Origin of the sequence: Virgibacillus sp. JSM 102003, assembly GCF_041949995.1 — a bacterium.
Classification (GTDB): domain Bacteria; phylum Bacillota; class Bacilli; order Bacillales; family Amphibacillaceae; genus Lentibacillus.
Genome location: NZ_JBHFQH010000022.1, coordinates 1 through 52977 on the forward strand (window position 1 = coordinate 1; position 52977 = coordinate 52977).

Annotated in this window: 46 protein-coding genes, 1 other RNA gene, 1 pseudogene and 1 riboswitch; of the genes and pseudogenes, 6 read left to right on the forward strand and 42 right to left on the reverse strand. The window is 36.5% G+C overall.

Features of this window, described 5'->3' with window-relative positions; translation table 11 throughout:
- The first annotated feature begins 25 nt into the window (after window positions 1-25).
- Window positions 26-334, forward strand: coding sequence for a hypothetical protein (locus tag ACE1TG_RS18210; protein ID WP_375053835.1), 309 nt, complete (start codon window positions 26-28; stop codon window positions 332-334).
- Window positions 335-351: 17 nt separating this feature from the next.
- Here the strand turns inward: ACE1TG_RS18210 and ACE1TG_RS18215 are convergent, their stop codons facing one another.
- The 4 genes from ACE1TG_RS18215 to ACE1TG_RS18230 all read right to left on the reverse strand — a co-directional run bounded on the left by ACE1TG_RS18215 (window position 352) and on the right by ACE1TG_RS18230 (window position 3361).
- Window positions 352-1155, reverse strand: coding sequence for a VLRF1 family aeRF1-type release factor (locus ACE1TG_RS18215; RefSeq protein ID WP_375053836.1), 804 nt, complete (start codon window positions 1153-1155; stop codon window positions 352-354).
- A 66-nt stretch (window positions 1156-1221) separates the two neighbouring features.
- Window positions 1222-1536, reverse strand: a complete 315-nt coding sequence (locus ACE1TG_RS18220; protein WP_375053837.1) for a DMT family transporter — start codon at window positions 1534-1536, stop codon at window positions 1222-1224.
- A complete protein-coding gene (locus ACE1TG_RS18225) occupies window positions 1536-1871 on the reverse strand; it encodes a DMT family transporter (protein WP_375053838.1) in 336 nt (111 codons plus the stop codon). Before ACE1TG_RS18225 ends, ACE1TG_RS18220 begins: the two co-directional genes overlap by 1 nt.
- 51 nt (window positions 1872-1922) lie before the next feature.
- Window positions 1923-2024: riboswitch (guanidine-I (ykkC/yxkD leader) on the reverse strand.
- Window positions 2025-2077: 53 nt separating this feature from the next.
- A complete protein-coding gene (locus tag ACE1TG_RS18230; protein ID WP_375053839.1) occupies window positions 2078-3361 on the reverse strand; it encodes a hemolysin family protein in 1284 nt (427 codons plus the stop codon).
- 95 nt (window positions 3362-3456) lie between these two features.
- Here ACE1TG_RS18230 and ACE1TG_RS18235 point away from each other — a divergent pair, with 95 nt between their 5' ends.
- Window positions 3457-4026 carry a YitT family protein gene (locus ACE1TG_RS18235; RefSeq protein WP_375053840.1) on the forward strand — a complete coding sequence of 190 codons (570 nt, stop codon included), beginning with the start codon at window positions 3457-3459 and terminating at the stop codon, window positions 4024-4026.
- A gap of 43 nt (window positions 4027-4069) precedes the next feature.
- Here ACE1TG_RS18235 and ACE1TG_RS18240 read toward each other — a convergent pair whose 3' ends face one another.
- The 5 genes from ACE1TG_RS18240 to aceB form a co-directional block, all read right to left on the reverse strand.
- A complete protein-coding gene (locus ACE1TG_RS18240; protein WP_375053841.1) occupies window positions 4070-5578 on the reverse strand; it encodes a BCCT family transporter in 1509 nt (502 codons plus the stop codon).
- 215 nt (window positions 5579-5793) lie between these two features.
- On the reverse strand, window positions 5794-6384 hold the full coding sequence (locus ACE1TG_RS18245; protein WP_375053842.1) for a nitroreductase family protein: 591 nt from the start codon (window positions 6382-6384) through the stop codon (window positions 5794-5796).
- Between the two features lie 151 nt (window positions 6385-6535).
- Window positions 6536-7726, reverse strand: coding sequence for a C40 family peptidase (locus ACE1TG_RS18250; protein ID WP_375053843.1), 1191 nt, complete (start codon window positions 7724-7726; stop codon window positions 6536-6538).
- 455 nt (window positions 7727-8181) lie between these two features.
- The gene (gene aceA, locus ACE1TG_RS18255; protein ID WP_375053844.1) at window positions 8182-9462 is read right to left on the reverse strand and encodes an isocitrate lyase; all 1281 of its coding nucleotides are present in this window, start codon (window positions 9460-9462) and stop codon (window positions 8182-8184) included.
- Window positions 9452-11023 carry a malate synthase A gene (aceB, locus tag ACE1TG_RS18260; RefSeq protein WP_375053845.1) on the reverse strand — a complete coding sequence of 524 codons (1572 nt, stop codon included), beginning with the start codon at window positions 11021-11023 and terminating at the stop codon, window positions 9452-9454. Before aceB ends, aceA begins: the two co-directional genes overlap by 11 nt.
- Window positions 11024-11422: 399 nt before the next feature.
- On the opposite strand from aceB, the gene ACE1TG_RS18265 reads away from it, so the two are divergent.
- Entirely contained in the window at window positions 11423-12448 is a 1026-nt protein-coding gene (locus tag ACE1TG_RS18265) for an FUSC family protein (protein WP_375053846.1), read from the forward strand.
- 606 nt (window positions 12449-13054) lie between these two features.
- Here ACE1TG_RS18265 and ACE1TG_RS18270 read toward each other — a convergent pair.
- From ACE1TG_RS18270 to ACE1TG_RS18300, 7 genes are all read right to left on the reverse strand, one after another.
- On the reverse strand, window positions 13055-13684 hold the full coding sequence (locus ACE1TG_RS18270; RefSeq protein ID WP_375053847.1) for a response regulator: 630 nt from the start codon (window positions 13682-13684) through the stop codon (window positions 13055-13057).
- The gene (locus ACE1TG_RS18275; protein WP_375053848.1) at window positions 13677-14720 is read right to left on the reverse strand and encodes a sensor histidine kinase; all 1044 of its coding nucleotides are present in this window, start codon (window positions 14718-14720) and stop codon (window positions 13677-13679) included. The genes ACE1TG_RS18270 and ACE1TG_RS18275 overlap by 8 nt, the downstream gene beginning before the upstream one ends.
- On the reverse strand, window positions 14717-15448 hold the full coding sequence (gene liaF / locus ACE1TG_RS18280) for a cell wall-active antibiotics response protein LiaF (protein WP_375053849.1): 732 nt from the start codon (window positions 15446-15448) through the stop codon (window positions 14717-14719). Before liaF ends, ACE1TG_RS18275 begins: the two co-directional genes overlap by 4 nt.
- 296 nt (window positions 15449-15744) lie before the next feature.
- A complete protein-coding gene (locus ACE1TG_RS18285) occupies window positions 15745-16374 on the reverse strand; it encodes a PspA/IM30 family protein (protein ID WP_375053850.1) in 630 nt (209 codons plus the stop codon).
- Between the two features lie 20 nt (window positions 16375-16394).
- Window positions 16395-16745: a lmo0954 family membrane protein gene (locus ACE1TG_RS18290; RefSeq protein WP_375053851.1), complete on the reverse strand. Its 351-nt coding sequence runs from the start codon at window positions 16743-16745 to the stop codon at window positions 16395-16397.
- A 236-nt stretch (window positions 16746-16981) separates the two neighbouring features.
- A complete protein-coding gene (gene ltaE / locus ACE1TG_RS18295; RefSeq protein ID WP_375053852.1) occupies window positions 16982-18013 on the reverse strand; it encodes a low-specificity L-threonine aldolase in 1032 nt (343 codons plus the stop codon).
- 15 nt (window positions 18014-18028) lie between these two features.
- Window positions 18029-19009 (reverse strand): LLM class flavin-dependent oxidoreductase, encoded by a 981-nt coding sequence (locus tag ACE1TG_RS18300; RefSeq protein WP_375053853.1) that lies wholly within the window; start codon window positions 19007-19009, stop codon window positions 18029-18031.
- 153 nt (window positions 19010-19162) lie between these two features.
- Between ACE1TG_RS18300 and trhA the strand changes: the two genes are divergently transcribed.
- The gene (gene trhA, locus ACE1TG_RS18305) at window positions 19163-19810 is read left to right on the forward strand and encodes a PAQR family membrane homeostasis protein TrhA (RefSeq protein WP_375053854.1); all 648 of its coding nucleotides are present in this window, start codon (window positions 19163-19165) and stop codon (window positions 19808-19810) included.
- A gap of 44 nt (window positions 19811-19854) precedes the next feature.
- Here the strand turns inward: trhA and ACE1TG_RS18310 are convergent, their stop codons facing one another.
- The 24 genes and pseudogenes from ACE1TG_RS18310 to secG all read right to left on the reverse strand — a co-directional run bounded on the left by ACE1TG_RS18310 (window position 19855) and on the right by secG (window position 47342).
- Window positions 19855-21039: an MFS transporter gene (locus ACE1TG_RS18310; RefSeq protein WP_375053855.1), complete on the reverse strand. Its 1185-nt coding sequence runs from the start codon at window positions 21037-21039 to the stop codon at window positions 19855-19857.
- Between the two features lie 19 nt (window positions 21040-21058).
- Window positions 21059-21496, reverse strand: a complete 438-nt coding sequence (locus ACE1TG_RS18315) for a MarR family winged helix-turn-helix transcriptional regulator (protein ID WP_375053878.1) — start codon at window positions 21494-21496, stop codon at window positions 21059-21061.
- A gap of 132 nt (window positions 21497-21628) precedes the next feature.
- Complete coding sequence (locus tag ACE1TG_RS18320) at window positions 21629-22684, reverse strand: M42 family metallopeptidase (RefSeq protein ID WP_375053856.1); 1056 nt, start codon at window positions 22682-22684, stop codon at window positions 21629-21631.
- A gap of 252 nt (window positions 22685-22936) precedes the next feature.
- Window positions 22937-24280: a NosD domain-containing protein gene (locus tag ACE1TG_RS18325; protein ID WP_375053857.1), complete on the reverse strand. Its 1344-nt coding sequence runs from the start codon at window positions 24278-24280 to the stop codon at window positions 22937-22939.
- A 77-nt stretch (window positions 24281-24357) separates the two neighbouring features.
- Window positions 24358-25275 (reverse strand): ROK family protein, encoded by a 918-nt coding sequence (locus ACE1TG_RS18330; protein WP_375053858.1) that lies wholly within the window; start codon window positions 25273-25275, stop codon window positions 24358-24360.
- 254 nt (window positions 25276-25529) lie between these two features.
- A complete protein-coding gene (locus tag ACE1TG_RS18335; protein ID WP_375053859.1) occupies window positions 25530-25706 on the reverse strand; it encodes a type 1 periplasmic-binding domain-containing protein in 177 nt (58 codons plus the stop codon).
- A gap of 88 nt (window positions 25707-25794) precedes the next feature.
- Window positions 25795-25890, reverse strand: a pseudogene (locus tag ACE1TG_RS18340) (fructokinase); the annotation flags it as partial.
- An 18-nt stretch (window positions 25891-25908) separates the two neighbouring features.
- Entirely contained in the window at window positions 25909-27381 is a 1473-nt protein-coding gene (locus tag ACE1TG_RS18345) for a glycoside hydrolase family 32 protein (RefSeq protein ID WP_375053860.1), read from the reverse strand.
- A 38-nt stretch (window positions 27382-27419) separates the two neighbouring features.
- The gene (locus ACE1TG_RS18350) at window positions 27420-28292 is read right to left on the reverse strand and encodes a carbohydrate ABC transporter permease (RefSeq protein ID WP_375053861.1); all 873 of its coding nucleotides are present in this window, start codon (window positions 28290-28292) and stop codon (window positions 27420-27422) included.
- A 14-nt stretch (window positions 28293-28306) separates the two neighbouring features.
- Entirely contained in the window at window positions 28307-29188 is an 882-nt protein-coding gene (locus ACE1TG_RS18355; protein WP_375053862.1) for a carbohydrate ABC transporter permease, read from the reverse strand.
- Window positions 29189-29264: 76 nt separating this feature from the next.
- Entirely contained in the window at window positions 29265-30590 is a 1326-nt protein-coding gene (locus ACE1TG_RS18360; protein WP_375053863.1) for an extracellular solute-binding protein, read from the reverse strand.
- Between the two features lie 187 nt (window positions 30591-30777).
- Window positions 30778-30855: a DUF2961 domain-containing protein gene (locus ACE1TG_RS18365; RefSeq protein WP_375053879.1), complete on the reverse strand. Its 78-nt coding sequence runs from the start codon at window positions 30853-30855 to the stop codon at window positions 30778-30780.
- Window positions 30856-31385: 530 nt separating this feature from the next.
- Window positions 31386-32408: a LacI family DNA-binding transcriptional regulator gene (locus tag ACE1TG_RS18370; RefSeq protein WP_375053864.1), complete on the reverse strand. Its 1023-nt coding sequence runs from the start codon at window positions 32406-32408 to the stop codon at window positions 31386-31388.
- A gap of 729 nt (window positions 32409-33137) precedes the next feature.
- Window positions 33138-36551 carry an AAA family ATPase gene (locus tag ACE1TG_RS18375; RefSeq protein ID WP_375053865.1) on the reverse strand — a complete coding sequence of 1138 codons (3414 nt, stop codon included), beginning with the start codon at window positions 36549-36551 and terminating at the stop codon, window positions 33138-33140.
- A 1215-nt stretch (window positions 36552-37766) separates the two neighbouring features.
- Complete coding sequence (locus ACE1TG_RS18380) at window positions 37767-38123, reverse strand: PIN domain-containing protein (RefSeq protein ID WP_375053880.1); 357 nt, start codon at window positions 38121-38123, stop codon at window positions 37767-37769.
- Window positions 38124-38823: 700 nt separating this feature from the next.
- Entirely contained in the window at window positions 38824-39645 is an 822-nt protein-coding gene (locus ACE1TG_RS18385) for a hypothetical protein (protein WP_375053866.1), read from the reverse strand.
- A gap of 53 nt (window positions 39646-39698) precedes the next feature.
- Window positions 39699-40649 (reverse strand): hypothetical protein, encoded by a 951-nt coding sequence (locus ACE1TG_RS18390; RefSeq protein ID WP_375053867.1) that lies wholly within the window; start codon window positions 40647-40649, stop codon window positions 39699-39701.
- The gene (locus tag ACE1TG_RS18395) at window positions 40642-40851 is read right to left on the reverse strand and encodes a hypothetical protein (protein WP_375053868.1); all 210 of its coding nucleotides are present in this window, start codon (window positions 40849-40851) and stop codon (window positions 40642-40644) included. The genes ACE1TG_RS18390 and ACE1TG_RS18395 overlap by 8 nt, the downstream gene beginning before the upstream one ends.
- Before the next feature lie 1029 nt (window positions 40852-41880).
- Window positions 41881-42223, reverse strand: a transfer-messenger RNA (tmRNA) gene (gene ssrA, locus ACE1TG_RS18400).
- 122 nt (window positions 42224-42345) lie between these two features.
- Window positions 42346-42810 carry an SsrA-binding protein SmpB gene (gene smpB / locus ACE1TG_RS18405; RefSeq protein ID WP_375053869.1) on the reverse strand — a complete coding sequence of 155 codons (465 nt, stop codon included), beginning with the start codon at window positions 42808-42810 and terminating at the stop codon, window positions 42346-42348.
- Between the two features lie 114 nt (window positions 42811-42924).
- A complete protein-coding gene (gene zupT, locus ACE1TG_RS18410) occupies window positions 42925-43734 on the reverse strand; it encodes a zinc transporter ZupT (protein WP_375053870.1) in 810 nt (269 codons plus the stop codon).
- Window positions 43735-43964: 230 nt separating this feature from the next.
- Window positions 43965-46154: a ribonuclease R gene (rnr, locus tag ACE1TG_RS18415; RefSeq protein ID WP_375053871.1), complete on the reverse strand. Its 2190-nt coding sequence runs from the start codon at window positions 46152-46154 to the stop codon at window positions 43965-43967.
- A 49-nt stretch (window positions 46155-46203) separates the two neighbouring features.
- Window positions 46204-46950 carry an alpha/beta hydrolase gene (locus ACE1TG_RS18420; protein WP_375053872.1) on the reverse strand — a complete coding sequence of 249 codons (747 nt, stop codon included), beginning with the start codon at window positions 46948-46950 and terminating at the stop codon, window positions 46204-46206.
- Between the two features lie 158 nt (window positions 46951-47108).
- Complete coding sequence (gene secG, locus ACE1TG_RS18425; RefSeq protein ID WP_375053873.1) at window positions 47109-47342, reverse strand: preprotein translocase subunit SecG; 234 nt, start codon at window positions 47340-47342, stop codon at window positions 47109-47111.
- A gap of 154 nt (window positions 47343-47496) precedes the next feature.
- Between secG and ACE1TG_RS18430 the strand changes: the two genes are divergently transcribed.
- Both ACE1TG_RS18430 and ptsP read left to right on the forward strand, forming a co-directional pair.
- Window positions 47497-48408: an alpha/beta hydrolase gene (locus ACE1TG_RS18430; RefSeq protein ID WP_375053874.1), complete on the forward strand. Its 912-nt coding sequence runs from the start codon at window positions 47497-47499 to the stop codon at window positions 48406-48408.
- Between the two features lie 111 nt (window positions 48409-48519).
- On the forward strand, window positions 48520-50226 hold the full coding sequence (gene ptsP / locus ACE1TG_RS18435; RefSeq protein WP_375053875.1) for a phosphoenolpyruvate--protein phosphotransferase: 1707 nt from the start codon (window positions 48520-48522) through the stop codon (window positions 50224-50226).
- A gap of 271 nt (window positions 50227-50497) precedes the next feature.
- Here ptsP and ACE1TG_RS18440 read toward each other — a convergent pair whose 3' ends face one another.
- Window positions 50498-51085 carry a nitroreductase family protein gene (locus ACE1TG_RS18440; protein WP_375053876.1) on the reverse strand — a complete coding sequence of 196 codons (588 nt, stop codon included), beginning with the start codon at window positions 51083-51085 and terminating at the stop codon, window positions 50498-50500.
- 9 nt (window positions 51086-51094) lie between these two features.
- Complete coding sequence (locus ACE1TG_RS18445; protein ID WP_375053877.1) at window positions 51095-52051, reverse strand: nucleoside hydrolase; 957 nt, start codon at window positions 52049-52051, stop codon at window positions 51095-51097.
- Window positions 52052-52977: the final 926 nt, after the last annotated feature.

The following is a 52977-nucleotide window of genomic DNA, read 5'->3' on the forward strand; positions in this document are numbered from 1 at the left end:
TTGCCGGGGCAAGGAGGCTGAGGTCGTGCCCATGGAAAGCGAAGTATTCTGCCGGAACGAATTTAAGCACTCAACTATCATTAGAATAATAAAATATCTTCACTATGTCGAGGTTTATATCAATTACATATTAGATTTAGCCATTGAAAATGAACGATCCAAACAACTTATCCTGTTATTATTCGTCTTTAAGGTAGAAATTCTAGTTATGTCCCAGCCTCTTTTTATAATCATCGATTTATCTCTGAAAAAGAATATGGATACGACTTATTTCGTATTATCTGTCGATGTTCACGCTGTTCTGTTGATGTTTCTACCCGCACTCACTCTGTAATTTTAACCTACTTCGACTTAGCCAAATACTTCTTCCAGAACCTTTTCTTCATCATGGTCAAGCATATTTTTATGAATAACTTGATCAACTGACTTGTTCATCTGGTCTTCTAGCTCGTGTGATGCGTCAGATTCACCTACAACATAAATCTTCTCCCACCCATGGTCTTTTGCTTTCTTGTCTAATTTTGGTGCAATACTTTTATACCAACGTTGTTTATTTGCTTCATATCGATCCCTGAAATTTTCCTGCTGCAGACTTTTACCACCAGATCCCATGGATGCATCTGCTTTATGTGGACCTGAAAATTGCCGCCAATCATCTGTATTAATATCAAGTTCGTAGTAGATTGTATCCTCTATTTCATTAAGGTGCGTTTCCATTACTTTTATTTGATTTTGCTGTACAAGGATAATTCCGGATTTCGGAAAGTTATCCTTTAGTTCTTTAAGTTGTTCAATTTTTGCTGTTTCTTCCCAGAAAAATTCCGTTTTCAATCGCATTTGAACACGTGCTGCATACCAGACATCTTCATCAGCAGTTGCAAATAAGACAATGCCCTTTCTAAAGTGCTGTTCATTAGCATGCACGTACTTTTCAACCTTTTGCTTTATCAGTTGAAAATTCTTAAGTTCTTCCTTGTTATCATCTTCTTCCAAATAGCTTTCAAAATTCCGCAGACCATTTTTCAGATGTATTTTCCACTCTCCCGCCTGTTGCTCCGGGTCAGAAGGGTCTGTATTAAGATACATGGAAAACACCTTGTTCGCACCGTCTTTTCTAACATTCTCCAGTTGTTTAATTTGCTCGTTAAGATTCATTAGATATCGGCACTCCTTTCAATTCCTTAATTTACGTGTATCCGATATCAGAAAAAGTTAAACATACTAAGAAGTCAGTTTCAATCCAACTGCTGCTGAGAGAACCATGCTTATAAATAATAGCCTGCGCCAATCTCTTGATTCGCCATATAAAATCATTCCAATTATAGCACTTCCAACCGTACCGATTCCGGTCCAAATTGCATATGCAGTACTCATTGGAATAGAATCCATTGCAATTGTCAAAAAGATAAAGCTTACCACAAATCCGCCAAACAACCACCCAAACGAAGAAACGCTCTTCTTTTTATTGACCATATTAATTCCCATTACTCCTGCCACTTCGCCAAATCCAGCAATCAGTAAATAAATCCAGCCCATTATACACGCTCCCCTTCTTGCTCAGTGGTAATTGTTTTAAGTCCGATAACACCAGAAAGCAATAGTATAATCAATAAAATTTTCACTAAATTAAACGGCTCACCAAACAACACGATTTCTAAGATAACTGTCCCAGCAGTACCCATTCCGGTAAAAACTGCATATGCCGTACCTACCGAAAGCTTTCTCGAAGCAATAATTAATAAATGCATACTCAAATAAATACTAAAGGCAGTCAGCACCCATGTTCCCACACTCGACGCATGCTTTAAGCCGATTACCCATCCTATCTCAAAGAGTCCAGCCAATAATACAATATTCCAGCTTCGATTCATTTCACTTAACACCTCCAAAAAAATCCCAGGAAAATATCCATCGATAAGATATCCTCCCGGGATTTTGTCCCTCCGTGTACACGTTCATCGTGCGTTTTCTCTCGGACCAGACCAATCTTAATTGCGGATTGCGGAACCCTAGAAAACTTTTATACAATTACTCACATTATAACAAGCTAGATGCAAAACGTAAAAGGTAAGGTAAGCTAATTTTTCGTTATTTTTACCTTTTTTATCTGGTAACCATCAATCTCTTCAACAATAAACTTATACCCTTCCTCTTCAACAACTGTCCCCTTTTCCGCATCTACGTTATGTGTTATGATCCAGCCGCCGATTGTGTCGACCTCATCGTCCTTCAGATCTGTCCCAAAATAGGCATTAATTTCATCCAGCAGGACTTTTCCTGCAACAATTGACGTATTTTCATTTACTTTTTCAATCATTGGTTTTTCGTTGACATCAAATTCATCACGTATTTCACCAACGATTTCTTCAAGGATATCTTCCACTGTTAAAAGTCCAGCAGTTCCTCCATACTCGTCAATTACAATTGCCATATGAATACGTTCTTTTTGCATTTTAACCAATACTTGTTTAATTGGTGTGACTTCAGATACATGAATTACCGGACGAATGAACTTTTCAATTGAATCATGTTTGTGATTAATGTGTCCAGTGAATATCTCCTTCAAGTTCACTAACCCAACAATGTGGTCCTTATCTCTATCTGCTACAGGATACCTAGTGTATTGCCCTTCCTGTATTACCTCAATATTTTCATCGAAGCTATCTTCTTTAAAAAAACAAATCATTTCGGTACGCGGTATCATAATTTCTTTGGACAGACGTTCATCAAACTCAAAGATATTGTTTACATACCGCATTTCCGATTGATTAATTTCACCACTCTTGTAGCTTTCAGACATAATTAACCGCAATTCTTCCTCAGAGTGTGCGACCTCCTGTTCATTGATCGATTTAAAACCTATCAATCGTGTGAGAAACCTGGCAGATCCATTTAATGACCAAATAAACGGATACATAATTTTATAAAAGAAAATAAGTGGTCTTGCCAAAGATAATGTCACCGCTTCTGCCTTCTGTATAGCAATAGTCTTTGGTGCTAATTCCCCTACAACTACATGTAAAAAAGTAATAATGAAAAAGGCAATTGCAATTGATATACCATGAGAAACTGCCGAATTTATTTCTATTTTATCTAAAACCGGCTGCAAAAGACTAGCTACAGCAGGTTCGCCAAGCCATCCAATACCCAACGCTGTAACAGTTATCCCTAATTGACATGCAGATAAATAAGCATCCAGATTATCAATCAGTTTCCTTGCATGCATAGCTTTCCTATTTCCTTCTTCAATAAGGTGATCAACACGTGTTTTACGCACTTTTACAATAGCAAACTCAGTTGCTACAAAAAACGCAGTCAACAAAATTAAAATAGCCACTAATAGTAAATTTATAATTGCCATTGAAAATCCCCTCACGTTTTACGGATAAATTACTTAATTGATACATACCTTTTCATAAGGATAAATATGGACAAGATATGTGGTGAAATTCGTATATGCTAAAAAAAATAATATCTATCTTATTCGGTGGTTTTTTCATTGCAATCGGTATTAATTATTTTGCTATTCCACACCATTTAGTAGATGGCGGAATAATTGGATTGGGTCTTATTGCCAAATACACACTTGGGCTAAAACCGGGCTTAACAATTATTGTATTGAGTCTGCCATTATATATTTATGCCTGGTTTCATTTTCGCTCCTACTTTTATAATGGATTACACGGTTTATTGGTGACTTCACTACTTATTGATTATTTTCACCCCTTATCGACATGGCATACTGCCCCAATATTAGTTAGCGCAATTACCGGAGGTTTTCTGATTGGAACCGGTATCGGAATAATGCTATTAACTAAAACCAGTACTGGCGGCGTTGATCTTTTAGCATTAATGATTGCAAAGTCAACCTCACTCAATGTTGGGATCATTATCTTTATTATTGACTGTATTGTTATACTGTTTGGCTGGACTGTCATTCAGGAGACAACTATTATTTTCTCAAGCTTAATGGTTACCATGATTGGATTAACAACTTTTACGATTACAAAGTATTATGCTAGTTAACAATAAGCAGCTAAAAGAAAATTTCTCTTAGCTGCTCCGATTTCTATTTATCATTATCCTTAGGTACTGGTTCCTTCTTTATCATTTTAATAAACGCTCCAACAATTATGAGCAAAATAATCGTGAATGGCAGTGCGGATACTAGAGATGCTGTTTGTAGGGCATCCAAACCACCTCCACCTGCAAGTAATAGCACAACAGCTATAGCAGTAATAAGCACTCCCCAAATTATTTTCACAGTCAGTGCTGGGTTCAAGCTGCCTTTTGACGTCATACTACCTAGAATATATGTTGCTGAATCTGCAGATGTAACTAGGAATGTAAAAATTAGGAATATCGACAGCAACGACAAAATAGTTGCTAAAGGTAAATTACCAAATGCTTCAAATAATGCAACAGTCATATCCGCGTTTACAGCTTCAGCAATTTTCGTTCCATTAAATAAATCACTATGAATCGCTGTGCCGCCAAGGGCTGCTATCCACAGGCATGCAATTAGTGGTGGGACCACCAGTACACCGAACACAAATTCGCGAATTGTTCTGCCTTTTGACACCCGTGCAACGAACGCACCTACAAATGGTGACCATGCTGTTGACCATGCCCAATAGAATACTGTCCATTCCCGAATCCAAGTTTCTCCTGAATATGGTGTTAAGCGCAGACTATACCGAACAAAATTTGTTATGTAATCACCCAGACCTAATACAAACGTATTCAGGATAAAAACGGTAGGTCCGACAGCAAAAACAAAAGCTAGTAATACTAGACATAAAGCCAAATTTAAATTACTCAGCCATTTAATCCCCTTATTTAACCCCGTACTTGATGAAATTAAGTAGGTAACAAGCATGACTCCTGCAATTGCCATTTGTACCCAAATCGAATTTGGGACATCAAATACACTCTTCAATCCGCCATTCATTTGCATAATACCAAGTCCCAGCGAGGTTGCCACACCCATTACAGTCGCAATAACTGCTAACGAGTCGATGGTTCCACTTAACCCTTTGTTCTTACCAACAACCGGTTGGATTGCAGTGGAAATCAAACCTTTCTTTTCTTTTTTAAACTGCAGGAATGCTATTACCAAACCTACTATTGCAAACACCGACCACTGACTAACACCCCAATGGAAGAACGCATAACCCATTGCAATTCTAGCTGCTTCCTCTGTTTGGGCACCAATCTCCGGAAATGGTGTTTCAAAGAAATGGCTCATTGGTTCGGCAACACCCCAAAATACCAGGCCTGCACCAAACCCTGCTGAAAACAGCATGCCAATCCAAGTGAAAAATGGATATTCAGGACGTGAATCCTGGTCTCCAAGACGAACTTTTCCATATTTGCCGAACGACAATCCAACTAAAAATATAACAAAGATAAATACTGCCAGAGAATAAAACCAACCAAAATTAATGGTTGTAAATAAAAATAGGTCGCTTGCCACTTCTCCAAACTTTTTTGGCATGATAGCACCGATAATTACTAATAATGATACAAAGATTGCAGATACGAAAAATACGGGATTTTTATAAGTATGTTTTTCCATAATTGTTCCTTTCTTGTGATAGTATTTTGGTAATATAGGATTATAATAAATAAGGGAGAAAAATTAAGGGATATCATATGTAATTTAACCCGAAATGGACAACTCTAAACGCCTTATTTTAATTACATCAACTCCTTTTAGGATAGTAACATTTTATAAAAGGCTAATGGAAGACGAAAAATGGCCCCCACCTATTGGAGACCATTTTTTGCTTGTTATAATTTTTCTGCAAAAGTTCCCTCCGAAATGAATGTATCAATTTCATTACGGTCAGAAGGTTTTTCTCGCTCCTGTAATTGTTGTTGTAAATCTTCTCTTTCCCCTTGATAACCAATCGCAACAATAGCATGAACCGAATAATTTTCAGGTATATTTAGGACTTCTTTCGCTTTAGCTTTGTCAAATCCACCCATAGCATGTGTTGCCAAGCCGTTTCGAGCTGACTCCAAGGCTAAGTAGCCCCATGCAGCACCTGTGTCAAAAGCATGTGAAGGATTATCTCCTCCCATAAATTCTGCATCATTTTTAGAAACAACAGCTATCAATACCGGTGCATCTTTACACCATGCTACATTACCATCAAAGATGAACGAATGAAACCTTCCATGATCTACCTCTGTACGTGCAACTACAAACCGCCATGGCTGAACATTTGCCGCTGATGGTGCCCATCTTGCTGCCTCAAAAACTGTGTTCAATACATCTTCAGGAACTTCCTTATTTAAAAATGACCTTGGTGACCATCTCTTAATAAAGATAGGATCAATATCATGAGATGCTTTCCGATACTCTTTTAATTCATACATTGGTATGTGTGCCTCCTCTATTTATCTATCTGCTGTTAATTAATAGTTCCGCAAACAATTATACAAGTCATACTTACTTTTTGTAACTAATATGCTCGCATAAAAAGATCTACCCAATTTGGATAGATCTTTTTGATATTAAAATATTAAATTATCTTACGCGCCGTACATGTCCGGCAAAGTGACTTTTCCAATAGCTGTTATTCATGCTTGCGATTGCCAGCCCAGTACTATTTTGTGAACCTATGAATTTACCATTTCCTAAATATATACCGACATGACCATTCGTTTTATAAGTATTAAAGAATACTAGATCACCTGGCTGAATATTACTATAGGATACTTTGGTGCCAGTATATTGCAATTGAGCAGTACTGGAAGGTACTGAAATTCCAGCCTGTGCGAATGCCCATGATATAAATCCAGAGCAATCAAAACCACTTGGCGAGCCCCCACCCCAAACATATGGAGTTCCAAGATATGGCATTCCTGCATTCATCACTTCACTAAGACTCCCACTAGGAACTTTCTCTTCTCTTTTACTTAGAGTTGTCAGATCCCCGCCATTAGAGCTTGAAGATGACTCTGAACTGCTATGTACATTTCCTGAACGCTGATCAACTTCCCGATTGATTGTTACAAGACTTCTCTTCTTATCCTGCAAATTCGATTTCAGCGCTCTAAGGTTCTGTTCTTTTTCTTTTAACTTCTTTTTAACTGCTTCATTCTGTTCCTTTTGTGCAAGGATGGTATCTTTCATACCTTCTAATTCTTTTTTCATTTCCTTTAATTCATCAAGCTTTTTCTCAGCAGATTCTCTTTTTTCTTCTAGAACTGCCTTATCTTCTTTTTGTTGTTGCATAAGTTTATTGTCTGATTCAGCTATTTTTGTAACAGCAGAAACTCGACCAATCAAGTCACTAAAACTTTTAGATCCAAAAATTACCTCTAGATAGTTAACGTCTCCACCGTTTTTTTGATAAGAAACAATACGATCTTTCAAAATTTCATTACGTACCTTAATATCTTCTTCCAAATCGTTAACTTCATGTTCAATTGTTTCTATCTCATTTTTTGTATCTTTAATTTTATCAGCAGTTTCATTCATTTTATTCTTATTTTGTTCCAGAGCGCTGTTAACACTGTCTATTTTTTCGTTTAAATCCTCCAACTCTATCATTACATCGGCTATCTTCTCCTCAGCTTTTGATAGATTGGCATTTATTGTAGAACGTTCAGATTGTGAGTTATTCGGCGTCTCAGCATAAACAGAATCAGTTAAAAACGTACTCCCTAAAATAACCACACCTGTTGTGGCTATTATACTTATTGTTTTTTTCATCTTTCTATTCCCCCGCTTCCGTTTTTCTTTATGTAAAATATTTCTCGATTTTGTGGGTAAATTGCAATAATTTGATAAATAATTATAGATTATGTATCTATCTTTTTAGGTAATTCGTATTATATCATCTAAAAATGACATGAATGTAATAGAAATATTACAATTGTATTTCATTTTTTATAGTGTTTTGTAATAAAGAGGCGATACGCACAACAACAGGCAAACTAACCAATCCTTAAACTGAAAATACTTTTCTAATAACAAGGTAATTATTGTTCTTCATACTGCAAAATACCCATGATTCTCATCTAGTTCCTGATTTAGGATATAAATTCCATTATAAAACTTGGCTAATAACCAAGTTAGCCAAGTTTTATACAGTGAAAAAAAGTATTTCTTCTTTCTAAACAATCACAAAAAGGACACTCCCCCCGAAGAAAGTGTCCTTGAAATTTCTATTTAGTAAACTGTTCTTCTTCCGTTGACCCCTTTAACGCTGAAGTTGATGATTCTCCACCAGATATTACCTGAGCCACTTCATCAAAATATCCAGTACCAACTTCCCTCTGATGACGTGTGGCACTGTACCCAAAATCTTCACTGGAAAATTCAGCTTGCTGCAATTCAGAGTATGCTGCCATTCCGTTATCTTTGTACTTTCTTGCAAGTTCAAACATGCTATGGTTTAGTGCGTGAAACCCTGCCAACGTTACAAATTGAAATTTATAGCCCATCTGTGCAAGTTCATCCTGGAAACTCGCCATTTCCTGCTCAGAAAGTTTGCGCTTCCAGTTAAAGGATGGTGAACAGTTATATGCTAAAAGTTTACCAGGATAATTTTCATGAATAGCATCGGCAAATTTTTGTGCCTCCTGCAGGTTTGGTTCTGATGTTTCACACCAGATTAAATCAGCATATGGTGCATAAGCTAACCCGCGGGCGATCGCCTGATCGATTCCTGCTTTTGTTTTGAAAAATCCCTCCGATGTCCGTTCACCAGTCAAAAAGGGCTCATCATATGGGTCAACATCACTTGTAATTAAATTAGCCGCATTAGCATCTGTCCGGGCAATAATTACAGTTGGTGTTCCCATTACATCTGCTGCTAACCGTGCTGAAATTAAATTTCGAACTGCTGTCTGTGTTGGTAACAATACCTTTCCACCTAAATGACCACACTTTTTTTCCGATGAAAGCTGGTCTTCAAAATGCACTGCTGAGGCACCCGCTTCAATCATGGACTTCATTAGTTCATAAACATTTAACTGCCCGCCGAAACCTGCTTCTGCATCTGCTACAATTGGCGCAAACCAATCGATCGAATTATCTCCTTCTGCATGATGGATTTGGTCTGCACGTTGTAATGCCTGATTAATTCGCTGTACTACATTTGGAACACTGTTGACTGGGTATAAGCTTTGATCCGGATACATCTGACCGGACATATTAGCATCTGCTGCTACCTGCCAGCCGCTCAAGTAAATAGCTTTCAATCCTGCTTTAACTTGCTGCACTGCCTGATTTCCTGTCAGTGCTCCTAATGCATTCACATAGCCACTATTACTATTCACCAAATTCCATAATTTTTCTGACCCTCTTTTCGCTAACGTATGTTCAATATCTATTGACCCACGCAAACGAACGACATCCTCTGCATTGTATGGTCGTTCAACATTAACCCATCGTAAATTCTGATCCCACTCACGTTTAATTTGTTCTACCCGGTTACTTTCCATTATTAATGTCCCCTTTCACTAATTGTTGATATGCTGGTATTGTTAAGAATTCAACAAAATCATCCCGCGCGATAAGATCCCTGAATAAACTGGAAGCTTCTTTATAATTTTCACTTTCAAATTCTTCTTGTACTATTTCGTCTATCATTTTCAATGTAACGTTCCGCTGATCTTCAAGGACTCCCTTCGGATGACGAATCCATTGCCATAATTGGGCACGTGAAATTTCTGCTGTGGCAGCATCCTCCATTAAATGATTAATTGGAACAGCGCCACGTCCCTGAAGCCAAGCTGTTATATATTGAATACCTACCGTTATGTTTGTTCGCACTCCTTGTTCCGTTATTTTTCCTTGAGGTACTTCCAGCAAATTTTCGCGTGAAACAACTACATCTTCTCGTTTCCTTGAAATTTGATTCGACTCTGGCATTCCTTTGTCAAATATATCTTTTACAAACTGAACCATTCCCGGATGTGCAACCCACGTTCCATCATGTCCGTCCGTTACTTCACGTTCTTTATCTGCACGAACTTTTTGAAATGATGCATCATTTGCCTTTGGGTCATTTTTTACTGGAATCTGTGCAGCCATTCCGCCTATTGCCGGTGCGTTCCGCTTATGACAAGTTTTAATCGCAAGTAAGGAATAGGCACGCATAAATGCAACATCCATTGTTACAGTAGAACGATCTGGAAAAAGGACCTCAGGATGCCTTTGGAACTTCTTAATAAAGCTGAAGATATAATCCCATCTGCCACAATTAAGCCCTGCTGAATGCTCACGTAATTCATATAAAATTTCATCCATTTCAAAAGCTGCTGTTATTGTTTCAATTAATACAGTAGCTTTTATTGAACCTTGTGGTATAACAAGTTCATTCTGTGCAAAGACAAATACATCGTTCCAAAGACGTGCCTCCAGGTGATTTTCAAGTTTCGGCAAATAAAAATAAGGGCCAGACCCACGACTTAACAATTCTCTTGCATTGTGAAAAAAATAGAGTCCAAAATCTACTAAACTAGCAGAAACCGGTTTACCGTTGATTGTAAGATTCTGTTCTTCAAGGTGCCATCCACGTGGACGTACCATTAATACAGCTGTACTATCATTTAACTTGTATTCTTTACCATTATCTCCCTTGAAATCGATCTTTTTACGAATGGCATCTTTTAAATTAATTTGGCCATTAACGACGTTTTCCCATGTCGGAGATGTTGCATCTTCAAAGTCTGCCATGAAGGCTTTGGCACCTGAATTCAGTGCATTAATAACCATTTTCCGATCAACCGGGCCAGTGATCTCAACCCGCCGGTCCAGCAGGTCAGTTGGTAATGGTTCAATTGTCCATTTGCTTTCTCGTATATCTTTTGTTTCCGGCAGAAAATCCAATTCCTGTTGACCATTTTGTAACTCGTTTCGAAGTTCTAACAACCTTTTTCGTCTTTCTTCAAAGTGAATATGAAGTTTAGCGATAAAGTTTAAAGCATCATCTGTTAAGACTTCATCAAATTTCTTACCCAATTGATTATTTATCCGTACTTTTTCATTTTTTGTCAGCATTTATTCACATCCTTTTTGTTATAATACAACAACTAATTATATATATTGTTATATAACAATATACCCAAAAAAAATTTACTCTTCCTTTTTTGACAGGCAATAATCACATTCTAATGTGTAGCTGCGATCGTCAATTTGCTTTCCGCACTCCGGGCAGATTGGGGTATTCAATGTATTTCCTCCTTTCTTTTATATAACAGATAAGTTTTTATTTAATTGTTATAAAACAGTTTATGTGTTTTATTTAGAAAATGCAACCCTTTTTTTTAAAAAAATTGACTAATCTTCGAGAACCAGTAGTGAAAGCCTTTGTTTTACAATTAAAGCAAAAAAAGATTTGCAAATTGGCTAAACTATGGAAGAATATGATATGAATCATAATTTGGAGTGAATCAGAATATGAAGCATTTTAATTTCCCTGGCAGCAGGGTTGTCAAAACTGGCGTGGCAATTTTTATAACTGCATGGATTTGTGTTCTATTAGAATGGCCGCCCGTTTTTGCCGTTATAACAGCTATTGTTACGATTGAACCAACTGTTTCAGACTCAATTAAAAAAGGACTTATTCGTTTTCCTGCCTCTGCAATCGGGTCGGCATATGCAGTACTATTTATATCTATTTTTGGTAATTCACCACTTACCTATTCACTTGCAGCTGTGTTTACAATTGCTACATGTTTCAAGTTTAAATTGCATGCAGGCTTGCTTGTTGCAACACTTACCGCTGTTGCAATGGTTGAGGTGATTCATAGCAATTATTTAATATCATTTTTTATCCGATTAGGTACTACAACTACTGGGTTAATCGTCTCGACCGCCGTCAATATGTTTGTTTTGCCGCCAGACTATACGAAAGACATTATCCAAAAGATACAGCAGATCAGAAAAAAAACAGGGGTTGTCATAGAAGAAGTATTTCGGGATATTTTGGAGGAGAAAGATAAGGAAATTGAGACTATTGATCAGAAGCAAGTTGACCAGCTGGATAAAACAATTCATCAAACAGAAACATTAATCCGTTTCCAAAGAGAAGAAACTAAATATCACCCTTTGGTTGGAACGGAAAAAGCTCAGTTCCAATCTGCGCAGGATCATCTATTTCGGTTACGGCTCATTCATTATCATATCGATAATCTAATTAATACACCGCTGAAAACTATTTCATGGTCAAAAGAAGAACGAACTGACATATTAAAAGCTGTATCAGAGCTATCTTATTCATTGCAAAATAAAACCAATTATACGTCTGCAAAACATCATAAGCAGCTCAAACAATTAACGGAAATTTTCTGGGATGACAATGAGGAGATAACTAAAAACAGTGATAGCCACCCTACTACTTTTCCTCCCGAGTTAATTATCTTATATGAACTCGTTTCCATTTATAACTTGGTCGAAAGATATTACAAAAAGCCAGGGACTTAACCTGAACTTTTCACTTTAAAGACGAATCATAACAGGTAAGAATGTTAGAATGGTCATTTTTTTATGGTTGGATTTAATACGTAGTTGATAAAAACTGCGAACTAATTATTATCAAGTTTGTGTGCTATTAAACCGCTCCGGAAATACATTTCGCTTTCCGTGGGCGGCTGATGAGCCTCCTTGCTCCTACGTCGCTGCGTAGTCTCATCTAGGCCTCAGCTCGACGAACACGATGTTCTAGTGTCGGCGTTGGCCACAGGACGTGGCCGTCTTTAGCCGATCCACAGGAGTCTACATGTATTTCCTCCGCTAGGTTGCTCACATATTCAAAAAATAAATGCATGTTGTGATGATATAAACAAGATTCTAGACCATCTAAACCAGCAGCTGGAATATGCGAGACTCCTGTGGAACAGCGAGCCTAAGAGACCCCACAGTGAGCGTTTTTTGCGAGCGAGGAGGCTCGTGGTGAGTCCACGGAAAGCGAGTATATTCCAGCTGCGCCGTTAGGGAGCCTCGCTAAATGCTACAATAGGACTCCCATAGTTAGTTCGCAGTTTATATCAACTTCGAAGATTAAAAAGCAGCAATACTCACCAAAAAAGACTAAACTAAATCATTTTTAAAGGCATAAATAACTGCTTGTGTTCGATCTTGTACTTCCAATTTCCCCAAAACATTACTAACATGAACTTTCACTGTTTTTAAGGCAATAAATAACTGATCAGCAATCTCCTGATTTGTTTTACCTTGTGCAACAAGCATAAGTATTTCCATCTCTCGATCAGTTAATTGTTCATGCGGGCTATCGACAGGTTTTTCGCGCATTCGGTGCATTATTTTCCCCGTTACTTCAGGCTCCAAAATAGATTGGCCATCATAGGTTGCACGGATTGCTTTGGCAATTTCGTTTGCCTTTGAGGTCTTCAGCATATAACTTGTTGCACCTGCTTCAAGCGCCGGGTACACCTTTTCATCATCTAGAAAGCTTGTCACGATAATAATCTTTGCCTCAGGCCATTGCTCAATAATTTTCGTTGTTGCTTCAATTCCGTCCATTTCTTTCATCACCAAATCCATTAAGATGATATCTGGCCTTAAATCCAGGGCTAATTCAACTGCCTCTCCACCATCACCAGCCTCAGCAATAACATCAATATCTTGTTGAGCTGACAGGTAGGCTGCAACACCTATTCTAACCATCTCATGATCGTCAGCAAACAGTACGTTAATCATTACTTTCACCTTCTTTTCTAAAGCTTGGGACTTTTACTTCCAATCTTGTTCCTTCATTTGGCAAACTGATTATTTTAAGCGTACCGCCTACTTCAAAAGCACGTTCACGCATATTCTGAAGTCCATATGAACTGGTTTTAACCTGCTCCATATCAAATCCTATTCCATCATCAACTACACGCATAATTACAGTTTCATCTCGCTCAATTAACATGACGTGGAATGAAGACGCTTTTGCATGACGAAGCGTGTTTGAAACAGATTCCTGCAGAATTCGAAATAATTGGTCTTCCACACCTTTATCAATGGTGAGTGCTTCTACTTTCCAGTCAATCTCCATTGGTACTTTTTGTGTAAGTTCAACCAACAGTTCTTCTACACCTTCCTGTATGGATTTCCCTTTTAGTGCAACAGGTCGCAAATGAAGGAGTAATGCACGCATTTCAAGCTGTGACTGATGAATCATCTTCTCGACCATTTGCAGCTGTTGTTTGATCGATGCATCATCAGGCGGATTCGATTCATTAATGGCTGACATCATCATCGACGCTGCGAACAGCTGCTGACTGACCGAATCATGCAGTTCTCTTGCCAATCGATTCCTTTCCTGTACGACGACTTCTTGTAAACTCTTTTCTCGTTCATTCGCTCTTTCTGTAACCAATCGTTGTGCATTTTCAGTTTGAATTCGTATTTTTTCCTGAATTTGTTCCATCAATTGTTGAATTTTATCAAGCTCTTTATAAGCTTCATCATCGGTAGATAGCTTTTGACCTTTGGCAATTTCATCTAAATGCTTCGAAACACGCTGCAGCCGTTGTCGCCAGTACCATCCAGTAGTTACACCAATAATTGCACCTGCAACAACTGGTATTCCAAGCACAAATACTAAAAACGGTATATCATAAATCGTTCGATCAATTATTAACGACCAGTTATCGAGTGGAAAAGCTGCCATTGTAACCCCAATCATAATTATTGTGATTAGCAAGGTAAATAAAATTGCGGTGAATACGTGACGTGAAATAGGATTCATATCCGCTTCACCTCAATATCTCCGGAAAGTACTGACGTTACAATTTTCACGCGTGGAAAAGTTGTATCATAGTCTTCTGTCTGATAGAGGAGAGATTGGTTCATCAACTTCCAATGATGCTTTCCAAGAATATGAGCACGCCCAAAAACGGCACTATGATGTACGCTTACTTCTACTTCGTAAGGAACGTGTATTTCAACATTACCAATGATATGACGTAGCGAAATCACTACAGTATCATTAGGAAGAACAGTATTGCTTAAATCAATTACCCTATCACCAAAAGCTGCATGAATATTAATATCCCGCCATTGATATGCAGTATCTTCCGTACGTTGATCCCCGAAAACTTTATGGTTAAACAATGGCTTCAATTGTGTAACAGTTTTACTTTCCATCTCTTCGGTTACCGTTAATCTTGGATTTATTTGTTCTGATTCCTGCTTTGACTTGGAGTAGTTTATGATAAATAAAACGATAGCTGCCAGAATTAAGAAACGGACTGCCAGCATATTTAAGACAGCAAAGACTAGGCCAACCACCCCGAACCAGAAAAAAATCTTTCCCCAAAGTCGATAGAATTTTTTCCAACCGATATAGATGAAAAAGCCCGAAAATAAAGCTGAAAAAATCATCCCACCATGAAAAAAGGCGACTTCTATTACAAAAAGAATCACTCCAATTATCAATATCCAGTTAAATGTATCTGTCGACAAACGTTGAAACATGAAGTGACCCCCTCTCAATTTATGTAGTAGCAAAAGCATAGGTGCTTGTATAGTGGCGTATGGACTGGACTGACCTGTGCGAGATAAAGGAAAGCAGATTTTAGGACGTTCGACTAAAACGCCACGTCCTGTGGCATCGTCGAACTACCCTACATCCTGTAGGGCATCTAGCTTGACTTATCGTAAGCACAGGGAGGGAAGTACACTAGCCACTAAGCACTGACGCTAGCCGAATAGACGCAGAAGGACTGCGCCTTTCAGTATATCATTTTTTCACATGTTGATACATAATGCTGTTAATTTGCCTTTTCTTGCATTTCTTTTTCCAGTTTGTCAATTTTACTGTCAAATGTGCTTCTGTAATAGGAAGTGTTTACTTTGTTTTCAAGACTTTCAATGTACTGCTCCATTTCAGCAAAGCGTGAAAAAGGTTTTTCTGATGATTCATCCACTACTTTATTTATTTGATGATTCACATGTGCGACATTTTCGCGACCCATTAATTCCATTCTGCGCAAATGCATATCTTTCAGTTTATGCTTCATCTCTTCATATTTTTGTTCTAATGTTTCCAACTGTTCAAGTGCTTCCTCACGTGATGCTTTCATACGATCTGCACGCACCTGATACTCTTCGTGCTCTTTTACAGCAAATTCATGCATTTGCTCTTCTCCTGCTTTTTCTGCGATACCTGCTTGTTTCAGGCGTTTATCGGCAAGATCCTGTGCCTTATGATATTCTCTGGTAAATTCATCTTTCAATTTATATTGACGCTCAACAAGCTTACGTACTTTTTCCTTTTCCTGCTCACTTTGGCGTAAATATTGATTTAAAGCTGCAATTGGATTTTTCTGTTCCTTTTGATCCATTATATTATGAAGATCTGACGAAACTGAATCTTTTATCCGTGTAAATATATTTGTCATCGAAAATCGCTCCTTTAAATTTACTTGTTTATTTCTGCCCATTGACGTTCAAAGTTTGTGAATGGGTCATTTTCTTCTACAACTTGTTCAACTGATTGATCATCATCTTTCCAGCTTGTGTAAATTAGGTACAACACATATGCTGCTGCAATGCCGATTACTGCATAGATGTTTGACATTCCAATACCTAATACAAACAAACCAGCGATTACCCAGCCAATTTTTCCCGCTGCAGAGTCACTTTTAATGAACTCTTTAAAGATGATATACAGCAGCCATACACTGACTCCTAGTAAAATCATCGGACCAAGATTAGCCAGCAAAATAAAAAATGCAACCAATCCTCCGACGAACAACATAAATTTTTTCATGTATCCCGCCTCCTTTCATAAATCAATCATACCGATTAAACAGCGTCCTTGTAATGATCCACAGCCATATTTTGAACTAGGTCTCAAGGCGTATATTCGAATAAAAAAACAGGGTGTACTGCCCTTGAAGAGGAACAGCACACCCTGAATCTTTATCGTTTTGTTGTCGATGTTTATCGTTTTCACTTCAACCTTTATCGATTTAAAGTCGATGTTTATCGTTTCCGTGTCGAACTTTATCTATTCGCACCTGCCAACGTACCAATTCGATCGATAACACTCCGAATTTCCTCTTGCGTTACATCAAAATGCGTAACAAAGCGGACCGTATATGGACCAAATGGTACTGCTAGGATACCAGATTCCTTGAGCATAGCTAAAAACTGTTCTGCACGTAATTCAGCTTCTTCAGTATTTACAAGCACAATATTTGTATCGACGTTATTTTCGATTGTTAAGCCGCTTACTTCTTTCAACCCGTCTGCCAATAGTTGCGCATTTTCATGATCTTCTGCTAGCCGGTTAACCATTGTGCATAATGCGACTAAACCTGGTGCAGCAATGATGCCTGCTTGTCTTAATCCGCCTCCTAAGCGCTTACGCCACTTCCTTGCTTTTTTGATAAATGCAAAAGATCCTGCAATTATCGAGCCTACAGGTGCACCCAATCCTTTAGACAGGCAAAATTGAACCGTATCAGTATACGCCGCAAATTCTTTTACATCAATTCCTGTAGCAATTGCCGCATTAAACAAACGTGCCCCATCCAGATGAACAGGTATATTTTGCTGCTGGGCCATTTCAAAAATTGCTTGCATATTATCAAGTGAAACAACTGTTCCACCCGCACGATTATGGGTATTTTCTAGACAAATAAGCCCTGTTTCCGGCAAATGTATATCGTCTCCACGAACAGCCGCTTGAACTTCAGTGGGATCCATTGCACCATTCTTGCCAGCTATGGTTCTTGGCTGGACACCTGCAAGCGCTGAAATGGATGCACCCTCATATATAAAAATATGGGAATCTGCTTCTAAAATAATTTCCTGCCCTGGCTGACAGTGTGTCAATACGGCAATCTGGTTCCCCTGCGTTCCACTTGGAACAAACATTGCAGCCTCTTTGCCAAGCTTTTGAGCAGCTAACTCCTCCAATTCTATTATCGTTGGATCCTCCTGGTATACATCATCGCCAACTACTGCATCGAAGGCCGCTTGCCGCATTTCTGGTGTTGGCTTAGTCACTGTATCACTTCGTAAGTCAATCATCGTTTCCCCTCCATATTAGTTATCTGCTAAAATTTCTTTTGCAATTAACTCGTACGATTTCTCTCTTGCCTCATAACTGTGTGTAATCGTAACAAGCATAAACTCATCTACCTGGTAAAGCAGTTGCAGTTGTTCAAGCTGCTGTTTCACTTCTTTTGGATCACCTATAATCATTTTGCGTCGCATTTTCCTAATTGTTTCTTTTTCTTCATCCGATAAAGAGTACGCCTTAGCTTCTTCAACAGATGGGATACGTCCGCTGCCATCACCTTTTGCACGCTGCACGCTCCAAAGCTGACTGCTCAATGCCAATTCATTAGCTTTATCTGTTGATTCTGCACAAATGACTGACACTGTAACAATCCTTTCTAAATGTTTTTTTGTATATTGCCTAACGATTGAAGGACCATCTGCATCACTCATAAAATGCCCATACACATATGGAAGGCCTTTTTCAGCAGCCAATATTGCACTTTTTTCACTTGTGCCAAGTAACCACGGCTCTGGTGAATACGTTGGGATAGGGGACGGCTTTATTTTCGAATACATGTGATCCTTTGGGAAACGATTATGTAAAAACTGCAGGACTTCATCAATTGAATCAGAAAACTGGTTTACCTGTTTTAAAAAGTCGCCTGATAACGCAATGCTTGCCTCAGCTGATCCACCAGGAGCGCGTCCTACCCCAAGGTCGATACGATTCGGAAATAGAGTTGCAAGCATATTATATCTTTCTGCAACATTAAAGGGCTTATAGTGAGGTAACAGTACAGCACCAGCACCAATTCTGATATGTTTGGTTTGCGCTCCAATCATTCCAAGCATAAGGTCTGGTGCAGGACAAGCTAATCCAGGTAAATCATGATGTTCGGCAATCCAATAACGTGTATAACCCAAATCATCACCAGTCTGGGCCAGTTTTATCGATGCTGCTAATGCTTCATTTGCTGTTTTACCATTTGATATCGGAGCCTGGTCGAGAATGCTTAATCTCATTTTGCAGTACCTTCTTTCAGTTCAAAATATACTAGCTTCTTAAAAAACCTTATAAGAGCCTCTACCACTAATCATTGACTACATATTAACATAGATATATCATCGTCATATAGTTTCTAAAACTACATACTAGTTAAGAAGGTGTTTCATAATATGGGGATTTATATACGTGAGCCAATTAATGGTCTGACACATTTGTTTGGCGCTATTTTATCGTTTGCGGGATTACTTGCCTTGGTCATAAAAGCAGCAGCAACGACAGATTCGATGCTAGCAATCATGGCCGTGATAATTTTTGGTATTAGCATGATTTTGTTATATGCAGCTTCTGCAACATATCACATGGTTGTAGCAAAAGATCATGTCATTGCCTTTTTAAGGCGAATTGACCATTCCATGATATTTGTATTAATCGCTGGTACATATACACCTCTATGCTTAATAAGTTTACAGGGCGTAACCGGCTGGGTATTATTTGCAGTGATCAGCAGTATCGCAATTGCTGGCGTAACATTTAAATTAGTTTGGTTTCACTCACCCAGATGGCTGTCTACAGCATTATACGTTGTGATGGGGTGGATTGTAGTATTCTATAGCCCTGCACTTGCGCCAATCATAGGTATGAACGGAATGACTCTGCTAATCCTTGGAGGACTTTTTTATACCGTGGGGGCGATTATCTACTGGCTCAAGCCTAAGTTTCTATCATTTAAACATATGGGATTCCACGAGATTTTTCATATATTCATTCTGTTCGGAAGCCTATTTCACTTTTTCTGTATATATCAATATGTACTGTAAATTAAAGCAAAAGCCACCAATCAGCGTTGGTGGCTTCCCTTTTCTTATAATGTCGTTACCTTCGTTTTTTCACCCCGAACAAACACAAATGTATAAAGCAGCAGCAATACTAGCAAACTAATAATGGAAAAACCATAAATGAAATGATAGCTTGTAAGGGACGCAAGCACACCAAGCCCTGTTGATCCAACTGCAATTCCCAGATCCATCGATGAAAAGAACATGGCGTTGGCAGTTCCCTGCTTTTCTTTTTCCACGAAACCAACAGCAATTGCCTGTAAAGTTGGTGTCATAATGCCATAAGAAAAACCGTACAATACCCCAGCTATAAGCAATGTAATCGTATTCTGGGTAATCGATAAAAGAAATAATCCGATAATACCAGCGGTTGTAGCAGGATAAATGATGATTTTATGTCCCAGATTATCATACAATCGCCCGGAGAATGGACGAACAATAACCATCATAACTGTCATCACAAGGAAAAATAATGAAACAGATGCTCCAATATTAGCTTCCGCGCCAAGACCACTCATAAAACTGATTACTCCTCCTAAAGTCGTTGTAAAAAACATTGCTAAAATACACGGAAGTAATGCCTTCTTATCAAATGCATATTCCTTAAATGAAATTTTTTTATCTGTATCGATAGAGGTACTTATCTTAGGAGTTTTCACAAAAAATCCAAGCACCAATGCAGCAATTGTCATTACAATGGACAATATAATTAAAAGATTGTACGAGTATAGCTGCAGCATTGAAATGGCAAACATTGGGGCCACACTTGTACCAACACTCGTAGCTAATCCGTAATAGCCAATGCCTTCCCCAAGCCGTTTAACCGGAATAATGTTTGTCGCTAAAGTAGAGAGTATGGTAGTAATAATACCAAATGCAACTCCATGCAATGCCCGCAGACATAGCAGGAGACTTACGGAAGTCTGTCCGTAACTCAGGCCAATCGTTAGTACCAACAAGATCAGCGTAATAATACTCATTACTTTAACGTCGACCTTATGAATCAAATAGCCGATCAGCGGACGCGTTAAGATCGCTGCCCCCATAAAGACCGTTGTCATCAGACCAGCCTGTGTTGGGTTCTTTTTAATCTCCATAATGTATGCAGGAAAACCTGCAGTCAGTAATTGTAAACATAGAAAAAATAAAAAAGCCATCACGACAATGACTATAAATTGGGACGTCCATAATCTTGATGTATTTCTACCCATAAAAATAAATTCCTTCTTTCTATTTATTTGCTTCGTCTAGTTGTGAATCAATGTTGCTCTCCAGTGAATGCAAAACTTCTTGAAAAATTGCTAGTTGATCTTTATCAATATCATTAATTATTTTGAGATAAATTTCCTCGAGATAGGGTCTAATTTCTTCAGCCAGTTGTGAGCCTCTATCTGTAATGTTGATTAAAAAAGAACGTCTATCTTCGGGATTTCGGACGCGATACACATACTCATGCTTTTCCAACAGATCAAGGATTTTTGTTAATGTTGCCTGATCTTTATCCGCCCGTTCAGACAATACCTTTTGTGTAACCTGACCAGATTCGTTTAATGTACGGAGAACACTCCATTGCTCTGTTGTAATGTTAAATGATTTTAAATAGTAGTTTATAATGCGTGTAATTTTTTTGCTAAGCCGAACCGATGCTGAACCAATTGCTTTATCCATAGACACAAGGAATACCCCTTTCAAGCATACTTTTATTAGTATATACGATAATATTGTTTGTGTAAATATATTTTGTATACAAAGTATTTTTACTTAAAAAAATGGCCCAGCGTGTGCCGGGCCATTACTTCCTTAGTAGGATACAATTTCAGAAAGTACATATTGATAAAGAAGTTGTTCTGTATAATCTAATGACGACTCATGTGTCCGTTCGTATGCATGGGATGAATCAATTCCCGGTCCGATAAGTCCATGAATAATATCATGCCCCGCCCTGATAGCAGCTGATGCATCAGAACCATAGTACGGATAAATATCCAATTTATGCCCGATATTATTTGATTCTGCAAGCTCTACAAGATGCTTACGCAATCCATAATGATATGGTCCGCTGGCATCCTTCACACAAATAGAAACGGTGTATTCATCAGTGGTTTGTCCATCGCCCATTGCACCCATATCTACAGCCAGGTATTCGACTGTTTCAGGATTTATATTGGAGTTACCACCATAGCCAATTTCTTCATTGTTTGAAATTAGAAAATGGGTTGTATGAGGTAATGTGATATTTTCTTCTTTAACCCTTTTTATAAGTTGCATAAGGCCGGCAACACTTGCTTTGTCATCTAAATGGCGTGATTTGATAAAACCGTTATCTGTTATCTGAACACGAGGATCGAAGGAAACAAAATCCCCTACCTCAATACCAAGTGCACGAATATCATCAGCATTTTCAACCTTTGCATCTATACGTACTTCCATATTCTCCTGGTTACGCTCAGCTTTTCCTGCATCCTTATAGACATGGACGGAAGTTTGATGCATTAGGATTGTTCCTGTGTAAACTTTGCCGCTGGTGGTTTGGATTTCACAGTACTCACCTTCAATAGCGTTATATTTAAAACCACCGATAAGGTCAAGACGCAGACGGCCATTACTTTTCACTTCTTTAACCATAGCACCTAGTGTATCAACATGTGCGGTTAACATTCTGTGTTCCTTGTCATTTGCCCCAGGTAATGTCGCAATTAAGCCACCTTTACGATTGCGCATTGTTTCCACCTGCAGATCATGTAAAAAATCCTCCACATATTGAATAACTTTCTCCGTGTTACCTGATGGACTCGGTATTGAAACCAGTTGTTTAATAAGCTCTTTTGTTTCGTTTACGTTTGGATATGTAGCCAAAATGATTGCTCCTTCCTTAACTATAAATATACTTCTTACATTGTATCGTTAATTGTGGGAGCTAACAACTAGACTTCTAAAAAACTCACACTTTAATCATATATATGTCAGCTTACGATAATATAAGGGCTAGCGGATCTTTACAAAATGCCTATTCCAACCCGGACAAAAATAATTGACAAACGAAATAATTCAAGTGTTCGACTTGCAATTGAAACTTTGGAACAAAAATTACCACATTGAATATATTATTTATCCTCCTGGCGTTGGAGTGGATCTGAATGCATTTACAGTCTTGTCCATAACAACCTGTGCATCACTCCCCGAATCAAGAATCGTATTTTGAAGCGATTCTTTTTCTACTAATACTGTTGTTACGGTAAGCGGCTCTGATGCTTCGGTATTCAACAAAGCGTCTACTTGCGCAGAGAAACAAGAATCGCTTATCTTGGCTTGAACCTCCGTGGCAACAACATGATTATTAGAAATAAAATTTCCATTACCCGAAACAATACGCATGATTACAGGTTCTGCACCTACCGGCTTAATGTTTTGAGTATTAAATACTTTAGAAAAGTGATTAGCAATTACAGAGTTATTATTACCACTAATATAGAGAAGACCATACAAATCATCTAAACCATTGTCTATCCCCATAAAAGGTGTCCAAGGTTCATGGTCACGTAAAAAGTGATTTGAAGAAACCAAGTTTTCTGAACAATTCCTCCTGAATACCACCATTCCTGGATAAAATGAATGAAGTCTATTATTTGTGATACTGGAACGTGTTACACCATCAAAATAGATACTGCTCGCACCTCGTGGAAAAACATTATTCGCTGTAATCAAAAGGCCACCAAAATTTTGAGCGTAAATTGAATATCCTTTAAAACCGGCTCCTATCAAGTTATCGGTTATTTTTGAAGCCTGTCCCCAACCTCTTAGTTCTATACAATTACCACATTCTGCTATAAAATTATCATGTATAGTCAGTGCATCTGCATGATAAATAGTAATTCCATGCTCTAAATACACAAACCCCATGCCTGTAATCCGGAATGAGTCACAAGCACTTGCAACATAAATACCCGTTTTCCCGTTAGTGTATGTGTTTTCCGGAGTTGTTTCTCCTGAACCATCTTCAATAAAATGCAAACCATCAATACAAAAGTCAGAAAACTCTACCGAACTTATTCGGGGGTTTCCACTTCGTTCAATATAAAATGCGGCTCCTTTATATTCCTCGTCATTTACTTCTAGGGGAATATCTACGAGTATGCGACTTCCTCCCGGCCACAATTCATGCAAATCCGCCCATTCATTCTCAGAAGTATTAAAACGAATACTCGAAGATGTAAATCCATGTCCAGAACCCATAATTTTAAGATAACTGATGTCTATAACTACTTGACTGCCAAGATGATAATCACCCGGTGGAATATAGATAACCGCACCCGGCTTTCCGCCTTTATTCATATCAGTGTCCGTTTGTCTACTTTTAACATCTGCTATAATGCTATTGATTACCTCACCAATATCCTCATAAGGATTACCGACAGGCCACTCTGTTACGTCGTAATAATTTTTACTAGCCATAAATTAATTCTCCTATCAATTTAATGTGTTTATTCATAAACTACTTTTCCCTTGATATAGCTGGAAGTAGAGCTTTACTAATTCGTGATAAAGCCACTCGGAAGGGAATGACTTCCTTCTTTTTCTTTCAACTCCTTCAAGGCTAATCCAAAGTTACCGATGGTTGCGGAACCGTTGTTTTCGATGCTAGGACGAACGATGAGTTCTTCTAAATCTGGCGTGACAACGTAGCCATTGTTAAATTGTTTGAAATACTCACGAACCTTTGGCATATCAGATTCTTGGAGGACAGAACCCCCGAAAACAATTTTCTCTGGTGCCATGTTCACGAAGGTATTGAAGGCAATTTGTCCTGCATAGTAGGAGATAAAATTAAAAACCTTGTGATCTCGAGGGAGTTTTTCTCCTTTAATCCCCGTGCGTCCCTCTAGTGTTGGACCAGCAGCAAGGCCTTCAAAGCAATGATTGCTGTGGAAAGGACAATCTCCCGCATACGTATCTTCGGGGTGTGCGATAACCGTCGCATGACCCATTTCAGCGTGGGCGATTCCGCTGATAAACTGCCCATTTTGGAGAGCGCCGCCACCGACACCCGTACCAAGCGTGAAATAAACTACCGAATTAGCACCACGCGCAGAACCCTTCGTATACTCTCCGTAAGCCGAAGAATTTACATCCGTGGTGAAATACATCGGGATATCAAAGGCCACTTTCAAGGTTCCTAAGAAATCAAATCCAGACCAATCCGCTTTAGGGGTATTCAGCACATGTCCGTAAGTTTTCGATTCTACGGTCACATCGACCGGCCCAAAGGAACCAATGCCAATAGACGCTACCTCAAATTGTTTAAAAAAATTAACCACCTTTGCCAGCGTTTCTTCTGGTGTTGTCGTTGGAAACTGTGTTAATTCCTTCACATTGAAATCGAAATCCGCCACGGCAACAACAAACTTCGTCCCTCCTGCCTCAATCGAGCCTAATAATTTCTCCTTCATAACAACTTTGCTCCTTTTCTTTCACTCATTACTAAGAAACTCCTCTTAGAGCGTTATTTTTTATCATTCATCCAAACAACCAGTTCATAGGTTTACTTGTTTAATGATTTCTTATTCATTAGTTGATACAATGCGCTAATGGCTTGTTGCGCCAATCCGTCATAAGGTTGTACAACACTTGGGAATGAAGGTTATGGCAAATGAGAAACAAAAGAACCCATCATACCCAACAAGGCGCAATTCTTCGGGAACATTTATTCTTTTTTCATTGCTTCCTTTAAACAGGCGATTAATACTAAATCAACAGAGAAAACACTCTTAATATCCGGATACTTCTCATGTAATTCTTTCGCAACCTGCAAATAACTATCCAAATCAAACTGATTCCTGCTCAATTCATAGGTCTTACACGGAAAACCATGCTCTGCCATCACTCTTAAGATTTGTTTTATTTTAGAAGAGATTTCTACTACTTGATTGGGAATATATTTCAATTCATCAATCGCTTGTTGAATGGTTCGTAGTAGGGATAATTTTGTCCATGATATTTAAACTTTCATCACCGACAGCACATACAAATTTTGTACCACCAGCCTTTATAGCACCATAATTCATTTTATTCTCGTCCATCAATTATTTCCATACTGATTTTAGAGACCATTTATCGGCCTTTAATACCCTTGCTTTTCCCATTTCAGCAAATAAATCTACTTCTTTACTTGCAGTGTGAGGATATATTCTATTTGTTATAACTTGCTCACCATGATTTACGAATATCTCTATTGACGTAATATCGAGGAATATTCTTAAGTTCAATTTTCCGTCAATTGTAGGTTTATAAGGTGCCTTATAAATTCCACTTTCTCCTTTACCTGCTGATGTTAAATCCACAATAATTTCTTCATTAATCTTATCTACTTTTATAATTGTTTTTTCTGATCTATCTGTAGAGCATCTTAGATGAAGGCCAAATACAGGTGAGTCTGAATTAACTATATCAAAGTCAATGCATAACTCCGATCCATTTCCATCGAACTTTGGAAACCGGCGTACTCCATATATATCAAAATCTTCAATGTGATGATGATTTTTTCTTAAGGTTTTTAATTCTTCAATAGGCTGCTGTATAAATATGCTGTTATGGTTATAAGTTAATTCTCTAGGAACTGTCATAGCTCCAGCCCAACCACCTTCCTCAGATGGCCGTTTTGAAAACCACATGTCCATCCACCCAATCATAATTCTTCTTCCTTTTTCATCTTTCAATGTCTGGGGGGCATAAAAATCATGACCATAATCCAAGAGTATGCTTCTTTCTTTAGAGAATTTTGCGGCTTTGTAATCCATCTCACCAAAAATAATAATAGGTTTTTCATTTTTCTCTCCATTCATAGGTGACAAAATAAGAGCATGTTCTTTTACTAATGGAAATAGGTCTGGACATTCCCACATGTCTCCTTGTTTACCGTTACTTTCAGCTACTACCCCTCTATATCCCCATTCTATTAAATTGGATGAATGATACAAGAGAGCTTTTCCTTTCCCGTCTTTTTTAGAACCTACTACCATATAATATTGATCATCATATTGCCAAACCTTAGGATCACGAAAATCTTTTGACCCATCTTTCGGAAAATAATCAACTACAGGATTTTGATTTTCTTTGATAAAATGTATTCCATCTTCACTTTTAGCTATACATTGTACTTGCATAGGTTCACGTTCAATAGAATGCCCCGTATAAAATAAATACAATTCATTATCCTTTTCTATAGCACTTCCTGAGAAACAGCCATGGTCATCCATTGAACCATTATCATAATATTCAGAAGGTGCTAATGCCACGGGAAGATGTTCCCAATTGACTAAATCTCTACTTTTTGCATGCCCCCAATGCATCGGCCCCCATTTTGGAGCATAAGGGTAGTGTTGATAAAACAGATGATATTCACCATTATATTGGACAAATCCATTCGGATCGTTCATCCAACCTACAGGTGGCATCAAGTGATAGTTTAATCGATATTTAGAATTTTTTACTTTTTCTTGTTCTTGGTTTATATAAATATTTGCTTTAATTACTTGTTCACTATGATTATTTGTCATAAATTTGCCCCTCTACTTTGAAGTAATAATTAATCATTCTATCCTTTAACAGACCCTAAGGTCATTCCGCTTACAATATATCTCTGAACTAGTATTGAAAATATCATTACAGGTAAACTAAAACTAACCGCTGCAGCTGTCATTGGACCCAAATCTAGGTTATAGGCAGTTAAAAATTCAGAAATTCCAACTGTAGCTGTTTTAGCATTTGTACTAGTTAATAATAAAGCAAATAAAAAGTCATTCCATGCAAGCATAAAGCAAAATATTGATGTTGTGGCCAAACCAGGTAAAGATATTGGTAATATTACTTTCAAAAAAGATGTAAAAAAATTACATCCATCTATTCTTGCTGCCTCATCAAATTCTTTCGGAATACTATTAAAAAATCCCACCATTAGCCATATTGCAAAAGGAACATTTATACTTGTATAGGTAATAATTAAGGCTGCATGAGTATCAATTAAACCCATTGAATTAATAATGATATACATCGGAATCGCAATACTTATCATCGGTATCATGCGAATACATAATGTTAATAAAAGAAATAAATTTCCTAACTTCGATGAAAATCTTGCTAGTCCATATGCCGCTAATGCACCCAAAAAAACAGACAAGACTGTACTAATAAAAGCTGTAATAAAACTATTAAAAAAGTAACTTAATATTGGCATCTGACCAAACATAGAAATGTAATTCTCTATTGAAAGTTCTTTTGGAAAAAAAGTAGGAGAATTACTTATTGCTTCTGAAGATGGTTTAATAGATGTAAAAATCATATATATATACGGACTTATAAACAATAATGCTAATATGGTTGTGATAAAACCAATTAACTTCTTATTATGCTGTCTTATCATCTGAATTAGTGATTTTTTTTCTTTAGTTGTGTTACTTAAAGATTCCATTTTACATCTCCTCTCTATTTTTTGTTTGCCTTAAACATACTTATAAGGAAGTAAGAGCTAAGTAACAATAAAAGAATGATAAACAGCACTGCCATAGCGCTAGATTCACCAACCTCACCATATCTAGTTAACGTTTTATACATATAGGTACTTAACACTTCCGATGAATTAGCAGGACCACCTTGTGTTAAAACCCAAACAATATCGAATGTTCTTGCTGCATCTACAGTTCGAATTAATATCGCTACAACCATTACTGGCAGTAAAGATGGTAGTGTTATATAAAAAAATGTTTTGACTTTATTTGCTCCATCAATTTTAGCTGATTCATACAAAGTATTTGGAATTCCTTGTAAACCTGCAAGTAATACTAGCATCATAAATGGTGTAGTCAACCAAATATCAGCAATGATAGTCGATAGTAATGCCGTTTTATCATCAGATAACCATTGAATAGCATGTCTACTTGAAGTGATATTAAAGTCATACAATAATTGATTGACAATACCAAATTGACTGTTCAACATGAATTTCCATATTAAACCAGACACTAATGGTGCTATCATTAATGGACTCAGCAAAATTGTTCTTACTAATCCATGTCCTTTAAAACCAGTATTTAATAGCATGGCGAAAAATAATCCCAACAATAGTTCGACACTAACTGCAACTACAACATAAATCAGCGTGTTAGTTGTTGCCCCCAAGAAACGATCAGAAGTAATAGATTCAATATAATTACTAATACCTACAAATGTTCCTGAATCTTGTGAGATCATATCTACTTGAAAGAAACTATCTTTTATCAAAAGCATTACAGGAAAAAATAGAAATATAAGCATAAATATCCCTGCTGGCGCAAAAAAGAATAAGGATATTTTTGAATCTTTTTTCATATAATCACTCCCCCTCTACGATAATCTGATTGAGAAAAGGATAGGAAGTTAACCTATCCTTTCTGCATCTATATGTTTAATTTACAATTCCTTCAATCACTTCTTTAGCTTCATCTAAGGCTTCTTGAGCAGTCATTTGTCCTCCTAGTACTTTTTGTACCGCTGGAATTAGAGCTTCACTTTCAATTTCTTGCCATTGATCAGTTGATGGTCTGTTTTGTGTTTGCGCTGCTTTTAATGTTTTAGCTAACGGCGTCAAATGTGAATACTTCTCTTCTTTACCATACTCCTCAAACACAGATTGTCTTGCGGCTACACCTAACGCATCTGCATACAGCTCATTTTTCTCATACATAAACTTCAGATATTCTTTTGCCATATCCTTCTTAGTTGACGAAGCTGGAATAACTTGATACCAAGGTCCTGGCACAACGCCAATTCCCGCTTGACCTGCAATCATTGGTGCAGCCCCAACTTTTCCAGCTACACCAGACGTATTGGGGTCATTTGCCGGCACATAGAAATGTCCCCAAGCTAACATCATTGCTAAGTTTCCATTATAAAATAACTCAGCAGTCTCAGCTGAAGCCGTTTCCAAAGTATTTTCTGGAACAATTCCATCCGTTGAAACTAAATCATTCAACATATTTAATGCCGCAACATGATATTGGTCATTAACAACTACTTCTCCATTACCATCCAATACCAAATTATCTGCTCCAGCTTGTGACACGTGGTCTAACCAACTTGCCACTGAGTCACCCGAACTTGCACCAAAAACAGTTGTTCCATAAAGCTCTGGGTAATCTTCATTATTGCCAAAAAATCTTGCGACATCTTTATATTGTTGCCAATTCGTTGGTGGCGCTAATTCATAGCCGAATTCAGCTTCAAATTTACTTTTATTGTTTTCGTCTTCAAATAGATCTTTTCTATATAATAATATTTTGGAGTTTGTCCATGTTGGTAGTCCATAAACGTTACCTTCAATTGTTGATCCCTCAATTAAACCTGGAAATAGGTCTCCGCTCATTTCATCTGTTACGATTTCCTGAATAGGTTCTAATCCTTTATATAGTGCTGGAAGCCAAATTGTATCAATGGTTGCAACATCAAATGCGCCTGCACCTGTTGTTAATTCTGTTCTCATTCGATCATACACACCTGTATATGGTACAGATTCGATAATCACTTCATAACCTGTTTCTTCTTTAAAAGAATCTTTTGTTTCTTCAGCAACTTTCTCTGCTGGGCTTCCACCTTCAACCAGTACCGTTAAAGTTTTATCATTATCACCCTCTCCACTGTCAGCGCTTTCATTTGAAGTATTATTATCGTCACATGCTGATAACAACATTCCAATAACTAAAAAGCTAATTAGAAATAATAATTTTTTATTCATACAATTAACCTCCCAAAATATATTTATTTTTCATGACCATTTTCAATTGTAGCTTTAATAGATTTTGTAAATCTAAAGGGTCTTCTATATAAAATCTGAATAAACTCCACTTACCAAAATGCTCTTGTACATCACTTCCTATTGAGATACCATGATAAGGTCCATCATATTCTCCACTTGGAAATCCTCATGCAGTATTAAAATAATCCTCAGTTCCAGCTCCGTGGAATAATGGTAGCCATACCTCCCCATCAATAAAGAACATATCTTTCCTTCAGCGTCTAGAATCACATTGTAAAATAACAATTCATTGCTGCTACATGGGTCCCTTTGGTTCTCTTTTTTTTACCAGATACCATACTTATTGGCAAAAACACGAAAAGTTTACTAACTCCATAACCGATTTTAAAAAAATCTCATAAAGGAACTCTAACACTTGGATTCTTTTCGTTATCCCAATAAATCTCTATTACTACTTTTCTTAGATATTGAGGTGAATAACATCATGTTGTCATCCAAATATGCTTAAATATTCCAGGTCCTTTCAAATAATAAACTTCATAAGAACCTCCTGTTGTAACCACCCGAAAACCCCTATTACCTCCTTATCAATCATAACTTGTTTCTTTTAAAGTTCTAGCGTCCTAAATAATTGGTAATCCTCCCAACGGACAATTTGGTTTTCATACAATCATTCGTATCAACCTCCTAAAATTATATATATTAAAAAGCAAAGAGCCTTTTAAATATTATATTAATCGATTACGTAATCGATTAAGTATATAATAAAAAAAATTATATAGATTTTCTGGCTTTTAGATGAGCTTTCAATTTGATATGAAAAGCCTCTTTTTTATCCTTATTATTAATGCGATTCAAAATACAATCCGCAGCTTTAAATCCGATATCAAACGCTGGTTGGTTTACTACTGATAATGGTGGTGTAGTTATTTTAGTCCAATCGTAGTTATCATATCCAATAACAGCTATATCGTCTGGCATTTGTAAACCATTATCTTGAATGCATTTAACGGAACCCATCGTCATTATATTATTTGCAATAAATAAGGCATCAATTTGCTTAGTAATAAGCTTCTCTGTTAGTTCATAACCTGACTGAAAAGAAGAGAGTCCTAATTCAACAAACTTGTCGTTAAACTGTATATTATTATCTTTCAGTGCTTGTTTGTATCCTTCAAATCTTTCATTTGTAGTTGTAATTCCTAACTCAGAACTGATAAAACCAATTTTCTTATAGCCAGATGCCACTAATTTCGTCACACCGTCATATGTTCCTTGGAAGTTATCAACCAATACAAAATCACCATCATAATTTATCGGTAACCTATCTATCATAACAATAGGAAATTGATTATCCAATACTTCCTGAATATGGTTGAAATCATCATTCGTTGGTGCCAATATTAATCCATCTACTAGTTGCGTATTAAACATTTTTATTCTTTTTATTTCTTCTTGCATATCTTCTTTAGAGTTACTTAAAATTAAGTTATATCCTTTACTATTTAAATTCGTCTCAATCCCTTCAGCAATTGACATAAAAAATGATTTTGATGTATCATCTTTTTTTACAGGGATTAAAAAACCTATTGTATTGGTCTTCGTACTTCTTAAGCTTCTAGCAGCAGAATTAGGACGATAATCTAGTTCCTCCATTACCTGTACAACTCTTTCAGTAACTTCTGGAGAGACATATCTTGTTCCATTAATCACATGTGATATCGTTGCTGTTGAAACATTAGCTTTTTCAGCAACATCTTTAATTCTTATGTTTTTCTTTGAGTTAACGCTTGCCATATACTCACTTCCAACACCTTTATTGTAATCGTTTACGTAATCGATTAACTAGACATTAACACTTTTTCTTTTTATAGTCAATGCTTTTTCGATCATTCATTTTTTTAATTGAATTAGTTATTACATTATCGTTCTGCAATTGTAGTGCTTTAATCAGTAATAGGTTACACGACATCAGTAGACAAAAGAAAGAGGCTTCTCAAAAGTTTAATCAACTAATGAGAAGCCTTTTTAATATACCTAATGTTAGCATTTTGTTAACAAATTACTTCAAAACCCTTATATATCTAAGGATTGAGCGGTCATCACATCATGCCACCCCTAAGGTGAGAGTATATAATATCGTTAACGAGAGATGCAAAAGTGCGATTAATCAACGTATTGGATGTTTTTGGCTGTAACATCTTTAACGGGGAGCTACTGATTTTCATGGGGTTCCGTTAGCAAAATGTTAGCATTTGTTAGCGTATTGCTTATGTTTTACTTTTAGCATACATCTATGATTAAAGATATTTTTTTAGTATGGTTCTAGTTCTACTCAGGGTAGTTGACATGTTCCCAGAAACAAGCGAAATATAAATCAAATTGTTTTAGGTAAGAACATTTTTTGTAATATAAAATCTACACACTCCACGTGGGTTTGAATATCCAAACAAACAACAATTGTTACAGAAGCATCGTGTTTGCTGTTTCTCGGAATAAATCAACGTCCTAAACAAGCAAAACTATTTAATTTTCATTAACCCAAGAAATAATTTTGTTTTCAATTTCTACTGCATCTAGGCTACCATCGAGTCCGTCTTTAGTAATTATCAAGTTCCCTTCTTTTTCGGAAATTCCTGCTTTTTCATAGTTGCCTCGTTTTTCATCCCAGTGTTTTTTATAAGAAGCACTTCCTAACAAACCAAGATGCTCTAAATAAGCTGTACGACCTTGATAACGCAAAGTGAAGTCTGGTATATAAGTTTTCCCTTCAACCGTCAATAATTCCTCATAAGAATATTCGATATCCAATTGATTCAAAATGTTAGCTACAATCACTTCTGATTTAGATCTAACTAATTCTCCACGAATTGTTCTGTGAATCAAACTTTCTTCAAAATAACGTTTTTGCTTATTAGATTCAATTTCTGTGATCTTAGGAATTTCAAATAGGTCTGTATAACGTTGCTTTGTATCTGAGTACCAATCATTCGAATACTGAAATAATTCTTCAACACTTAAATCACTCAAAATAATAAGCTGCTCCTTTTGACGAGAAAAAGCTGTGTACAATAATTCCTTTGATATAAAGGAACTTCGACCGTTAATTACAACAATCGCCTTGCCAAAACCTGATCCTTGAGCCTTATGAACACTCAAAGCATACGCAAGTTCCAACTTTGAATCATTATTGTCTCCACCAAAATCTGATTTTGTATATGAAAACTCTTTACCTTCAAAAGATCCAAACCGAAATTTGTAATACTGTCTATTAGTATCCTTCTTTCCGTACTTCCCCGGGTAAGCAAACATCAATCCAATTTCTCCATTTGCGATATACGCTTTGCCAGGAGAACCATCCCAATAATCTCTATTTTCATTCTTATTTGAAATAACCTTATCACCGTAGACAATATTTTGAACTGATTGTGGTTTATTTTTAGACCAGGGATATTTGTTCCACTGATCAACAATTGCTTGACGATACTTCTGATGAACTTGATTATTTAAATAATAACTTCCTGCCCCTACAAATTTGGTTGGTGATAGTATTTGCCAATCTTCAATAAGATTACTTGTATTATAATTAGTATACTTACCGTTCACCTCTGCACCCAAGCTTTTATTAAATCCAACAAGATCATCTTCATCATTCATCTCTAGGGTTTCAACTAACTGATCAAACAATAATTCTTCAAGTTCATCTGTACCATTATATTGAATGTATTTCAATCTTTCATTCACTTGCTTATTTTTTATTTTATATAATACACCTTTATCCATTTGATCAGCATCTGAAAACAGCTGAGCAAATGATAAATCATCCCCCCCTGAACCTTGTCTCATTTCCGTCTGTAACTTGGCAATATTTTCCGTATAACTATGTTCAAGATGTTTTATTAAATCAACAAATGGCCGCCCTGCTCCAATCGGGGGTAACTGATTAGGATCTCCAACAAATATAATCCTTCGTGCATGAGAGTCAACTAATTTTAGGATACCAGCGAGCATATCTTCAGTTAACATCGAGCTTTCATCAATAATTATAGTTTGTGCAACACTGGTGCTCGGTTTGGTTGGCATTTTATAAGACATCCTATCCCAACTAAATCCATCAGAACGCGTCAAGAATTGTGCAACCGTTACAAACTCTGCATCTACTTTATTTTTCTTAAATGAATTTTCAAGCTGAACCCTTGCTTTTCCTGTTGGAGTCAAAGCTAAGACACCACCTGATTTTATTTCGGTAGAAGAGGAGAGAATACCCAATGCAGCAGTTTTACCAGTTCCTGCCCTTCCAATAAGAACGGATAATCTTGATGACTCTAATATTGTTAATGCCTTTGCTTTTTCTTCACGAGCTTTTCGATCATTTTCCTCATTTCCCTCCTGAAGTTGACCAAATTGTTCATTGATAACTTCTCTCCAATTTTGAGAGTCAGATAACTTACTTTTAAGACGGTTGTTCGTAACTTCTAAAACTAACTCTTTATAATCCTGATATTCTATTAATTTAATATAATTATTTGCCTCATCGACATATAAATCACCGTTTTGTAAATATTCAACAATTCCATCAATTTTTTCCACTGAAAAATCAGTTTTATGATCTAGTGGCAATTTATTGATTAACTCTACAACCTTGTCATAGCTTAAAAATGTATGTCCAATATCCGCAGCTTGTGAAAGAACAAAAATCACCATTGATCTAAATCGTCTTTTATCACCTTTAGTACGCATTTTTGATGGTCCCTTTAAAGGATTACTATTTGTAATCAAACTATTCGGAAACATTGCATTGTCAATTTGGGATATATTAATTTGTTTTTCACCTTTTTCCTTACGGGATAATTCATATAACCGGTAAGGATTTTCAATAATCTCTGTCGGATGATTTTTGTACTTTTTCCAAGCAAATATTGCCTGATCAACTGATAAATTGATTCGTGAAAGTAGGTCAAAATATTTTATTTTATTTTCATCTTTTAAAAGACCGTTAAACTCATCTTCTTTTTCAGCAAGACTATCATCTAGCTGTTCATCACCTATTTCTTTATCACCTGAAAAATAATCAATTAATTCAGTAATCAAATTTGTATATTCAGTATTAATGCACCTTGAAATATCGAATCCATATTTAACACCAAATGCTGACAAAACTGCTCCGAGTCCTGGATAAATGCCACGTTGATTCCAAACATTCTCTAATTGATTTTCTACATAATCAAGTTGGGTATTCACCCAATTACGATTAGCAACTTTCAAGTCCAAATCGGCTATGTTTTTTAAGACAGTTTTAGCTTGATTTAACACGTCAATTGTAGCATCGTAACTAACCCACTCAGCGGCATAAGAGAATTCGTCACGAAAGCCAGTAGGTTCAAATATAGTGACAGTACTTACATCAAAATCCGGATTAGATTTTGCATATTGTACAATTTCAAGGTAAGGCATTAAGAAACCCTGTTTCCCACCTTCTCGAATAGAGTGTCCTGCATTTGTTTCCCAAATATAATTCTTTTCATCACGAGTACCATCAGTATCATACTCATGTATATGAATCGGAGAAATGATATTTCCAATTCCTGCAATAACTCTCCTGTTATTTTCAATAAAAGGAACTTGCTTGTAATATGGAAATATAATAGACTGATTTGATTTTACACCCGAGAAAAAGTAATTAAAAATTCCCTTTTGAGAATCCCCGTGTGAAACCCATGCACTTTTCCAAGTAAGCATCCGCTCAGTTTTTTCCAAATCGAAATAGAAATTATAATACCTAGACTTCTCCTTGGCATTATCTTTCAACGTCCATGAAAATGGTCGTAATAAAAAAGAATATGGTTGAACCTCAAATTCCGTCTCTTCAAAATGCTTAAATTTCTCGTTACCTTTTTTGTATGGATGATTTAATTTTAAAGAAAGCTTCGTTTTACTCATAAATGCAGCATTTTCGGTAATCCAATGCTGCATTTCCAGGGGACCTACCTCAAGGTAACCCTTTCCTTTATTCATATCCTCAAATTCTAAATCCCTTGATGAAGCAATATTGGGAATCACCTGACTTGCAACATTATTTTTAGGTTTATCGTCAATCTTCCCTGTAAACCCATTATCCTTCCAAGGTATTCTCGTTGAAAAATGTTGGACGTATTTTGTATTTCTGGGTTTTTGATTAGTCATTTAGCTCAGCCCTTCTTAAAATATCACTTTGATTCAATACTCATAAACACATTATTGCACTACTACAACGAAGAAAAGTAGTCTTACACTTTTTCTCCATGCAGACTTCTCTTCTACACTACCTCTGTGACACTCATCTATTACATTTAAATCAAAGAAGTGCGGTTAAACTTTCTACCTCATTCAACTGCGCAATAAAAAATAAAAACAGTTCCATGTATTTCTAGGCTGTCAGCATCTTTGTGTAATGATTGATATCCGAAACGTTGATCATCCTATATAGTTCATTTATTGTGGGTTTTTAGGTATTCTTGTCCCTAAGTTGAGAGTGTGTAATACCTTTAACATGGTGTGAGTAGTGTGCGGTATATCAAGGTTTTCTAATTTCTTACTGTAACATCTTTAACAGGGATTTATTGTTTTTCACTGGATTGCAGTAGCAAAATGTTAGCATTTTTTCTTTGTAATCGTCATTAACTATATAGATTGTTTGGAATTTATATTTATTGATTATATAGACCTAAAAGGAACTTTTCCTTATGTACATCTCTATTACAAGGTTCCAATAAAAAGTTTTTAACTAAATCCTCTAGTTCATGGATGTTTGATTCTCTTTTTATTACTTTTAAAACTATTTTCTATAATGTTTATTGCATTAGGATTTAATCGCTTTTTCATATAACCTATATATTTCCACTCTAATAATATGCATATATACTCTTATTAATTCTAAGTCAGAACACAAATTATTTATTAGTTTTTCAAAATTACTATACGGGGTTCCTTCTTCATAGATTCGTGGAGTCTCTAATAGTTTTTCGACTATTAATTCTAAATCTAATTTAGAACAACATGAGAAATATTTGTTTCCACTAATTCTTTTAAAGTCTCTAGATATTCTATTATTTCGTTACTGTTGTTTTTGTAATAGAACCCTAACAGAGAAACTGTATTACCAGTGTTCATTTCCCATTAACATATATTTTTAACAGTTTTTCTGATAAATAAGTCATCAGAGATTAAAACAGCACTTTTTTCTGAAGCTAACATAATCGTTTCAAAATCAGGAATCAAATTTTTAGGAATTAGATCTGGAACCTCTATATCATCAATTATATTACAATCGTTAAGACAAACTAGAATACTTCTCCAGAATTCAACTTCATTTTTCTTTTCTTCATCTGTAAAGTGATGCATTTTAGGGGTTCCATCTTCTACTAAATACATTGTTCCTTTCACATTTTCTGATGCTCTAGATTTTTCAAAATTTGTCTTAACCATTTCGAAAATACTTTTCGGAATGTATATCTTCTCATTATTTGTTTTAATGACCTATAGTCTATTCAAAAGGTTAAGTACAATTATAGAAGAATAATGTAAAACAAAAGTAATATCAGATTTTACATAAAACAAAGTGTTAATAGCACCTGTATTTAAAATCTTTGATTTGTCGAACAACAAATTACTGATTAATTGATGGTACTTTGAGAAATCATAATTTACAACACTACATAGTGGAGTAACCTGTTATCCTTTGTTTTTACAGTCTGTCTATTCCGTATCATAGAATCATCTTTTGACATATCATTTGTAATCTTTATTACTTTATTGACAATAAAAAAAGAAATTATAAGCGAGAGAATTGATGTACACTTGCAATAATATTAAATATCTCCATTATTAACCACCTCTTAAAGTTCCTTATAATGTAATTCAATTAATTATGACACAATCTAACATTATATAAAAATATGTATTTGGATTATATTGTATCATTTTTTAAATTATTAGACATTTTTGTTTAACCATTAAAAAGGATTTGGATGATTAAACAACGGAAATGTTATTTCTTCATGTGACAAGAGATGAAAGAAGAAGCATCTCACAAGTCGGGTCAACTTATGAAAATCATCTATTAAATTTCTACGATGTTTGGAGCCTAAAATCCAATTGGCAAAATTAGTATCCTAAGATTCTGAAGTATTAGGAAGAGATTTCTCTGGCTTTTAAAGCTATTTAAGCTAGTACTTTATTGATTTGATTTTAAATCATTTTCAATAGGTGTTAGCCTCTTCTCTATACTCTTTATTTTTCTTAATATCTCCTTTTGTTGTTTCTTAACCTCATCATTTTTAAAAAATTCAAAATGAGATCCAATATTTTTGTTTAATTTATCCAGTTCTTCATGTATCTGTTCTAATGATTGTTGTTGATTGATAAGCTCGTTATTTTCTTTTTCATCCCCATTAAATTGATTAATTAAGAAGATAGTAGAAATAAACATGCCTAGAAGAAAAAAGGTTATTATAGAATTTCGTATATGTTCATACGTGCAACTTGCAAAATTATTCAGTTTTAAATTGATTTTATTATTTAGTTCATTATAAGATGATAAAATTAACTTGAATTCTTTATTTCTATCTTCTTCTGCTATACTCGATAAATAGTCTAAATCCTCTGGTGATAACTCATATCGCTGCTTAAGTTCCCCAGCATTTAAGGTTTGTAAAGATAAAATGGAGCCTATAGTCATATAAACCAAACTTAGCAAGAATAATACAACTAAAATTATATTCATTAAATTACTTGTATTTGTTTTTTCGGGAATACTAAATAACAAACTAGCCATACCTAATATTACAGTTATAGAGATAGTAACAATCAGTATGTTGCTTTTTGCTTTTTCTTCTAGAGATCTCCTATAACTTATTATCTTTTCAAAAAATCTAACAGCTTCATCTTTGGTAAGATTATCATATTGCCTCATATATTCAGAACTGAAGTTTTCTTCGTCTAATTTATTTTTTAAGCTTATAATATCTTTATTTATAATTTTGTTAGCTTTTCTCATAAATATAATAGGGAATAGATTATGATACCATCTTCTCTTTAAAGCTCTCACTATCAATCAACTCTTTCTAAATAATCACATATAGATTTAAATATTAATTGATTGGCATTGTCAACCAGCCATGCCCATTCACCAGTAGGATTTACTTCTATAAAATAATATTTATCTCCTGATTTTGCTAAGTCAATTGCACCAAAAGCTAAATCAAATTTTTCTAAGATTTCACGACATTTATTAGCTATATCGAAGGGAATCTCGATTGGAATATAACTTAAACTATATTTATGTAATCTCCAATCACCCTTAATGCCTTTATTTTCTTTTAAAATTTTCACTGCATATATTTCTTTTTTTATTACTGTTACTCTTATATCTACTTTTGGTTCAATATATTCTTGAAGAATAACAGGAGAGGATCGTAAGTTTGATTCTTTAATTTCTCTACCAAAAAGAGCCATTGAATATACAAAAGCCTCATTATCTTCAATCTTAAGAACCGCCGTGTCAAGAGACTTAACAATGTATTTCTTATTGTCCACTAGCTGTACTCCATAAGTTGAATTTAATACGGTAGTATCGGGATAATCAAAACCAATTAATTGTGCATATTTAAGTTGCAATATTTTGTTTTCAGCTTTAAATGTTGAGGTTGGGTTATTAAGCCATCTTACATCTTCAAATATAGACAAGTTTCTAATAAATGATGTCCATTGAGTTCTGTATAATTGTTCTTCTGTTTCTATATTAGTTTGGTATATATCGCGTAAATATATAGGAGCTCTATAATATATAGAAATTAAATCTCTTTCAGTTATCCAATAATCTCTATCTTTTATGTTAACGAATAAAGAGGTATCTTTAACTTCTAATCTTATGTTGTATTTATCAAATTCATCTCTATTTAACCTTAAATAAGGTATTTTCCTTGCCTCTAATTCAACACAAACATAATCAGTTGTAAAATCTAGGCTGTTAGAAATGATTAGTACACTGGGATTATTCACCTTTTTGATCCTCTCCTGTTTCTACATCGGCTTTTTTAGTCTGTGGTTTTGGTCGACGTTTATCCATAACATAAGGGAGAAAATCCCTATCACTAACCCAATATCCAGATTCCTCATTATACGTATATCCTTCTAATTTAGGCTTCTCTTTGGGTTTTGGATAAATAAATGCCTTTTGGATAAGCAAATGTTTCTTGTTCAATGTAATCCCCTCCATAAAATTTCTTGATTTCCCTTTGATATATTGACAATTATTTCAAACATCTAAAATAATAACAAGAAAACACTCTTTCAGTAGAACTTTCTAAATCAGTAAAAGAACGGTTACTCGCAAAAGCGAAAGTAGTTCTAGAAAACATAAAAAATCTTATTGAACAAAACTGCCGATAGAACACACGATGTGAACAGCCATTTAACTGAAGAAATGCAATAAATAGAGGCCTCCCAAAAGTTTGGTAAACTAATGAGAAGCCTCAAGTAATATTCATAATGTTAGCATTTTTTCAAAACCTTTATATATCAAGGGTTCGAGGGGGTAGATTACATTATGCCGGCCATTTAATAACCAATAAAAATAGATACGAAAAACCCAACATTTATAATTATTTTCATATAAAAAAGTGTAAGATTGTTAATTCAGTCCTTTTGAAACTGTATTTCTAAATAGCCAGTTGTGCCTATAACTAAAATTCAGCCAACTTTTAATTATTTTTCGAATAAACCTTTCCTTCGCTTTTTTTGGTTAATATGACACTATATCTAAACGAATTAATTATAAAATAAGATTTGTTTTATTGACCTGTCTTTTAGCTCTTGTATATAAAGCATATTTTTTAAGCATAAGATTTTCATTATAAATTTTATGCTTAAAGATGTAATAATAATATTGATATGCTTTAAATCACAAGACATAAAAAAACCACCAAATATGTATTGGTGGAGACGGTGGGACGTGCTCTTCCATGCTTTCGACATGGCACTGACTATATCTTGAACCTAATTCTTATTAGGCTCTCCGGCGTCTTATGTGAAATGTATTTTTACCTTTATCAGGTGATATTCCACATCCTAGTACTACCATAAAAATGGCAGCCTATAAGTCGATACACGGCTGTTGGATTACTCCACACACCGCTCGGTATTGCCGTATTGCTTTGTTATAAAGCAACTTAGGTTTCACCGATAAAGCCGGATTTTCACTTTTGTGTTACCACAAAAGGCGACTATTTACTAATCGAACCCACGTCCAGAGATATCGCCACTCAGGCTTCTACGAGTGTAGTTGGTATATTCTCATTCACTAGCACGTCAGCCTACCAACAGGCTTCCGTGTAGCTAGTCTGATTAGTTTCAACTATCATCCTCAGACGGTGAATGACAGTGTAGCCCGCTTCATTTGAGACCCTTCAATCTGCCACACGGGCGATAGCAGGAAGGATCGCTTTAGCAGTGCTTAGGCAGCTGCTAGAGCTGGTGAATTGTTTTCTTCGCCAGTTATATTTAGGCAATTAACGTTTTACGAGCCGTAACCTCGACGCGCGACCTGAGCTCAATCTATCCCTGTCGAATCCGTAACGTCCCCATTTAAAGGAGAATCGCTTGGAATAGAACGAGCAATTATCTAATTTGATGTCGTTTATCTAACGACAATTCTTATTATACCATAATCAACGCTAAAATCAAGCCCTGGAAGGTTTTACCTCATGTTGTCCTTGATAGCACGATCAACATCACGTTTCATCTGTTTGCGTTTCAAATCCTCACGTTTGTCATATTTCTTTTTCCCTTTTCCAAGCCCAAGTAATACTTTGGCAACGCCGTTTTTGATATAAATTTTTAAAGGAACAAGTGCATATCCTTGCTGTTGTGTTAACCCAATCAATTTATCAATTTCCTTACGGTGTAAAAGCAACTTACGAGTCCGTGTTGGATCATGATTATACCTATTCCCCTGTTCATATGTTGCGATATGCAAATTAATCAGTTTTACTTCACCACGGTCAATTCTCGCGTGGGAATCCTTAATATTGACTCGGCCGGCACGAATTGACTTGATCTCCGTTCCTTGTAAGACAATCCCTGCTTCATACGTATCTTCTATAAAATAATCGTGTGACGCTCTTCTGTTTTTAGCTATTTCGTTTCCTTTTCCCTTTGGCATACCGTGCTTCCTCCTACTGCTTGCGTGAACCTTATTTTATCAAACTATCTGTTATTATTCCAATTGTTTAAAGAGGCGAGAAAAAAATTAGGGCTGTTGGAACAGCCCCCACAGCTATAATATCAATAATAAACTAACTGCCATTACTCCCATTCCACTAATTAATCCATAAATTGAAACATGTGCTTCATCATACTTCTTTGCTGCAGGCAATAGTTCATCAAGCGAGATAAATACCATAATTCCCGCTACGCCAGCAAAGATAACACCAAATGTAATATCACTCAAAAACGGCATAAGAACTAGGAACGCAGCCACAGCTCCGATCGGCTCCGCCAATCCTGACAAAAAAGATAACCGAAATGCCTTTTTCTTGTCATTCGTTGCATAATAAATTGGGACTGACACTGCTATCCCTTCTGGTATGTTATGAATGGCGACCGCAATTGCAATAGCCAAACCCAACCCTGGGTCCTGTAAAGTAGATACAAATGTAGCTATCCCCTCTGGAAAGTTATGAATTCCGATTGCCAGAGCAGTGAATACCCCCATTTTAAGCAAGGCAGGATCATTTACAACACTACCATTTTTTCGCATATCTTCAATTTTCTTTAATTCATGCGGATTAGACTGTTTTGGAATGAAACGGTCAATTAATGCAATTAATACAATTCCTGCAAAAAAGGATCCTACTGTAAGCCAGCTTCCACTTTGTTCTCCAAGTTCTCCAACTAATGATTCTTTTGCTTTAACAAAAATATCCACAAACGATACATAAATCATTACGCCTGCCGAAAAGCCTAAGGCAAAAGATAAAAATTTTGTGTTCGTCGTTTTTGCAAAGAATGCCAACAAACTTCCTATACCTGTTGCCAGACCCGCAAAAAGCGTAAATAGAAATGCTAATATTAGATCATGTGACATTCAGCTTTTCTCCCTCTTTGTTGTCCGAATTAATAAATGTTTACCTAAGGAAACATTTATAGTAACAGTTACATTTTATTCTATTGGTGAACAAAATGCAACCAGAATTGTTCGACTAGTAACCCCGGCATTCGACATTCCTTTATCGTCAAAGTTTAACAGCCAAAAAAAGACTGATACGGTGCAACATTCTGCCCCCTATCAGTCTTCAATCAATCAGCGAATACCCCTTACTTTTTCGCCTTTTTAGCTTTAATTTTTTTCTTGTTTTTCTGAGGTTGCTGTGGCTGGCTTGTGGCCAATTCAAAATCAATAATCCGCTCGTCCAGATTAACTTTTACAACACGGACTTCGACTTCTTCACCTATTTTATAGATGTTCCCTGTTCGTTCACCAATCATGGCATAATTTCGGTCGTCATAATGATAGTAATCATCGGTTAGATTACTAACGTGCACAAGTCCTTCAATGGTATTTTCCAATTCAACAAACAAGCCGAAATTCGTAACTGAACTTATGACACCAGTATATTCCTCGCCAACTTTGTCCTGCATATACTCTGCTTTCTTAAGATCATCCGTTTCCCGCTCGGCATCGACTGCTGCTCGCTCTCTTCCAGATGTGTGACGAGCAATTTCCGGCATGGAATCCTTCCAGTGTTTAGTTGTTTTCGCATCGAGTTTCTTTTCAATCAAGTATGTTCGGATTAACCGATGTACAATCAGATCCGGGTAACGTCGGATTGGTGATGTGAAATGCGTATAGAAATCAGTAGCTAACCCAAAATGTCCAATACTTTGCGGATCATATTTTGCTTGCTGCATGGATCGCAGCATAAGTTTTGACACAATCATTTCCTCTGGCTTATCTTTCACTTCCTCGATAACTTTTTGCAGTGCTTGTGGATGAATTTCATTTGCCGTTCCTTTTACGACATAACCTAGCCCGGCAATAAATTCGAAAAAGTGCTGGAGTTTTCCTTCATTAGGATCTTCATGAATCCGATGAATAAACGGCACATCCATCCAGTGGAAATGTTCAGCAATTGTCTCGTTTGCTGCCAGCATAAACTCTTCAATCAATCGTTCCGCTACTGAACGCTCACGTAAAACGACATCACTTGGCTTTCCGCTTTCATCTACTAGTACTTGAGATTCTTTGAAATCAAAGTCAATAGCACCACGGTTAAATCGTTTACCACGCAGTATTGCTGCAAGTTGCTCCATCTGTTCAAACATTGGGACGAGTGTGCTGTATTTAACTCGAACTTCCTCATCCTGATCGACCAATATTTTATTAACATCACTGTACGTCATACGTGCATTCGTTTTAATAACACTTTGGAAAATTTCATGATTTACGATTTCACCGGCACCCGTGATTTCCATCTCACAGCCAAGTGTAAGCCTGTCCACTTGCGGATTTAACGAACAAATTCCATTCGATAACCGATGCGGGATCATTGGAATTACACGATCAACCAAATAAACACTTGTTCCGCGCTCAAACGCTTCTTTATCAATAGGCGAATTCTGTCCAACGTAATAACTTACGTCAGCAATATATACACCAAGCTTATAGTTGCCATTATCCAACTTCTTGACAGTTACAGCATCATCCAAATCCTTGGCATCTGCTCCATCAATTGTGACAATGACTTCATCACGAAGATCACGTCGGTTTTCCAGTTCTGTTTCATCAATTTCTTCAGGTGTATTTGCAGCCTGATCAAGCACTTCCTCTGGAAAATCTATCTTGATTCCATGCTTATGAATGATTGATATAATATCAATTCCGGGATCGCTCTTGTGACCAAGGATTTGAATAATTTCACCCTCAGCACTTTTCCTGCCTTCCGGATACTTCGTAATATGTGCGATAACTTTATGCCCTGTGACAGCACCATTTGTCATGCTTTTCGGTATGAAAATATCATTCGGAATCCGTTTATCATCAGCAATTACAAAACCAAAAGATTTATTGTCTTCAAACGTACCAACTACTGCATGCGTTGCACGTTCCAGAACACGAATTACCGTCCCTTCCGGCCTATTACCATCATCATTTTTCTTTTCCAATCTTACGAGCACTTTATCATTATTCATTGCTGATGCTAGATCAGAGTGATGGATGTAAACGTCTGTTTGTCCCTCATCATCTGGTATTAGAAACGCAAATCCCTTTGCATGCATCTGAATTCTGCCGCGGACCAGGTTCATTTTTTCCGGCAGTCCAAACCGATTTTTACGTGTTCGAACTAGTTCACCAGTTTCCTCCAGTTCATTCAACGCTTTTACTAATTCCTTAAAATCATCTGATCCTTTTAGGTCCAATGAATCTTCCAATTCATCAACAGCTAAAGGCTTTTCCCTATGTTCGTTAAAAAAATCTCGTAAACGCTCTTTTATCGTTTCGTTCATATGCTCACCTTCTTTCTTTAGTATTGTTAACTTTTTGACCAAATTATAATCATTCGTTCCAATCAAGTGATTCTAAAAATTGAAATACATCCTCATGAAGCTGTTCTTTTTCCTTGTCCATTGTAATAACATGGCCTGATTCTTCGTACCACTTAATATCTTTTTGATCTGCTTCAACGTTCTCAAAGATGTATGTAGCACTTTCCTTATTGATCATTTCATCTTGCTGTGCTTGTACGACAAAGGTCGGTGTATAAATAGTATCAATATTGTTTTGTACTTGTGTAATGAGCTCACCAAGATCTTGAAACATACCTTGTGAATTCTCAATTAGTTCTGCTACTTCCTGCTGAATTGCATCAGCATCCTTGCCTTCTAGTTGCTTAAACTCTTTTGCTTTAAATTTGTATCCTTTTGTAAGCTCTTCCTGATTGTCAAAAAACATTGGTGCACACATTGGTATTATCCCTTTAACCTGCTCAGTGTATGCCAGTCTTAACCCTAAAACTCCTCCAAGTGATAATCCAGCGACAGCAATTTCCTTATAGCCGAGCTCCTTCAAATGATTGTAGGCATTTTGAACATCCTCCCACCATTCATCAGCGCTTGCTTTCACTAATTCTTCCGGCTCCTGTCCGTGACCACGGTATATCGGAGCATGGCAGGTGTATCCTTTCTTTTCCAAAAAACGCCCCATCATTCGTACGTCAGCTGAATGTCCTGTAAACCCATGTAATAACAATACCGCACGAGGGCCTGATTCAAACGTAAAAGGTTTTGGAAGTTTAACTTTCATTAGGTAACAACTCCTTAATCTGTTTTGTTTATTCGTGTGATGTTTTGCTCATTTGCACGTTTTTCTGCTAATAAATACCACTTTACTAACCATACCCTATTATTTATCACATTAAAATAAATAAACCCTTATCACATATTTGCGATAAGGGTTATCATTTATTGAAGGACATATGCACTTAGGAAAGCTAGAATAAAAAATAACGTTCCAGTAATCACTGTTCCACGATGCAGGATTAAATCTGCACCACGTGCTTTTTGCTTACCGAAAAGCTGTTCGGCACCACCTGAAATCGCTCCAGACAGTCCTTCACTTTTACCTGACTGTAATAAAACAAGTACAATCATAATAACTGCATCAATAACTAATACTATATTTACGAACTCTACCATTATTCAACGGCACCTCCTGTAACGCACAATTACCTATATGTACTTTAGCATAATCTTCGTTTAGATAGCAAGTGATTTTTGCAAAACTTTGGACGTTTAATGATTTTCATTCTATCATATAAGAATAATAACATTAGGATTGGATGGGTACATAGTGGAAAAATCATTTTGGTTACAAATGCCGGATCATATAGATGTTTATGTTAAGAAATGGTTTGATGAATCAAAAAAGCCAAAAGCCATCGTACAACTCGCACATGGCATGGTAGAACATATTGGCCGTTATAACGAATTTGCTGAATTTTTAGTTGAAAATGACATCTTTGTGTATGGAAATGATCACCGCGGTCACGGTAAAACAGGAGAGAAACAGGGATTATTTGGTTATTTTGCTGATGAAGATGGATTTGAAAAAACGACAAATGATCTGTTACAAATTACATCAGAAATAAAGCGGGAATACCCGAATACACCATTAATTTTACTCGGACACAGTATGGGCTCTTTTCTGGCCAGAAATTATATCCAGGAAAACAGTTCACTTATTAATGGGGTTATTTTATCTGGAACAGGTTACTACCCAAGGGCAACGAGTCAAGCAGCAATGAAAATAGCTTCAACTCTGCCGCCAAAAGAAAAATCAAACACGATGAATACGCTGGCATTCTTTTCTTATAACAAGCGGATAAAACAAAAACGGACTAACATTGATTGGCTGACACGTGATGATGAAATTGTTCAAGCATTCATCGATGACCCGTATTGCGGGTTTATTCCAACTGCAGGGTTCTTCTACGATTTAATGGATGGCATTACTACCATCCACGAACGAAAATTAAACAAGTTCATCCGAAAAGAACTTCCAATGCTGCTGTTGAGCGGAATGGAGGACCCTGTTGGTGATTATGCTAAGGGCGTTTGGAAAACTGCTCACCTCTACAATGAAACAGGGCTTGAAAATATTATGACAATGCTGTATGAGGACGGAAGGCATGAATTATTGAACGAAATTAATCGTGATGAGGTGTATCGGGCTGTTTATCAATGGATTTTGCAACAAATATAAAGTGAAGCCTTTGTGGCGCCGACTGACAATGCTTGAATTGAGAAGGTTATAGGGTATAAAATATAAGGTGGACAAATGAATTTTTTAATTGAAGGGTTGGTTTAATAAATTATGATTCAAGGGATAGCAGCATCAAATGGCATAGCAATTGCAAAAGCATACCAGCTAGTTACACCAGATCTAACATATGAAGCAAAACCGATTGACGATCCGAATATTGAGGTTGAGCGGCTGGAAAAAGCACTGGAAATATCCAAACAGGAATTGGAAAAAATCAAAGCACATACGAAACAGGAAATGGGTGATGAGCATGCAGAAATATTCTCCGCTCATTTGCTGGTTTTAAGTGATCCGGAGCTTATCAATCCTATAAAGGAAAAAATCACTTCGGATAACGTAATGGCTGAAGTTGCCTTAGACGAAACAGCCAATATGTTCATTGACATGTTTAAAAATATGGATAACGAATACATGCGTGAACGTGCAGCCGATATTCAGGATGTTACAAAACGGGTGAAAGCACATTTGCTTGAGGTAACTTTTCCAGATCCTGCATTAATCGATGAAAAAGTTATTGTAATTGCAAACGACCTGACACCTTCTGACACAGCACAGTTAAACAGGGATTTCGTAAAAGGTTTCGTTACAGATGTTGGCGGACGTACATCCCATTCAGCTATTATGGCGCGTTCTCTTGAAATTCCAGCTGTAGTTGGCACAAAGGAAATCACCAGTTCAGCAAACAAGAATGACATAATAATCGTCGATGGGATTGAAGGAAACGTTATTATCAATCCTTCAGATGAAGAGCTCGCAACTTACAAGGAAAAGCAGGAAACTTTTGCAAGACAAAAAGAAGAATGGGCTAAAATGAAAAACGAGCCGACAAAAACATCAGATGGTGAGCAAGTCGAACTAGCTGCCAATATTGGAACACCTGAGGATGTCTCAAGCGTCCTTGACAATGGCGGGGAAGGAATCGGCCTTTACCGTACAGAATTTTTATACATGGGTAAAAGCCAGCTTCCTTCTGAAGATGAACAATATGATGCATACAAATCTGTGCTCGAACAAATGGACGACAAACCAGTCGTTGTTCGAACATTGGATATCGGTGGCGATAAAGAGTTAAGTTATCTTGACTTGCCAGAGGAATTAAACCCGTTCTTAGGCTTTCGTGCCATTCGCTTCTGTTTGGAAAATGAAGATGTCTTTCGTACACAATTACGAGCCTTACTGCGTGCAAGCGTACACGGTAATTTGAAAATTATGTTCCCTATGATTGCCACTCTGGAAGAATTTCGCCAGGCTAAGGCAATACTCGTAGATGAAAAAGATAATCTTAAAAAAGAAGGCATTAGCGTATCGGATCAAATTGAAGTAGGAATTATGGTTGAAATTCCATCCACTGCTGTAATTGCAAAACAGTTTGCCAAAGAAGTGGATTTCTTTAGCATTGGTACAAATGATTTAATACAGTACACGATGGCTGCTGATCGGATGAATGAACGTGTTTCCTATTTATATCAGCCGTATCATCCAGCAATTCTAAACCTGGTAAGCACCGTAATCGATGCTGCGCATAACGAAAACAAATGGGTTGGCATGTGCGGTGAAATGGCCGGAGATCCAATTGCAATTCCAATCTTGCTGGGACTGGGCTTAGATGAATTCAGTATGAGTGCAACATCAATCCTGCAGGCTCGCACACAAATTCACGACCTATCGATAGAGAAACTAGCTTCGTACAAAGATAAGATTTTGTCGATGGGAACAGCAGAGGAAGTTGTGGAGTTTGTTAAGGAGAAAACAGAATAAATCTAATTGTTGATTGCTCGGACCTTGTATTTGGTCCGAGCAATTTTTTGGCAGTAAGAAAGTATAAATACTTTCTTACTGCATAAGTGCAACTAAGGCTTTCGCCATTAAGGATTGGCGACAAGCCAAGTTTTCTAATAAACATAGTTTGATGCCTGGTTCTGGTTGATATATAAAGATTTAGGTCGATATGACATTATTTCCGTCGATATATTCATTTTCCCGTTGATATATCGTGAAGTTAACCATGTCCAACCACCAATAACTTATGTCACTCTGAGATTATCTCCATTTTCTCCTCAATCCGGGTTCGTCCTCTATCCATAGGAACTCGCTTCGGATATCCAATCTGCATGACAGCAGCAACTTTCATTCTTTTACTATCCAAGCCAATATCCTTTACAAATCCCTCATCATGCATGTATGGAGTAATCGTCCAAAGCATACCGACACCATATTCCCACGCAGCTAGCTGTGCGTTCTGAATAAATGCACACACTGCAGCATACTCTTCTTCATAACGTACAGGGTCTTCCTCTTTTTCGAAATATATCAAAGCATGCTGTGGGATTCTCAGTAAAAATTCACGCATAGACGCAATCATTTTTTGAGTTTTTGGATCATCATCTGCCTTAAGCATTCCGATTCGTTGATAACTTGCAATAATCGCATCTACTAAAGCCTGTTTACCTTCCTTTTGAAAAAGCTTAATATTCCAGGGTTCTTTCATATAATGTGTAGGTGCATACGACCCATAAGTGAAAATCTCTTTGAGTATAGCTTCCTCAACTACTTCTTCTTTAAAATTGTGAATGGATCTCCGTTGTTTAATTGCCTGCAAAATATCGATGGGTTTCACCTCACCAGTTTATTCAAATTGCTGCCCCGTCATCACCGTCATAAAATTTGTATAAAATTTCTTATAATTCAGTTCAAACGCAATACGATGCAGCTTCTTCTTCTCTGTTTCTTCTGTAACAGCATAAGGGCGAATATCCGCGATACTTTGCCCTCTAACTACTCCATTTTGTTGTACGATTTGTACTGGCAATGTTTGATAAACTAACATATCCTCATTGATGACCGCCATTAGAGTAAGTACGTCATGCAGCGGGCTCCCTTGAATATTTGGGTTTCGTTCTTTATAAAAATCATAATAATAATCTAATAAAGGTTTAATTACCTTCGTTTCATCAGCCATGTCAATGTAATCAACCATACGGGGAGTTGCAATTGCCTGGGATGTTACGTTCAACGGTATAATCGTAACATTATGAGCATATTTTAACACAATTTGCGCTGCTATAGGATCACCATAAAAGTTTGCTTCTGACACAGCAGTTGCATTCCCTGGAACCCAAAATGCCCCACCCATTATATAAAATTCTTTAACATTCTGCATACGCTGCGGGTATAAAATAAACATAGTAGCGAGGGAAGTTAGTCTTCCAATGTTAACAATGATCAGTTCATCCTGATATTTCTCAATAATGTCGATAATCCCAAAAAAGTTCTCAATAATTTCACCATCTACAACATTTGGAGGAATAATAGGTCCAAGTCCGTATTCTCCATGAATCTCCGGAAAAAATTCCGGTGTCTCACCTGTCATCGGTATTTCAGCTCCACCAAATACTTCTATCTCTACAGAAACATTATAAAGATCTTTAATGTAGTGCACATTTGCTAGAGCCTTTTCCCTTGCGATATTTCCATAGTCGGCAACAACTCCAACCACATCAATCTCATCATTAAAATAGGAATAGATAAGTCCAACCGTATCATCAATGCCAATATCACCAAAGACTAGTACTTTTTGCGCCAACAATACCCCCCCCTTTGTAAATATCTGTTAATTACACCTTATTCCAGTAGGGATTTGTCCTATGTTCAGAACTTTTTCGTTAGAAAACTTGACATTCGTTAAAGGGATTCTTATGAAAGCGACTTTCTTTCTTAGACCCCCTAAAACGCTGGAATGCAAGTCTTAATGGCGAGTACCTTAATAGCACTTATGAAAGTAATTTAAACTTTCTTAGCTAAAAGATGCCACCTTTTCACTATTACAATCGATTATTGTAGTAGAAAGGTGGCATAGATTTTCTAATTTGTTAAACTTTTTAATCCCCGGTTGAACTTGTCCGTCTCCTATTTTTTAAAAAATGCATTCGTTAAGGAAATTCTTTTTGCAAACTTATTCTGCTTTCTAACAAATCCAAGCTACACTTAAAGTTTTTAACCGACATTAGAAAACTTGGCTTATCGCCAAGCTTTAATATAGATAAGCCTTAGTTGCGCTTATGAAGTAAGAAAGGATTTATACTTTTGTATGAAAATACCTCTATAAATTAATCTTTTAGCGGACACAGGAGACGCTATTGCTATATAAAAGTAACTTTCTCGAAGTTATCCGGACACAGAAGCCCTTATTATACATATATCATGGTTATTTAACAGTATTTGTGTGAAATAAGGTCCTTGGTGTCCGCAAACACCACCATTTTCGTGGATTTTTGCCAAATAAGGTCTCTGGTGTCCGCTAACATCAAATTTGCTATATGAAAAATAATTTTCATGATAGATGGTGGCTGCGCATTCAGCAGCCATGGTGGTTTCTTATCTGCCAAAAAAAGGTTCTAAGTCAAATGTTGGGGTGAGCGACTGCTCACTCCTTATTTATGCCACCCTTAGATTCACATTTTTATATTGATGATGTAATAACACCTTTAAACGAAAGCGATCAAATCGCCT

Excerpts from the sequence above, each read along its gene's own strand:
- ACE1TG_RS18215 (WP_375053836.1), bottom strand. The coding sequence starts at position 1,155 with ATGAATCTTAACGAGCAAATTAAACAACTGGAGAATGTTAGAAAAGAC.
- ACE1TG_RS18220 (WP_375053837.1), bottom strand. The coding sequence starts at position 1,536 with ATGGGCTGGATTTATTTACTGATTGCTGGATTTGGCGAAGTGGCAGGA.
- ACE1TG_RS18225 (WP_375053838.1), bottom strand. The coding sequence starts at position 1,871 with ATGAATCGAAGCTGGAATATTGTATTATTGGCTGGACTCTTTGAGATA.
- ACE1TG_RS18230 (WP_375053839.1), bottom strand. The coding sequence starts at position 3,361 with ATGGCAATTATAAATTTACTATTAGTGGCTATTTTAATTTTGTTGACT.
- ACE1TG_RS18235 (WP_375053840.1), top strand. The coding sequence starts at position 3,457 with ATGCTAAAAAAAATAATATCTATCTTATTCGGTGGTTTTTTCATTGCA.
- ACE1TG_RS18240 (WP_375053841.1), bottom strand. The coding sequence starts at position 5,578 with ATGGAAAAACATACTTATAAAAATCCCGTATTTTTCGTATCTGCAATC.
- ACE1TG_RS18245 (WP_375053842.1), bottom strand. The coding sequence starts at position 6,384 with ATGTATGAATTAAAAGAGTATCGGAAAGCATCTCATGATATTGATCCT.
- ACE1TG_RS18250 (WP_375053843.1), bottom strand. The coding sequence starts at position 7,726 with ATGAAAAAAACAATAAGTATAATAGCCACAACAGGTGTGGTTATTTTA.
- aceA (WP_375053844.1), bottom strand. The coding sequence starts at position 9,462 with ATGGAAAGTAACCGGGTAGAACAAATTAAACGTGAGTGGGATCAGAAT.
- aceB (WP_375053845.1), bottom strand. The coding sequence starts at position 11,023 with ATGCTGACAAAAAATGAAAAAGTACGGATAAATAATCAATTGGGTAAG.
- ACE1TG_RS18265 (WP_375053846.1), top strand. The coding sequence starts at position 11,423 with ATGAAGCATTTTAATTTCCCTGGCAGCAGGGTTGTCAAAACTGGCGTG.
- ACE1TG_RS18270 (WP_375053847.1), bottom strand. The coding sequence starts at position 13,684 with ATGATTAACGTACTGTTTGCTGACGATCATGAGATGGTTAGAATAGGT.
- ACE1TG_RS18275 (WP_375053848.1), bottom strand. The coding sequence starts at position 14,720 with ATGAATCCTATTTCACGTCACGTATTCACCGCAATTTTATTTACCTTG.
- liaF (WP_375053849.1), bottom strand. The coding sequence starts at position 15,448 with ATGTTTCAACGTTTGTCGACAGATACATTTAACTGGATATTGATAATT.
- ACE1TG_RS18285 (WP_375053850.1), bottom strand. The coding sequence starts at position 16,374 with ATGACAAATATATTTACACGGATAAAAGATTCAGTTTCGTCAGATCTT.
- ACE1TG_RS18290 (WP_375053851.1), bottom strand. The coding sequence starts at position 16,745 with ATGAAAAAATTTATGTTGTTCGTCGGAGGATTGGTTGCATTTTTTATT.
- ltaE (WP_375053852.1), bottom strand. The coding sequence starts at position 18,013 with ATGATTGACTTACGAAGTGATACAGTGACTAAGCCAACACCAGAAATG.
- ACE1TG_RS18300 (WP_375053853.1), bottom strand. The coding sequence starts at position 19,009 with ATGAGATTAAGCATTCTCGACCAGGCTCCGATATCAAATGGTAAAACA.
- trhA (WP_375053854.1), top strand. The coding sequence starts at position 19,163 with ATGGGGATTTATATACGTGAGCCAATTAATGGTCTGACACATTTGTTT.
- ACE1TG_RS18310 (WP_375053855.1), bottom strand. The coding sequence starts at position 21,039 with ATGGGTAGAAATACATCAAGATTATGGACGTCCCAATTTATAGTCATT.
- ACE1TG_RS18315 (WP_375053878.1), bottom strand. The coding sequence starts at position 21,496 with ATGGATAAAGCAATTGGTTCAGCATCGGTTCGGCTTAGCAAAAAAATT.
- ACE1TG_RS18325 (WP_375053857.1), bottom strand. The coding sequence starts at position 24,280 with ATGGCTAGTAAAAATTATTACGACGTAACAGAGTGGCCTGTCGGTAAT.
- ACE1TG_RS18330 (WP_375053858.1), bottom strand. The coding sequence starts at position 25,275 with ATGAAGGAGAAATTATTAGGCTCGATTGAGGCAGGAGGGACGAAGTTT.
- ACE1TG_RS18335 (WP_375053859.1), bottom strand. The coding sequence starts at position 25,706 with ATGGCAGAGCATGGTTTTCCGTGTAAGACCTATGAATTGAGCAGGAAT.
- ACE1TG_RS18345 (WP_375053860.1), bottom strand. The coding sequence starts at position 27,381 with ATGACAAATAATCATAGTGAACAAGTAATTAAAGCAAATATTTATATA.
- ACE1TG_RS18350 (WP_375053861.1), bottom strand. The coding sequence starts at position 28,292 with ATGGAATCTTTAAGTAACACAACTAAAGAAAAAAAATCACTAATTCAG.
- ACE1TG_RS18355 (WP_375053862.1), bottom strand. The coding sequence starts at position 29,188 with ATGAAAAAAGATTCAAAAATATCCTTATTCTTTTTTGCGCCAGCAGGG.
- ACE1TG_RS18360 (WP_375053863.1), bottom strand. The coding sequence starts at position 30,590 with ATGAATAAAAAATTATTATTTCTAATTAGCTTTTTAGTTATTGGAATG.
- ACE1TG_RS18365 (WP_375053879.1), bottom strand. The coding sequence starts at position 30,855 with ATGTTCTTTATTGATGGGGAGGTATGGCTACCATTATTCCACGGAGCT.
- ACE1TG_RS18370 (WP_375053864.1), bottom strand. The coding sequence starts at position 32,408 with ATGGCAAGCGTTAACTCAAAGAAAAACATAAGAATTAAAGATGTTGCT.
- ACE1TG_RS18375 (WP_375053865.1), bottom strand. The coding sequence starts at position 36,551 with ATGAGTAAAACGAAGCTTTCTTTAAAATTAAATCATCCATACAAAAAA.
- ACE1TG_RS18385 (WP_375053866.1), bottom strand. The coding sequence starts at position 39,645 with ATGAGAAAAGCTAACAAAATTATAAATAAAGATATTATAAGCTTAAAA.
- smpB (WP_375053869.1), bottom strand. The coding sequence starts at position 42,810 with ATGCCAAAGGGAAAAGGAAACGAAATAGCTAAAAACAGAAGAGCGTCA.
- zupT (WP_375053870.1), bottom strand. The coding sequence starts at position 43,734 with ATGTCACATGATCTAATATTAGCATTTCTATTTACGCTTTTTGCGGGT.
- rnr (WP_375053871.1), bottom strand. The coding sequence starts at position 46,154 with ATGAACGAAACGATAAAAGAGCGTTTACGAGATTTTTTTAACGAACAT.
- ACE1TG_RS18420 (WP_375053872.1), bottom strand. The coding sequence starts at position 46,950 with ATGAAAGTTAAACTTCCAAAACCTTTTACGTTTGAATCAGGCCCTCGT.
- secG (WP_375053873.1), bottom strand. The coding sequence starts at position 47,342 with ATGGTAGAGTTCGTAAATATAGTATTAGTTATTGATGCAGTTATTATG.
- ptsP (WP_375053875.1), top strand. The coding sequence starts at position 48,520 with ATGATTCAAGGGATAGCAGCATCAAATGGCATAGCAATTGCAAAAGCA.